We start from the raw sequence: 57671 nt of genomic DNA, 5'->3' as shown, positions 1-57671 counted from the left end.
TTTTAATTTTACTGCTTACCATCATCCTGAGATTCTGGCATCTGGATCTCAAATTATTCCACCATGATGAAGCCATCCATTCATGGTTTTCCTTTAATCTCCTGACAAAAGGAACCTGGGTCTACGACCCCAGTTACCACGGTCCTTTCCTCTATTATGTCACAGCCGGGATGTTCTCGCTTTTTGGTGCATCAGATCTTGTTGCACGATTACTTCCGGCATTATTCGGAACGCTGCTTGTACCTCTGGTCTACTTTATTTACCGGCTCGGGTATATCACAAAGGCGCAGACACTCATTGTCGCGCTGTTCATTGCCATATCCCCGGACATGGTCTATTTCTCCCGGTTCCTCCGTCATGATATTTTCATGCTTTTTTTCACCCTGCTCCTCCTTGTTGCCCTGCTTTATTATTTTGAGCGGGGACAACTACGATACGTCATTGTCGCTGCAATAGCAACTGGGGGAGCGCTTTGCTGTAAAGAAGAGATGCCGATCATATTGTTGATCTTCATCTCGTTTTTTGGGTATTCAATCTGGAAAAAACGCATCCATCTGCCACCCCAATGGAAACATGATCTCCTTATCGGATTGTTTATCATTATCGGGATTCTTGTTGCCCTCTATTCCGCATTCGGGATGCATCCGGAGACGCTGGTCGGTCAGAATTTCCAGATCAATACCACTGGATGGTATCAGGCTGCTGACCACTGGTTGGCCATGCATGAAGAGCAGCGTCTTGGAGGCCCGTTCTATTTCTATATTCCCTTGTATCTCCTGTATGAATTGCCGATATTCCTTCTTGCAATACTGGGAACTCTCCAGTTTGTATTCAAAGGCACTAACCTGGCCCTTACCGGCAGGCGTATAAAAAACTGGCTGAAATCCCGCCGCTTTGAACTCTCAACAGCGGACCTTGCCACAACAAGCCTTGCCCAAATCAGGACACCCTTAGCAACCACGGAAAAATCAGATTTTTTCTTCCAGCTTTGCATCTACTGGATGATTCTGACCATGGCGTTTTATGCATATGTTGGCGAGAAAGTCCCTTGGCTTTTGATCCACCAGCTGCTCCCCATGTGCTTTGTTGCCACATACAAACTGAACTGGCAGAAGATTGTATTTGCCCTCATAGGATGCATCTTCCTGATCCTGATGACATGGCACGTTGCTTTTGTCCCGGTGGATATCAATGAACCCATTATCCAGGTTCAGAATTCCGAAGACCTGCGGGAGGTTATGACGCTGATCGATGCTTCCGATCATGTGGTCGTCGCATCGACGGATTACTGGCCGTTACCCTGGTATTACCGGGGCGATCGGTGGAATAAGATCACATTCTATGGCCAGACAGAGGATGAAAAGACCCTGACTGAGAACCACCCCGGAGTGATCATTCTTCACGATACAGAGAGTTATCCCTCCCTGTCGGGATATGATAAAAAGACCTACAAACTCAGTTACTGGTTCTCATTCTATGATAATGATAACCGGCTCTTTGATTATTACATTCACCGTGACGGGAAGATGGGAAGTATAAATATCGATGTTTTTACACCGCAACAGTAAGAGACCTCGTTTTTTGAGCGATTCTGTGCTTTATGGTTAATTTGACTATGTATGTGGGGATTATCCATGCAAGAAGTCTTTCATTCAGTATATAAATACATAAACACAGTGCTTATTGTCACATTAGTATTTTGGGGGTCCGATGTGGTAGATATTTAATGAGAATTTATCAGGTTTCTAAATAGAGATCTCCCACATCAAGCCTCATGCTGAGACTTCCCGTGGCCCGATCCTTTGCAGCAGAGAGATTAATAATTCCCCCCCTTAATGGAACCTGTAAAGGGATCAGAGAACCCCCCCGATCACTGTGCAGTTTTTGATGCTAACCGATTATTTAAAACATTCTCGTGGCGGGCAGTGAGCGATCTGTATACAATTCACCGCTCCCATAATATAGTGAAAAGGATCCTGATGCGAACCCATCTGAGGGGCACCTTCTTGTGGGGCAGTGGAGTCCAGCATGATAATCGGGACTCCTATTCTGTATGGAGGTACCTGGCCTTTCTTTAAAAAAGAAACAAGATAAGAAGTACCTATCCCAATTCGTCCCAGTGCGAGCGTTTACGGTAAATGATGACACCGACAATAATTAACACAACTGCTATCACGCCTACAATAATAAGGAGGACACTGGAACTGAATATTGAACCAAGTGAACCAAGCGCCGCAAAGGGATTGGCTTCTACCGCTGCTTTGAACGTAAGTGCATCGTTGTAGGATTGATTTCCTTCTGTAAATGCCTGCTCAGCTTTTGCACGGGCCTGTGCAAAATTACCAGATGTTACCGCATCGTTTGCTGCTGAGATATAACTCACTGCAATTTCCCGTTCAGTGATAATCGTTGACAACCGGGCATCACTTGACGTACTTGAGTTGGCTTGGAAATTAGTGATCAGTACATCGACATTATTGACAGGCCCCTGTGCATCAGAGATTTCTTTTTCTGCCCAGGCTTTATCAATGAGGGTCTCGCCATCAGAGATCGTGGATATTGCCGTATTAATATCATTTAAGGCATCAGTGTATGACGTGGAGGGTAATCCCTGGGCCGTGGTAATCTGGGTTTGGGCATCGTTGTATTTTGCTTCAGCCGCAGAGGTATCGATATCCAGTGCTGCTTTTTCATCGATCTCAGTCCTGAACTGGCTGAGCTGGGAATTTGCATTTGCAATAGCGGTCGTAACATCATTGGTATTGACGACCAAGGTGCTCAGTGTATACGGCGTACTACCCAGATTACCATTTGAATCCACCTCATTAATCTGGATTAATGTCTGCTTTGCGGTCTGCGTTACCGTGGGGGCAGTCCCTTCCAGTGTTACTGCTACTGATACGTCGTCACTGGATTTATAGGTCAGTAAAAAACCATTAATAGTTATTGTCTTTCCCGATGCTTCAGTAAGGCCGTTCGCGACACTGTTCACATTAACGACATAAGACCATGCTGGTTTATCCAATTGAGTATACATTTGGAGAGAGTTTGTTGTTGTTGACCCGCTGGGCTCCTGTACCGTGAAGGATATATCCACAGTAGTTCCCGGCGTCAGGGTACCATTCGGGCTTACCGACATGGAGTTCACCGTATATGCCAAGGATGCTGCCGGTACTATAATTAAAAACAGGGCCGTAATCCAAATCAATCGTGTCAATCCCTTCATCATCAACCTCACTCAAACAACGGTTCGATACCTTCCTCAAACATAGTGGATTTCTTCTCCTTGGATTTAATAACCTCTTCTTTTGTTTCCTTTGCTATATCAAGGAGTTCCTTGATCCGGGGGGCATTGCCAACGGTTGCCAGCATCACAACTGCCGCGACATACTCGCTGTTTACCGGGTAATCTCCCCCTCTCACCTCAACACCGGCAATATTTTCTTCCACCCAGCTCTTGGCTTTTTCGACACCTTTCCGGTCCATCTCGTCCGGGGGTCCTGCCACAAGAACCAGCGCACGTTCTGCAGTGGAATAATCACAGGGAAGCGTAAGACGGCCCAGCATGGCACGGCGGACAAGGCCGACAATCTTTGCCGACCTGTCCTCCCCCATGAGCACTTGCTCATTTGCCTCTTTTTTACCGCCGAATTTATCCTTAATGTTCTCCTTGAGACCACCGAAGATTCCCCTCTGCTGCTTGGTGCGTGTACTGATCACATCACTGATGGCATAACCGACAGAAGTGATGCCACCTCCGCGGAGAGTGTTGATGATCTCACTTGAGTCCACCACCATCTCACCAACACCCATCCGACTCACTTCACCTGCGCGGAAGAGAATTGCAAACCTCCGCACCACTTCGTTATTGAGGCGCTGGAATGCACTCTTGACGCTCTCTCCCTCATTCTTCCATGCACTATTATCAAAAATGAAGGTATTGTCCGCTTCATTTACCAGAGTAGTAAGACTGCGGGCTGCATTGTATGAATAGAGCCGCCCTTCTTCGGGAGCAGGAATAATGCCCAGTGCATACACCGGCTCCCGGTAGATCCTTTTCAGGTGACGTGCAAGCACCGGCGAACCACCGGACCCGGTACCCCCTCCAAGGCCGGCGACAATGACGAACGCATCAACGTCATGCGTTCCGCGGGTGTCGACCGCATTGATAATGCTGTCGATCTCATCAGCCGTAACCCGGGCTCCGGTCACGTTGTCGGTACCCACGCCATGACCTTTCACCAGCGTCTGCCCGATGAGGATGCGATCTTTCATCTCAATATTTTTGAGGCCCATCAGATCGGTCCGTGCGGTATTAACAGCAATACCCCGGAAACTGTTGGTCCCGAGCTTCTTGTCCTGTTCAATGAACATGTCGACAATTTTGCCCCCTGCCTGACCAAAACCAATGAAAAAGACCCGCATCTGGTTACACCCTCCAATGGGCTAACGAATAAGTATTTCCTTTTAATTCTTTTAAGTTCTTTGTTTTAAGAACTTTACATTCGACAATACAAAAACTTTCTTATAAACTCTCGTCATGTTCCGTCGCATATTTCCCAAGTGGGTTCCGGAGCCTTTTTCATTTGATTCTGAACAAATAATACCGGTAACGCACCATGAAAATCGGAATACTCGGGGGGGGGTTGTGTGGGCTTGTTGCTGCCCATACGCTGGCCGGGGAGCACGAGGTTGTGCTGTTCGAGAAGATGCCATTTCTGGGAGGGTGTCTCTCGTCATACCATATTGACGATTACTGGATCGAGCGGTATTACCATCACTGTTTCTCTGGTGACAGGCAGCTTTTTTCCCTCATCCGCGAGCTCGGGTTGTGGGACCGACTTGAATGGCATGCGGGGAGCACCGGTTATTTTTCCCGGGATACTCTATACCCCCTTACGACCCCTTCACAGATCCTGCGCTGGCCGGAACTTTCGCTCACCGATAAGGCAAAACTTGCGTGGCTTACGTTGAAGGCAAAAAAAACAGATCTCCTTTCCCTGGATGACATCCCGGCCGAAACCTACATCCTCGAACATCTCGGCCCCCGGATATACTCCTCATTCTTTGAACCTCTGCTCAAGAGCAAGTTCGGGAAGAACCGGAGCAAGGTATCCGCTGCCTGGCTGATCAGCCGTATCGCCATCCGGTCAGACCGGGGCATTTCCGGTGAACACCTTGGATACCTGAACGGAGGGTTTCACCAGATTATTGACGGTCTTGAAAAATCGATCCTGGGTAAAGGTGGGAAAATTAACCTGCAAACCCCGGTCACATCTCTCTCCAGAAAAGATGGCTGCTGGGAGATCAATGGGGAAAGCGTTGATACAGTCATGTCCACCCTCCCCCCACAGGAACTCGGGAATATTACAGGCCTTATGATGCCGGAGATCCCATACCAGGGCGCTGCCTGCATGACCTTGGGAATGGAGCGTGACGTCAGTGAGGGGATATACTGGATCAACATGAAAGATGAAGGGCCGTACGGGGCGGTTGTGGCACATACTAATTTAGTCCCGCGGGAACGCTACGGGGAGCACATCGCCTACCTCGCTTCGTATTTCAGCGGTACCGTTCCCGCACGGCTCGACCAGAAAATGCGGGAAGACTTCTGTACCCGGTTTGGACTCGAGGAACGGGAGATCCACTGGAGCCGGATGGCGGTCGACCCTTGGGCCGGGCCGGTCTACACAACCGGTTACCGCTCCCTTATCCCTGCATACGAAAAACACGGCATTTATATCGCCGGGATGTTTTCCGAGGAGAACTACCCCGAGCGAAGTATGGAAGGCTCGATCAGTGCGGGCTACCGGATTGCCACGTGCATTCAGAAGAAGGAACACTAAATGGTCGCGCCAGAAGTCACTGCTATCATTCCGGTCTTCAATGACCGGCCTGCGCTCGAACGTGCGATACCCGTATCCATTGAGGTACTTTCTCAGATCACGGACGAATTCGAGGTTATAGTCGCCGAGGACGGGAGTTCTGACGGAAGCACAGCCTTTGTGCGGGAGTTTGAGAAGATTTCATCCCGGGTCCGGTTGCTGCACAATGACGAGCGCCTTGGACGCGGAACAGCACTCAACCGTGCGATCCGGGAGGCCCAGGGATCGATTGTCTGTTACTATGATGTCGATCTCGCGACCGACATGCAACACCTTCCCGAACTGATTGGGGCGATACGATCGGGTGCTGATATCGCAACCGGCTCCCGGCTTCTCCCGGAGAGTGACATACGACGTACGGAAGGCCGCGAGATCGCAAGCAGATCGTACAACTTCCTTGTCCGGTGCATTTTGGGCAGCCGGCTTTTCGATCACCAGTGCGGGTTCAAGGCATTTAACAAGGCAAAAATTCTCCCGATCCTCTCCACTATACGATCGAACCACTGGTTCTGGGACACCGAACTCCTGGTGAGGGCACAACGAAAAGGGTATACGGTCACGGAGTTTCCCGTCCGCTGGCGTGCGGGGAAAGGAACAACCGTCCAGGTAAAGGACGTATTTGGGATGGGTTCATCCATCCTGCGTCTCTGGTGGCAGATCCATGTATCGAAAGATTAGTGCAATCCTGATCCCGACCCTGATCGCCGTCGGGATCATTGTGTATATGCTCTACCGGGTCTGGGATGACCTGCTGACCGCTCTCCAGCACATTGTTCCCGCCTATCTGGGAATCGCAATTATTATCTGCCTGGCCGCATGGTGGCTGCGTGGGTGGAGGTATCACCGGATTCTTCTTAGCCTCAATTACCGGATCAAGGTTGCCGTGACCACGGCCTGTGTGTTTGTCAGCCAGACCGTCAACCTGATCGTACCTGCCAGACTTGGTGATTTCATCAGGATCTTTATCCTGAAACATGATTACAAAACGACATACTCGGAAGGCATCTCTTCGATTGTGGTCGAACGGATCTTTGATATCATCACTGTCGCCTTGCTCGGGGCGGTCTCTTTCTTCTTTATCCCCAATGTCCCGGGTTGGATCTATCTATACATCATTGTCCCCCTTGCGATCGGATTTGCATTTTTTCTCTTCCTGATAATTGTCGGAAAACTGACCACCACAAACAAGTACGTCCGGTACATCCTGACCATGCTCGAAGAGATCAGGAGGGCTTCGCTCACCCTGCGCTCTATTGTGATTCTCGGAGCATCTTCGATTGTAATCTGGATGCTTGACATCCTTGTTTGTTACTCGGTAGTAACGATGTTTGAGCAACAGATCCCGTTTGCTGTTATCGTGCTCGCCATCGTGATCGGGAACCTTGTGAAGGCAGTGCCGATTACCCCCGGGGGAATTGGAACCTACGAACTGGCGGTCGCGGCAACCTTTGAGATCGCAGGAATTGCCCCGGCCGTGGCTTTCCTGATCGCAGTGATCGATCATCTCATCAAAAACCTGATCACTCTTGCCGGCGGCATTGTTTCCATATACTATCTCGGCGATTGGGTGATCCCGACGATCAAATCGGCCCTCAATGCAAAACTGAACGGGGGAAAGACATCTGACCCCTGATTTCCAGATCCTATCGGTTGTAAGCTGGCTGCTGGTCACGAGTTTGTTGCAGTTAGCGATCTATCCAACCCTCAAAAAATGCTTCCGGCAGTACGCATTCCCTGCTGCATTTGCCGCATCGCTCCTTATTTTCACAATTCTCACATGGTACTGTGGCCTTGCCCGTTTCCCGGTACAGCTTGCGCTTGTGCCTTTTGTTCTGCTCTTTATAAATCACCTTTACCGGCGTGATTATGCATGGAGCGAACTCAAAAAAGAGTGGCACTGGGAATTCATTTTCCTCCTCTTCTTCTTTTTGATGCTCACGGTGAGATTTGTCAATCCCACCATCTCCTATGCAGAGAAGTTCATGGACCATGCTTTCCTCGCATCCATCATGCGAAGCCCGGTCGTACCTCCTCTCGACCCCTGGTTTACCGGGGGCACGCTGGACGTGTATTATTATTTGGGCTACTGGATTTTTGGCTGCCTTGGCATTGTAAGTGGCGTTCCCTCGAACATTGCATTCAACCTCTCCCTGCCAACAGTACTTGGTGTCGCTGCTGTAACCGTCTATGCGATTGGCACGCTCCTGCTCGACCGGTTCCGCTGGTTGCCGCTGCTCATCTTCTTCATTCCCAATCCTTCGCTCTTTTACCAGCTCTTCACAGGAAGCAGTATCAGTTCTGCGCTCTGGGACAGCACCCGGACGATCACCAACACCATCAACGAGTACCCCGTTTTCTCGTTTACCTGGGGGGATCTCCACGCCCATGTTATCTCGATATTTAACCAGGCCTTTTTGATCTTCTTGCTGCTTTACCTGTACAAATATTGGGACTCACTCGAATCAAAGAGTAAATGGATAATGTGCAGCCTTGCCGCACTCAGCCTTGGCTCCATGCCCCTGATCAACACATGGGATGTACTCATCTACGCGCCAATTACGGTCATCTTTGCTGTGCTGATCATCCTGCGGGGCAGGGAACAGGGACTGGGGATCTCATCGTGGGGCCATCTGATCGCGATCCCTCCCCTTGCCATTCTCGTTTACCTTCCTTTTTACCTGATGCTTAAAACGAGTGCCGGTGGGATTGCAATCGTAAAGACACCATCAGATCCCTTCCAGTTTCTGCTCGTGAACGGCTGGTTTATCGTCATCTTCCTGCTGCTCCTCATAAAAGACATACGGGAGCGGCCGTACCTTGTGCTTATCGCAGTACCGTTTATCCTTGCCGGTTATACTGCTGCAGCAATTGCTGCTATTCCCCTCATCTATTTTATTGCAAAAAAGGAGCACAGCCTCCCGGATATACTTGCCATTTTTGGGCTTTTGCTTCTCATTATCGTTGAATTGTTCTATCTCAGGGACAATATGGGAGATACCTATTTCCGGATGAACACTGTCTTTAAGTGCTACCTGCCCGCGTGGATCATCCTTGGCATCAGTGCGTTCGCGATGGCGGGCGCATGGCTCGCCCGGCCCGGGCGCGTACCATTTATACCTGCAAAAAAAAGTGCAGTATTAGCCATAGTGGTAATTGGCATCCTGTTTATCACGCCTTTTGTGATCCCTCTCGATCTCAATTATGGGAGCCGGACACTTGACGGGCTTGCTTACCTCGATACAGCGCACCCGGGCGATGCGGGAGGTGTTGCATACCTCAGGAACCTGACCGGGGACGAGTGCATAATCGAGGCGGAAGGCGGCGACTACACCTATTATTCCCGGATCTCATCGTTCACCGGTATCCCTGCGATCATCGGCCAGCCGTTCCACGAGTTTATGTGGCGCGGGGATACTACGGGCTGGTACAGCACCCGGCCTGTCGATATCAAGTCAATCTATGAAGAGCCGGACCAGACGGTTGTCTTAATGAAAAAATACAACGCAACCCTGCTCTATGTCGGGGACTTGGAGCGGGAAAAATACACCGTAAACCTCCCAACCTCCGGGCTTGAACTGGTATACTCTGACCATGGCACTGACATCTACCGTCTTGCCGGGTGATGCGCACCAGCCCGGGTATGAGAGATGCCGGGACGGGAGCGCCTCCATCGTTCACAAACCTTTATTTCTCCTCCTGATGAAATGATATGGCTGCATCACTGCTACTGATGAGTAATGAAGGGGCAATCAGGCTCCTGAATGAGGTGAGTTATGGCAAAAGGATACGTAAAAACCGAGGCTCCTGAAGAGCTCCAGAACAAGGCGCTTGAAGCCCTTGAAGTTGCAAGAGACACCGGAAAAATCAAGAAGGGTTCAAACGAGGCAACAAAAGCCATCGAACGCAGCGCTGCGCTGCTTGTTTTAATCGGCGCTGACGTCGAACCCGCAGAGATTGTCATGCATCTGGCTCCGCTGTGTGATGAGAAGAAGATCCCCTATATCTTCATCAACAAACAGAACGATATTGGTGCCGCCAGCGGCCTTGACGTCGGCTCTGCCGCCGCAGCGATCGTCAAGCCCGGCAAGGCGAAAGAAGTGATCGAGGATCTCGCCAAACAGCTGGTTGCCTTAAAGGCATAAGGTGCAATCATGGCAGACGACGCAACGCCCGCTGAAGTCATAGAGGTCGTCGGTTCCACCGGTATGCACGGGGAAGCGATGCAGGTCAAATGCCGGATCCTTGATGGCAACAACAAGGGGCGTATAATCACCCGCAACACGGTCGGCCCTATCCGGGAAGGAGACGTTATCATGCTCCTTGAGACTGAACGTGAGGCAAAGAAACTGTCGAGGCGGTAAAGAGCATGGTCGAACAGCATATCTGCAGTTTCTGCGGTGCACAGCTTGAGCCGGGCACCGGCAAGATGTTCATTAAAAAAGACGGCACGATCTACTATTTCTGCAGCACCAAGTGCCAGAACAATCACAAACTGGGCAGGGTTCCCCGCCGGGTTGAGTGGACAGCTTCAGGACAGAAGGGTGCAAACAAGGAGTGATCTCTCATGGATCGCACCTTTGTGATGGTCAAGCCGGACGGCGTCCAGCGCGGACTTGTCGGTGAGATCGTCTCCCGGCTTGAGGCAAAAGGCCTCAAACTCGTGGCAGCCCGGTTCGAGAAGCTGCCCGAAGCCCGGGTCACTGAGCAGTATCGGGAGCATCTCTCAAAGCCATTTTTCCCGTCCCTGAAAACCTATATCATGGGAGGCCCATGCTTCCTGATGGTGTGGGAAGGCAGGAACGTGGTTGCGATCGTCCGCAAAGTGATCGGGGCTACGAATCCGCAGGAAGCGGCACCGGGCACCATCCGGGGCGATTTCGGGATTGATATCGGCAGGAACGTTATCCATGCTTCCGATTCTCCCGAGAGTGCCACCCGCGAGATCGGCATTCATTTTAAACCCGCAGAAGTATTCACATACACCCGGATCGATGAATCCGTGTTATACGAATACTAAGTTCTTTTTTTACCATAACCTCTATTATCCATAAGAACAGTCTCTTCTTCATGGCCGGCGATCTGCTCAGTTTCTCCCTGCTGTGCCTCTCTTCCATTATCATTATCGTCAACCCGCTGGGTGCGACGTTAATCTACGTTTCCCTGACAACAAACCTCGAAAAGCCGGTAAAGGTGCAGATCATTCGGGATGCATGCACAATTGCCCTTATAATCCTCATCGTTGTGGGTCTCGCAGGGACTGTGATCCTCCAGGTCTTCGGGATCTCTCTTGAAGCATTCCGGATCGCCGGAGGCATCCTGCTTTTTGGTATCGGTATGGAAATGGTTTACGCAAAGACCTCCCGGACCAAACTCACGGCAACAGAAAAATATGAATCGCGGGACAACGAGGATGTCGCCGTGATGCCACTTGCTATCCCCATGATCGCCGGCCCCGGGGCGATCACCACCACCATTGTGCTTGCCAACGAAGCCACGGGCATGTCCACTCTTGCGTGGCTTGTGATCTTTGCGTCGATCGGAATTGCGATCGGGATCACCTATTTTATGATGCGGCACGCAGACTACATCATACGCAAGGTCGGCCAGCGGCAGTACCGGGTGATCAACCGAATGCTTGGTATGCTGCTTATGGCCATTGCCGTGCAATTTGTGATCACGGGGATAAAGACAGCGTTTCCGCTGATGGGTGGATCATAATGTCTGACTGGGACATTACAACGGCGGGTCTGATTCTTGTCGGGTGCAGTATCATTGCTGCAGGGATTCATCTTGGCTGCCATGGTCCTTTGTTTTCTCCATTCATTTATCCCGTTCCTGTTGCTCACTGCGATCGTGCTTGTCATAATGGGTGCCGCCGTGATCCTGTATGTTGACCGGAAATGCAGGCAGGATGCCTGATTCTGAGTTTTGAGGGGGCCAGCCGATGCGATGCTGCAGCGCCCAGATCGACGGAGTCTGGGAATCGCCGGAACAGACGCTTGAAAAAGCAGAGCAGGTTTTTTGTGATGCTGCCCGGGCCAAGGCGGCACTTATATCGTTTCCCGAGCAGTTTGCAACCGGCTGGGATCCTGCATCGAATAAAAATATCGAGGATATCACCGGCATCACGGTGACCGGCCTTCGGAAACTGGCAAAGAAATACTCGATCGCCGTTGTCGGATCGTTCCGTGAAGCGTTCTCCCCAAAACCGAGGAACACGTCAATCGCTATCGGGAACGACGGTGAGATCCTTGCGACGTACTCAAAGATCCATCTTTTTACGCCCGGCCACGAAGATCTTGCGTTTACCCCGGGCGCCGGGCTTGCAGTATTCACTATTGAGGGGGTGCATTTCGGTCTCGCAATCTGCTATGACCTACGTTTTCCGGAACTTTTCCGGTTGTACCGGCGCGAAGGGGTACATGCGGTCGTTGTCCCCGCAGCATGGCCAAAAAGCCGGCTCCGGTACTGGGAACTCTTCATCCAGTCCCGGGCGGCGGAGAACCAGATGTATGTCGCAGGAGTGAATACGACCGGCACGAATCCTGTCGACATATATTCCGGTGCATCCATGACCGCCGATCCCTACGGGACTATTATCGCCCGGGCCGGCGAGGGAAACGAACTATTGTACTATGAGATTGATCCTCTGCTGGCGGAACAAACCCGTCGGGACTTTCCCGTAGAAAACGACCGAAAAGACGCGTTGTATGTCTCTCTTATGAGAGAACAACCAAAGTAACTGCCTCGTATTTTAACGCTTGCCTATATGTACCCGGAAAACCAATACTTGTCCATGTACCATCTCGTGTGCGTTCACTGCGGTGCCACATATCCCGCTGACGAGATCATCTATAACTGTAAAAAATGCGGTCACCTGCTGGCGGTAAACTATCCGCTCGATGAGATCACCGTAAAGCGGGCAACCTGGAACGCACGCACGCTCTCGGTCTGGCGCTATAAGGAACTGCTGCCGGTGCATATCGAGCCTGTCTCCCTCCAGGAGGGGGGTACTCCTCTCTATCACTTACAACGCCTCGGGGACGAGATGGGCCTCAAATACCTCTACGCCAAGCATGAAGGCATGAACCCCTCGGGCTCGTTCAAGGACCGGGGGATGACGGTGGGCGTCTCGATGGCGCTCCAGCTCAAAAAGAAGAGCGTTGCCTGCGCGAGTACGGGAAACACCTCGGCGAGTCTCGCGGTGTACGCGGCAAAGGCCGGGATCCCGGCAGTCGTGCTCCTGCCGGCGGGGCACGTGGCAGTCGGTAAGATTGCACAGGCACTGATGCACGGCGCAAAGGTCATTTCCGTCCGGGGTAATTTCGACCGTGCGCTCGAGATGGTTCACGAGCTCTGCCTCACCCACGGGCTGTACCTCCTGAACTCGATCAACCCCTACCGGCTGGAAGGCCAGAAGACGATCGGATTTGAGGCGGTCGACCAGCTGGGTGGTGTGCCCGACCGGTTCGTGCTCCCGGTAGGGAACGCCGGCAACATCTCCGCTGTCTACAAAGGCCTGCTCGAACTCGAAGCCCTCGACTTCATCGACCGGCTGCCAAAGATGACCGGTATCCAGGCCGCCGGATCGAGCCCGGTGGTCCGGGCGATCAAGGGCAACCTGCCCGAGGTCGTACCCGACCTGAACCCCGAGACCCTTGCATCGGCGATCCGGATCGGTGCACCCGTGAACGCGGAGAAGGCGCTTGTTGCGATCCGTAAGACCGGTGGAACGGCCGAATCGGTAACGGACGATGAGATCCTTGCGATGCAGCGCGACCTTGCGCGGAAAGAGGGTATCGGTGTCGAGCCCGCATCTGCCGCATCAGTGGCCGGCATCCGCAAACTCGTAGAGATGGGAGCGATCGACCGCGACGAAAAGATTGTCTGCGTTGTGACCGGCCATCTCCTGAAAGACCCGGACACGGTGATCAAACAATGCGAACCCCCGACAGAGATCGACGCAGATTTGCCCTCGCTGCTCTCTGCGCTGCACTTATAATTGCGGTGGCAGTCCCTTCTGCAGCGGCACTCAACGCCACATATCTGGTGCTGCCCAACGGTACTTCGTATGCCGCATCGGTCGACCTCGCGGATGCGTCAAATTACATGTTTGCCGATACGGGCATACTCGGTGAGAATGTACCAATTACTGTTACAAACGTAACCTTGGTTGCAGACAACGGCACGCCGGTGGACTTCAACTGGACAAAACAGTGGAGTGCCCCCTCATTGATCACATTCCCAAAAGGGAACTACACAGTCGCCTATATTGCACCCCTGCGTGACAATCATCTCCAGGGCAATTACCTCACGCCATACAACGTGAATGTGACCCTGCCTGATGAGTATGATGTGCGGAACCCGCTCCTTGCCGGGTTAAGTCTGGGTGCAAATGTGACCCGGTTTCCGGACAACTCCACGCAGGTTACGTGGAACAAAACGACGTCGTTCGATCTCCGGTTTTACGATCAGGGCCGGGAAGACCTGCTCTACATGTTCGCTGAGTTCATGATCATCCTCGCAGTAATCCTGCTGATGCCGTTTTTGTTGATGAGAAAACCGCCTCAGGTATAAAACCGTCCCGGTGAACCGGGTCCGGTTCTTTTTTATTGCAGAGTATCTCTGCCTCCACAAGTCTGCCGGTACCGTCTGCGAGAGGGGGAAAACTGTCCCAGAGCCCCGCGTGGGCCGGTGGGGTATCCCCACCATGAGGGTACATGGGGGAAACCCCCAAGGCTTTCTCCTGCTCACAACGACCAAAAAAAGGCTTCCGTCGCCCTGTACAAAACGGCAAGATTTAAAACGATGCTTCCCCAGCTCAGGAGTAATGATGAGGGCTACCGCAGTGGCAACCGGAAAGGTGCAGGGTGTCGGGTACCGGCAGTTTGTCTCGGCCTGCGCTCACCATCTCGGGTTGCATGGCACGGTACAGAATATGCCGGATGGTTCGGTGCAAATAATTGCGGAGGGGTCGCTTGCGGCACTGGAGGAGTTTATCCGGCTTGTGTGGGCTCACGGGGAGCCGGAAATTCGGGTTGATGGGTTACAGATCACCCCGGGTGAGGCTACAGGAGAGTTCAAGGGATTCTGGGTGAAGTGGTGATGGAGAAAACAGCGCTTGTTAACCCCTCCAAAGCGGATCTCATGCGGGCGGGTGCGGCTCCACCCCACACCGGGTATCTCTGCAGTTTCCCCGCGCGTACTCCCGAGACGGCCACATTCTGACAATAAAATCCCCACAAAAACCCTTGGATCTATTCCCTGCCAGAAATCGCCCCGATTGGCTGGCTGAACAATCCTGAACAATTCCGCGCCAAAGGGAGATGACACGGACAAACGGAATTTCCCCGAACCGTAACGAGCCTTAAACCACCCCAAAGAAGACTCATTGATCAGCGGCCCACAGCCGAACAAAGGAGTGAAAAAATATGAGAACCAGATTTGGCGTGCTCCTTTTACTGGTAGCACTGGGATTTTTCTGTATTGCAGGAACTCCTGTCGCAGCAGACTCTGCCAGCGGTACGCACGCAGCGCAGGCATCGAATAACCCGCAGGATATCGGAGGAATCGGCCCCGAGAACCCCCTTTACGGATTCAGGATCGCACTGGAAAACTTCGATGAATCCTTCACCTTGAACCAGAGCGAGCGGCTCGAAAAAGAGATCAATCATACTGATCTCCGGCTTTCCGATCTGCAAAGCGCACTGGCTGCCAATAACACCGATGCCATAAACCGGACCTTGGACCTCTACTGGCAGAAATTTAACCAGACTGAAGATTCTATCGGACAACTGGCGTTCAACGATACACTCAATATGACTACGCCAAACGGGACCAAACCCATGCTGGGCCCAAATGACACGGGTCTTGAAAACGCGCTGGACATGTTCAACCGGCACCAGGAAATATTCCAGAATCTCACGCAGAAGTATCCTGACAACCGGGGCCTAGCCCGGGCATACAACAACAGCCTCGAACAGGGACAGAAATTTAAAGAGAAAATTCAGGAACGCAGCCGGTTTGGCAAGGATAACGGTAATAAAGATCATACGGGAACAGCGGACAACAGCATGTTTGTGCCATCAGATCATCAGGATTTCAGAAACCTGAATCAGGCAGAAAACGGGAACATAACCGCATCTCCGGATGACATGGGGCAATCCGGCCGCTTCGGAAACAGTACTTTCCCGCAGGGTGCAAACCAGAGCTGGGAGCAGATAGGTGGTACCGCAAATATAACTCCGCACATGCCTGACAGCACAAACCAGAGCGCACATAACCAGGATCAGCGACAGCAGGAAAACCCCGGAATGCAGCGAGGTCAGGGCCAGTCCTCTGATCATCAGGTAACTGGAAATGGCAACTCAAACACGGCAGATAACCAAGGGAACCGGGATAACAGTGGCGCGGATAGTAGTTCAAGGAACGGAAATACAAATGGGAATGGGAACAATAACGGGAACTCCAGGCAGTTTGCCCGGTAACCCCCCGTTTTTTGATCCGCAGCCCGGATTCGTTTCACCAGCTGCGATCAGGTATTTTTTATAGAGGATACAATCATGATCAGGAACAAGGTGTCTCATGAATAAGACCCGCGGATACAGGATCCTCGCACTCTTCATCCTGGTTGTACTCTGCATTATTCCGGCGACATGGGCCGCAGGGACACTGGATTACACCACGACCTATACGATCACCCTTAAGGATGACGGTACAGCACTCTGGAACGTGGAGTACCGGACGCCTCTCGCTAACGATAGTGATATCAGTACCTTTGAAAATTACACCCGGGACCTGGATTCCATCTACCTTCCCGAGATCGAAAGTCTCATGAAAAATTCCGCGGCACAGGCAGCGGCCGGCACTGCACGCCAGATGACCGTTGAAAATTTCACCGGTAACGCAGCGGTCCAGACAAACCCCACCGGAAAATTCGGTGTGGTCACTATCTCATTTTACTGGACGCACTTTGCCGTGCCGGATGACGGCCTGACCGTGGGAGATGCCTTTGTCGGCGGGTTGTACCTTTCAAAGGATAATACTCTTATCATCCAGTATCCTTCAGGATACATAGTATCAGCCACGGAACCGGCACCGGATCAGCAGGGAAGCAATGCGCTGGTCTGGTATGGGATGAGATCCTTTGGAGCCGGCGAGCCAAACATCGTGCTTGAAAAAACAGCGTTCCCGCCCGTACCTGTTGTCGCAGGATTTGTTATCATTGTTATAGCCGTGGCGGGTCTGATTATGTACCGGCGAAAAAAACACGATCCCCTCCCTTCCGCGTCCGCATATTCACCCGAAGAGCCGGATGATCCTTCACCGCCCTTATCCGAAGCGGACAGGATCGGTGTTGAGGACCGGATCCTCCAGCAGCTCCGGGCAAATGGGGGGGAACAGTTCCAATCTGATCTGGTAAAAGTCCTTGGTATCCCGAAATCCACCCTGAGTTCAACCCTCAACGATCTTCACCAGAGACAGATCATCATAAAGGTAAAAAAAGGGCGGGAAAACCTGATCCGGCTCGCAGAGGAGCCCCGGTAATTCCTCTTCACCCATTTTCATGATTAACATGGTATGATTCCCCCCGCCCGATCCCCGGTCCGGCTCAACAGGGAATTTGGTTCATGGGTCACGGACATTTTTTCCGGTTTGAAAATTTTTTGTTAGGGGCGGGAGGACCCAACCTGCCGGGCAACTGCACATAACGGCCCGGGCCTTTTGGTATTGTAATAGAGCCGGGATAAAAAACGATAAAAAAAGAGTTACTGTAACCCAAACGACTTCAGGGTCACATCGTTGTTGACGGCGCCGACATGGTAGATACTCCCGTCAGAGAGCTCGTTGATTACAACCTCTGCGGGTGAGAAGAGCGAAGTATCGATCTTGTAGAAGTCGTACCCTGCGTCCTTGAAGATGTCGTTGAACGGTTTGCCGTATCCCTTGGACTTGTTGCTCGGGATCTTCTCCAGGTAGTCCTTGATCTCCGGAGCGTTCATGGTGAGCAGGATCTGGCCGTGATAGATGGTCGCGTCGTTTGTCACGCCCATCGCACGCTTCGCCCCCCGTACCGGCGGGATCGGTGCCGTGCCGATCGCTGACGTGATCTTCCTTGTGTCAAACCCGAGTTCGTTTAACTTGTAGATCGCCGTCTCCACGCAGCGCCCCGAGACTTGGATCGATCCGACAATCGATGATGTCGGCGCGACCACCGCACAGGTATTTGCCACATCGACATGGCATTCCTCTGCGATCTTCTCCATAACCTCACCGTTTGGCAGGTGATCGGATTCAAGGCACATCACGGCGCAGTCATAGTCATCTTCGTAGTCGATCACTTCGTAGGTGTGTTTGGGCTTGAGCGAGAGCGCCCGGGCCGGGCCGCTGCCCATTGCAAAGTAGTTCCCAACTTTTACCGTCCAGCCGGCCTTCTGGGCCCCGAGACAGGCAATCGACGGGAAATCTGTGTTCACATCGATGAACGGCTGCGGGAATTCCTTTATCTGTCCCATCCTGAAGTTGACCTCGCCAAGACCGCCCATGCAGATCTCGGTAAATGCCCTCCCTGCCGCATACCCGCCCCGGGTACTCACACCACAATCAACAATGCGTGCACCGTTATCCAGTTCATGGTACGCAGCATTAAACTCCTCAGCAAGATCGGCAAGATTGTCGAATATTTCAAGTGCCAGTTCGTTAACACTTAACATAGAAAAACCCCTGTCGCATAAGAAGAGGGTTCACAAATAGATAAGATTTTTGAAAATATTCTATCTGGCTTATGAAAGGTACTCCAGCACCTTTGCCGGTTCGTACCGAAGGGTGATCACCCGGGTTCTGCCTTTCCCTTCCCGGTACTGGAGGTTGACAAGACGCATCGCGTCCATTTTTTTGACAATCTCATAGAACCGGGTGTACCCGACCGGCACCTGTTCCTTTATTGTTTTGTACACATCGCCGGCGTTCATCCCGGCTCCCGATGCACTCGCCGTGGCAAGTCCCGTGAGGATCTTACGCTCCTCGTCCTTGAGCGTCTTTATGGTGTATTGAAGGTGCAGGTATTTCGAAACCTCGTATGCCCCGCAGATATCCTCGCGGTCGATGCTGCGCCGTGCGGCACGCTCCGCATTGAGGGCGGCCCGTTTCAGGAGGTCGATACCAACCCTCAGATCGCCGCTTTTCTGCGTCTGCTCAACCACGAGTGCCAGCATCGCGTCACTGATGACACCGTTAAAGAACCCCTGCATCACCCGGGCCTTCATAATTTCCTGTACTTCCTCATTCCCGTATGGCGGGAAGTAGATCTCAGTTGGCCGGAAGACTGATGCGACCCGGGCGTCCACTGCACGCGATAGATCGACATCAGGGTCGCTGATGATCACGATGACGCCGATACGGACCCCCTCATAGGACTCGTGTGCCCGCAAAAGCGTGTAGAGCACCTTATTGAGCTCGTTTTCGTAGAGGAGGTAATTGGCATCGTCGAGTGCGACGAGCAACACGCACTCCTCTTTCTGGAGGTGACGGGCCACCGCATCGAAGACCTGCTTGAACGAGGTTCCCGAAGAAGGCGGCAGGTGGCCGGAGAGTTTCCTGTAGATTTGGGAGAGGATCGCAAACTTGGTATTGTCGATCTGGCAGTTGATGTGGACCGGCACCAGTTTTTTTGTTGTCTCTTCGACTTCCTGGAAGAGTTTTTTGATACTGGTGGTTTTTCCCGAGCCCGGCAGGCCCTTGCAGATCGTATTGAGCGGCCGGCCGCCCCGGAGCCCGGGCCGGATCTGGAATGCGAGTTCCCGCATCTGCGCGTCACGGAACTCGAACTGTTCGGGAACATAATCGATCTCGAACACTTCGGGGTCGCGGAAGAGTGATTCGTCCCACATCAGCAGGTTCTTCTTCATCGTATACTACACCATCAACGTTAAAATTGATAACAGCTCCGATGGGAGAATTGGAGGTTATCGGGCTTAAATCCTGCCAAAATCTTTACCAAACCCGGGGTTATCTTCTTGACAGGAAGGACAGGGATACCCGAAACCTGCGCTCCGTCACGCCAGATATATATCCCCGTAAGTGAAACGGATGTGCAGGATGCGGCAGATGATGAAAGTTACCCCCACTGAAACGGTGATGATGCAGGGGACTGATGCCGCATCATTCTTCTAAAAAAATTCAGTTGAATAAGAACGACAGGAAATCGGTTGCCTCTTTTGTCCCGAACATTCCCGACCGTGCTTCTTTCTCGGAGAAATGCGTGAGTTTATCCGTGCCCTTCCCTGTCACCACGAACGGCACCGGCTCCCAGGAATGTGTCTTCGTCCGGATCGGCGTCGGGTGATCGGGCAGGACGGCGACAATTCCGTCAAACTCTTTCCTTATTGCACCCACCACACGGTCCACGTTCTCGATCGCCCGCACCTTCTCCTCGATACTCCCTAAGTGCCCGGCCTCATCCGGAGCCTCAATGTGGACGTAGACAAAGTCGAGATGTTTGATCGCATCAAGAGCATACCGTGCCTTTGCCATGTAATCAGTATCGAAATATCCCGTAGCGCCGGGGACTGTGATAATTTCCATCCCTGCACAACGGGCGATGCCGTTTAAGAGATCCACCGCAGAGATCATCCCGCCCTTACGGTGGTATTTTTCGGAGAACGGGGGAAACGCCGGGCGCCGGCCCCCGCTCCACGGCCAGATCTGCGTGGCCGGGGGCTTGCCTGCCTTCACCCGTGCCACATTCACCGGATGATCGCAGAACACCTCGCGGCTCTTTGCCATGCAGGAAAGAAGAAGCGGCGCATCCCCGTTCCGTGGCAGGTAATCCGGGATGGATTTACCCACGATATCATGGGGGGCGGTTGAATCGGCAGCCGAACCATTCGGGACAACAAGGAGGTTGCGGTAGCTGACGCCTGCCTTTACGGTGACCCCGGGTACATGAGGAGTAAGCGAGGCAAAGAGCGCCGCGCCTTCGGCACTCGTGATATGGCCGGCGGAAAAATCCGCCATTGTCTCATCTCTGATCGTTACGATATTGCACCGGTATGCGACATCAGTGGGGGCCAGATCGATCCCCATACTCAGCGCTTCTAGCGGCCCCCGGCCGGTATAGTACTTCTCCGGTGAGTACCCGAGGATGGACATGTTCGCGATATCGCTTCCCGCCTCGAAACCGTCAGGAATCGTGTGAAGCAGTCCGCAGGCACCTTCCTGCGCCATCCGATCCATATTAGGTGTCTGTGCGTATTCGAGAGGGGTCTTTTGTCCCAGTTGCGGGATCGGCTCATCCGCCATGCCGTCCCCGAGAATAAGAATACATTTCATGATATCGTATCCAAAAAACCCTTATGCGCCGTCAAGTATCGCCCGGACGGCGATCCGCACGCTTTCCCGTGAACCAACCTGAGGTTTCCAGCGCAGCGCCTTAATCTTATCAATTGCAAGCTGCATTTTTGGCACATCCCCGACCCACCCGCGTTCGCCACCGGTGAACCTGAATTTTGTATTGGTAAGGTGCATCTCCTCCGTGACGATCTCCGCAATGCTCTTTACATCAATCCAATCCTCAGATCCGATATTGAACGTGTTAACCCTGCCCCGGGCATGCCCGACGGCAAAGAGCATTGCCGCCACGCACTCGTGCACTTCAAGGTAGGATTTTGTCTGTTGTCCGTCGCCAAGGATCTCAAGCTCGGCAGGGTTCTTTTCAAGTTTATGGATAAAATCAGTAATTACACCGTGACCGCTCCGTGAACCGATGATATTGGCAAACCGGAACATCCATGCGCTCATGCCAAACGAGTGGCAGTACGCGGAGATCAGTGCCTCGCAGGCGAGTTTGCTCGCCCCGTAGACGGAAATCGGTTCGAGCGGTGTGTAACTCTCGGGTGTCGGAATAACGGTGGCATCGCCATAAACCGTTGATGTCGAGGTGAACACCAGTTCGGGAATATTGTGGTGGCGCATCGCTTCCAATACCCGGTATGTTGCCATGATATTGTTCTGCATCGTCGGATCCGGGTTTACCGCACTCTGGCGGACATCAGGGTCCGCTGCAAGATGAAAGAACCGATCGGCACCGTTTATGGTATCCTTCCACTCGTCGCTGATCAGGTCGGCCTGCACGAACCGGATATCGCATGAATCGATGTGCCGGGCAATGTTACCCTTTTGCCCGGCACAAAGCGAGTCAATAACCACAACCTCGTTACCCTGGGCAACGAGAGTATCAACCAGATGTGAGCCGATGAAACCGGCACCACCCGTTACGACATCGAACATCAATACCTATTATGTAACCAATGCTATAGGATTACTGCTATGTTCATCGGGATTGACCACGGCACAACCGCCATGCGGTTTGCATCTGAAACGGGCCGTTTCAAACTGACTCGCGAAGAGGCAACGGGATTTACTGCCGCAGACCTTGGCCGGCTCTGCCCTCCCGATGAGATCGAGGGGATCGCACTCTGCTATTCGATGGGTGACAACTTTTCAAAGATCACGGATATAAAAAAGATAAAAAACCGGGGTGTTGTCAGCCGCGAGGGCGCGGGGAAGCACATTGGTGGGGGTACAAAGGTCTTTGACGAGATCAAAAAGAGTGAAATACCCACTATAGTAATCCCCGGCCTGCACCGCGGTTCGCCGACCGATCCACGGTTCAAGGCATATTCCCACCAGTCAAGCCCCGAAAAGATCGGGATCGCTTACGCAGTCTGTCACGATCTCGGGGATGACGTCGTGGTCTCGGACGCGAGTTCCAACACGGTCACCCTCCTCGTCACTGCAGGAAGACTGGTCGGGGCCTTTGATGCCTGCATCTTTGCACCGGGCACCCGGCACGGTGCTCTCGATGTCGACGCCATCCGCCGGGTGGACGCCGGGGAGTGCACCGCAAACGAGGCCTTCCAGCGGGCCGGGGTGGAGTATACCCTGCCTGAAGACAATAACCTCCGCATAAGGACGGTGGCCATGTTCTCGGCCATGGAGTGCGCCGCGCTCCTCTTGCTGAACTCACGCGCGCGGGTCGCTCTTGCCGGCTCGCTTGCGCCCCTCATTGCACCTGAAGTCGAATTACTTCTGGGCGCGGATGTGGCTGTATATGACGAATGGTGTGCATCCCACGGGCTTGCAGAAATTGCCTGCGACGTTTTTTCCGGGACACACGAGATCCTTGGGCTCGGTGTGGATCTCTAGATTTATATCGATTTATCATGTAAGATTATTGGGAGATTTTTCCTTTGAGAGAACTACGCATCCACGGCAGGGGCGGCCAGGGATCGGTCACCGCTGCGGAACTAATTGCTGTTGCTGCATTTAAAGGAGGCGTTTTTTCACAGGCGTTTCCGGCATTTGGGGTCGAGCGGCGCGGTGCTCCGGTCCAGGCATTCGTACGGTTTGACGACCGTAAGGTCAGACTCCGCAGCCAGGTCTACGAGCCGGACTATATCATCGTGCAGGACAGCACGCTCATCAAGGACGTGAATGTTTTTTCAGGTGTAAAAAAGGGCGGGATCGTCATCGTCAATACCGAGAAGGCACCGGACTACAAGGTGCCTGACGGTGTCAGACTGATCACCATCAACGCGACATCCATCGCTCTTAAGGTGATCGGCCTTCCCATCACCAACACCTCGCTTATGGGTGCGTTTGCCGCGGCGACCGGCGAGATCAAGTTCGATGCGCTCAAGAATGCGCTCATGCACCGGTTCCCAAAAGAACTGGCTGAGAAAAATATCGAAGCGGCCCGCCAGGCATTTGAATACGTCAAGGCGGAGGTGGCATAATGGCGCTTGCTGTCGGGTGCCGTGCCCGCCCGGGAAAGGGCCGGGACAACAAGACCGGGTCGTGGCGGGTCTTCAAGCCGATCTTTGATCACGAACAGTGCTCCAAGTGCGGGACGTGCCAGACCATCTGCCCCGAGGGCTGTATCACCGAGGGCTTCTTTGATCCTGATTATGCATACTGCAAGGGATGCGGGCTGTGTGCAGAAGAGTGCCCCAAGGATGCGATCGCAATGAAACAGGAGGAGAAGTAGATGCTTGAAATTACCGAAGGCTCAATGGCTGTTGCCGATGCGGTCCGGCTCTGCCGTCCGCAGGTCGTTGCCGCGTACCCGATCACGCCCCAGACGCACATTGTCGAGGCGCTCGCCGAGATGGTGGCAAACGGGAAACTCGACGCGGACTACATCACGGTCGAAAGCGAGTTCTCCGCACTCTCCGCCTGCCTCGGGGCAAGCGCAGCGGGGTCCCGAACGTATTCCGCAACCACGTCGCAGGGGCTTGCCCTGATGTTCGAGGTCTGCTTCAACGTCGCCGGGATGCGCCTGCCCATTATCATGACGATCGCCAACCGTGCGCTCGGGGCACCGCTCTCCATCTGGAACGACCAGCAGGACTCGATCTCCCTGCGGGACTCCGGCTGGCTCCAGTTCTACGCGGAGGACAACCAGGAGGCGACCGATCTCCACTATATCGCCTACCGGGTGGCAGAAAATCCCGCTGTCCAGCTCCCCGCGTTTGTCTGCTTTGACGGGTTCATCCTCTCCCACACCTACGAGCCGGTGGACATGCTCTCGCAGGCCGATGCTGACCGGTACCTGCCGAAGTATGCGCCAACGGAGCGGCTTGATGCGGCCGATCCGATCAGCTTCGGCATGTACGCGACACCCGAGTACTACCTCGAGTTCCGGTACGAGACCGATAAGGCACTCAAAGAAGCAAAATCCGCGATCCATGCCGCAGGAAAAGAGTTCGGAGAGATGTTTGGCCGGGACTACAGCGCGATGGTCGAGGGATACCAGCTTGAGGATGCGGAGACCGTCATCGTCGCGATGGGTTCGATCTGCGGCACGGTCAAGGATACGATAGACGAACTGCGGAAAGAAGGAAAGAAAGTGGGCCTCCTTAAAATCCGTGTCTTCCGCCCATTCCCGTCAGAAGACCTGGCAAAGGCGCTCAAAGGCGCAAAGCATGTCGCGGTGCTCGACAAGAACATCTCGCTTGGCGCAAAAGGTGCCGTGGCGCTCGAGGTCAAGGACGCCCTCTACGGGTCCGGTATCCCGGTGTACGATTACATTATCGGCCTCGGCGGACGAGATGTGCAGAAGAAGGATATCCGGGAAGTTGTCGCACTTGCCGAGAAGGGCAAAGGCGACCAGTTTATCGGCCTGCGCAAGGAGGTGCTCTAAATCATGGCAGACAAAACCTGCGAGCTCTTTGACTGCGGGCACCGGGCCTGCGGGGGATGCGGGGCGGCGCTTGCGGCCCGGCTCATGCTCAAGGCGGCGGGCACGAATTCCATCGTAGTCTCATCGACCGGCTGCATGGAAGTCTTCTCAACGCCATATCCCGAGACCGCCTGGAAAGTCCCGTGGATCCACTCGCTTTTCGAGAACGCATCAGCAGTCGCGTCCGGTATCGAGTCCTCGCTCAAAAAACAGGGCCGGAAAGAGAAGGTCATCGTGATCGCCGGTGACGGCGCGACGTTCGATATCGGGATGCTCTGCATCAGCGGTGCGTTCGAACGCGGCCACGACATCACCTACATCTGCTACGATAACGAGGCCTACATGAACACCGGTATCCAGCGGTCCGGCGCGACCCCGTACGATGCCAGCACAACAACAAGCCCTGCCGGTTCGCAGTCCTTCGGCAACAAGCGCCCGAAAAAGGACATGCCCCGGATCCTCGCGGCGCACGGTGCCCCGTACGTGGCAACAGCCTCTATTGCCTACCCGAACGATCTCATCCAGAAGATCGAAAAGGCGGTAAACACGGTCGGCCCGACCTATGTCCAGATCCATGCACCCTGCTGCACCGGCTGGGGATTTGAAGGCGACCAGACGATGGCCATCGCCAAACTTGCCATCGAGACCGGTCTCTGGGTCAACTACGAGATGGTAGATGGCACGGTCACCAAGGTCAAAAAGGTTGTCAGGAAGCCTGTTGAGGAATACTTAAAGACCCAGAAGCGGTTCCGGCATCTCTTCAAGCCCAAGAGGCAGGATGCCGAGCTTGCAGCCATCCAGGCGATTGCAGATAAAAACGCCGAAAAGTTTGGCATCGATATCAAACTCAAGAAGGAATAAAAACCTCCAATTTTTACCTCTTTTTTATTTTTCTGTTGCATTACTGAGTTTTATTTGTAAGTCAGATTCATAGTGTAAAACAATCCTGTGTTCCTGATATCTCGGCACACTCACCCACGGCAAGCCATCACGACAATTTTAATAGGTTCCAATCTGACATTAGTAGGTTGTCGGGCTCGTGGTCTAGCGGTATGACGTCGCCCTTACACGGCGGAGGTCACCGGTTCGAATCCGGTCGGGCCCATCGTTTTCTGGCAGGTTTGTGCGGCAGCCCTCGGCCCTTGCCAAATATTTCCGTAAAAGTCCGGGTCATGAGCTGAAGATTACGGAATTTTCAGTTCACGATCCGTTCATTTTTGAAAATCTTTAGCAGCTGAGCCGGACATTTTCCGGAAAAGCCGGTAACGCCATTAAACTTTTTTGAGAAATTTCAGTAACCGTGCCCGGCTTTTTCCGGAAAAAAAAACGACCCGACAATTTTCAAAAAAGATCGCCCCCGCCTCTCATCATGATCACCCGCCCCCCACTTCACGCTCCGCAAAAAATAAAGCCGGACCCCCTGAGCCCAAAGTGAAGGGGGTGCCATCATTATTCCAGTTTTTCGACCGGTGCTTCGCGTGGATTTTCAACTGCGAAGGGATGCCACCTCACCTGAATTTTCACCGTCGTAGAATATCCTCCCCGAATGCCCACCCATTGGTAAATCCGGGCACGTAATATCGCCCGATTCCCCTGTTCAAAATTTCGTGCTCAAATATGCCCCCATTAGCCAAAATAAGCCCAAATTGGACCCCATATAATGCCCATTAGTGCCCCGTATTCGCGTTCTGGCAGCGGTCATTTTCCGGATCGTCCAAGTGGCAATTTCATATGAGATCTGCCAAAAGAACCGCATTATCGGGTCCGTTTTAATTCGTCCGATTTCAAAAATAAGCCCAATTTGGGGTTATTTTAATCGGAGCCCGAAATGGGCTTCTTTTGGGAACGGGAAAGGGTGATCGGGGGCCATTTTGGGCCCGGATTAGGGTGGGTATGTACTATGCCTGCACGCAGATGAGATGGGGAAGGCATCCCTTTCCACCCGTTGCCCGCTTTAAAACACTAACAAAGATTTTCCGGCTTTTCCGGAAAATGTCCGGCTCAGCTGCTGATGATTTTCAAAAAAGAATGGATCACAAGCTGAAGATTCCGGAAAAAAAACCGAGCGGGTTACTGAGAATGAATGAAAAAAAGTTTCAGGAGGTTCCTGTCGCAGTACTGCCGGAACTTCCCTTCTGGATGGAATCAATCTTAATGTCAAATGTGAGGTTCTGACCGGCAAGCGGGGAATTCGCATCCACGGTTACTCCCAAACTGGTGACATTGACAACGGTTACCTGGGTCACGCTGCCATCCACCGAGCTCTGGAAATAGAATTTTTCACCGGGGACTATGGTCTGGTTTGCCGGGAACTTGCTCTGGGGGATGATCTGTACGAGCGCCGGGTTATAGGCACCGTAAGCCTGATCGTAAGGGATCGTCACGGTCTTTTCTTCATTCTTTTTCATCCCGCGCACCGCGGCATCAAAACCGGGGATCAGTTTACCCGACCCTATCGTAAACGTGAGCGGAGACTTATTGACATTCGTATCAAAAACCGTCTTGTTCTCGAACATTCCGGTGTAGGTGACATTCACCGTATCCCCGACTTCTGCAACAACAAAAGGATTGAAGACTGTGACATATACGACCGCACATATGGCGATAATAATGACCACCGCCACAACACCCACCAGTTTGTACTGCCGCTTGTGTGCAGCCACTTTCTCCTTGCCTTTGAGTTTCTCTGATTTCTTCATGGTGCTCTTATCTAGGATGCGCCGGTAAACAATATACCCTTGCCTTTCTGATAGGTAGTATAAAGGAACGCACCGGGAAGTACGGCCTGATCCGGCCTCTCCGGAGGATCACCGTGGAACAGAAGGACCCCTCAACAGCTTCAGGAACAATTTCTACCCTGCACAAAACGCTCTGGGCAGAGATTCATAAGGAGCGGGAGCGGCACCGGCGCCTCTACGCATCGGGCACCCCGGGAAGGGTCACCCTCATCATCCTTGGCGTGGCAATCCTCGTTAATATCTTTTTTTTCTTCGACAACCCCATGTATCCCCTGCTCTTTATTTCCGCCAGTTTCTTCCTGTTTATGATCTATTTTATCACCCTCCTTATTCCCCACAACCTGCGGCAGTCACCCCTGCCACAGACCGATATCTCCCGGTACCTCGCCGGGCTCCGCGAGACCGGCATCATCGTGAGCACAAAACGGTTCACGCGGGTCTTCCTCAATGCATTTTTTATCAACTGCCGCCCGCTCTTTTACGGGTTTGCCCTCATCTTTACTATCGACATTGCCCTTGCGATCAAGATGGCATTGACTGGTATGCTCACTCCGTCCCACACTTGGATCATCCTCTTCCAGTCGGCTGCCATTATCCTCTTCTATTTCCTTGTCTGGAGACTGGAACCCTACACCATAGAGTTCTTTTCCGAGGTCTCTGGCATGAAGGAACACCTTATCAACAAGAAGATCCCTGAATCCGTGGTCTCATTACTTTTCCTTCTGGGTGCGGCGCTTGCCCTCATCGGGATTGTCTCGACCATTATCCTTCTCCCGGGCATGACCTTCAACAATGTCCTCTCGGTCTCGGCGTTCCGGGAACTCGGCCACTTTTTCCTTGCTATCGGTGTGGTCATCGTCACCCTCTACTTCATTATGCGCTATATCCACGGCATCACCAGCCGCGACCTGCTCACACGGTTCTCCCGTGACAAGACTGATTGCCTCTTTCACCAGATCGAGATTACCGGGGACAGCGGCCGGCCTGCGGCTGCTCCCGGGGTGTCCGCCCTGTGCAGGGCCGCCGAACTCCTGCTCGAAGCACAGATTTATCAGGTCGAAAAAAAGACCATCTTCGGAGCTTTTCCGGTCTATATTGTAAATCCTGATTTTTCCCAGGTAGTTCTCCAGAAGTTGCCTCAGGAGAAGGATACCTCTCAACGGTGATTTCTCCTCAGCGGGCCGGCGGTATTTATCCTGAACCGGGACCGGCCGGGTATGAAAAACTACCCCGATTGAACTTTATTTATACCTGAAGAACGCATTTAAAGAGTAGTGCCTATGTCCGACGAAATACAGACCGCAGTGGTGGCAGGGAAAAAAGTCCAGTGGGACCCTGCACAGATGCGAAAAATACAGGAACATCCTTGTTTTTCAGAGAAGGCATGCCATGCCTTCGGGCGGTGTCACATCCCCGTGGCGCCGAAGTGCAATATCCAGTGTAACTACTGTATCCGGGATTTTGACTGCGTCAACGAGAGCAGGCCCGGGGTGACCACCCGGATACTGAATCCTGACGAAGCGATGGACATGGTAAAAAAAGTCGTCCAGAAATATGATTATATCAAGGTCGTCGGCATTGCCGGGCCCGGTGAGCCGCTGGCAAACGAGGAGACCTTCGAGACACTCCGCCGTCTCCATGAGGAGTACCCGGGAGTTATCAAATGCATCAGTACAAACGGCCTCCTCCTGCCGGACAAGATCGATCTGCTCCAGAAGTACGATGTCGGCAATATCACGGTCACACTCAACGCAATCGACCCGGAGATTGGGGCAAAGATCTACCAGTTTGTCGATTACAAGGGCAAACGGTACACAGGAATCGAGGCGGCAAAACTGCTCCTCTCGCAGCAGTTAAAGGGCATCGAGATGGCCGTGGAACGGCACATGATCGTCAAGGTAAATACGGTCTATATCCCGGGCATCAACGACACTCATATCGTAGATATCGCAAAAAAAGTCGGTGAAATGGGAGTCTATACCTTCAACCTCATCCCGCTGATTGCCCAGTACAAGTTCGCCGACATCACCCCGCCTACACCCGAAATGAAACGAAAGATGCAGGACGCCTGTTCAAAGTATGTCAAACAGATGCGGCATTGCCAGCGCTGCCGCGCCGATGCAATCGGGAAACTCGGACAGGATGTACAGTCATGCATGTATAAACACGAATAATCTCTTTTTTAAAATCAGCATAAGGTCGGGACGGCTGGAACCGCCCTGAATAAAAGTCGCCGGGCGAAGACACGATTGCCCGGGTTTTGGCCGGACTTACGGGAGGTATATTAACGGAGGTCTCCCTTCAGGATGTCCTCAAAAGAAAATTTTTTCGGATAAATCATAAATCAACGGATCCGCCGGGTATTACCGTGTGATCCCCAGCGTCGGATATGCGGACTTCTGCGTACTGACGCTCTGGAGGATCCGGTCCAATTCTTCAACTACCGTCTTGAGCGAGGGTGGCATGGCAGTTTCCGCGGCAGTCACCGTCTTGCCATGATAACTGATCGTATACGTCACCACGTCTGCAGATCCATGAGGCGCCGAATAGTTAGCCTGGAGCTGCGAGAAATCAGACTGGTTAAACAACGCAGAGATGAGCGCAATATCGGTTGCATTCAGGGATAGTTCATTACGGGTGGATCTCCCGGAGACGACTGCCACCCCGTTGTCAAAGATCACCAGCCGGTCATCAACACCGTCAATGCCCCCGGACCGGTGATAATCGACAAACATCGCGGGAGGCGCCATCGTATTGACGGCCGGGGTTCCGGTGCCAAGGCACCCGGCACCGGCCAGTACAAAGATAAGAATAACCACAGGAAGTATCGGACGTAATTTAATGTTCATCACTCAGAATGATACCCGTCATCTCGACTGCTCTTCTGATTATATTATAACTGCACGACATCCGTTTTTTTGGATTTTGCCGAGGTTTTGCGTTCAGGAAGAACCTCTTCGAGCGCCACGATGAGGCCGTCCATCTTGTCACTATTGAAGACCGCCCGGAATGCCGCAAGCTCTGTGGCATTCATCACCATGATGCCCTTCTTTTTCATGGGAAGCCCGTTCTCTCCGACGGGGTTGATATCGATCGCAAGGGAGGCAGGCCGGTTTTTCATGGCAGGAAGCCGGATGATAGAGACGCCGGCGACCGTCGTCTGTTTGCGCTCCCAGTCCCCGCCTTCCTCGATAAATTTCCTAAGGGTTTCTGTTAATTCCATGAAAAGAACTATTGATCGATATATTAAAAGACTATCCGTTCCGTTTTGCTTTTCGATGCAACTCCCTGTTTCCCAAAATACAAACGCGCCAGCCGGTGATCCAAGCCCGTACGCGAACGAAGATATCCTCAAAGGGATGCAGGGAGATATTTTATTACGGGATCGTACTCATGCCACAGATTACTCTCGATAAGGACCAGCCGTTCTCTCTTGACCAGACACTCGGGTGCGGACAGGTCTTCCGCTGGGATCGCGCCGCAGACGGCTGGTGGTGTGGGGTTGTAGGAAGCCGGGTGATCCGGTGCCGACAGGAGGGTGCAACTCTCATGTACGAGGGCGCAGACGAGACCTTCATCCGGCACTATTTCTCCCTTGACCTCGATCTTGGAGTAATTCTTGCAGCGATCGACCGAGACCCGTTCATCCACAAAGCAATCGAACGGTGCCGGGGCCTGCGCCTCGTGCGGCAGCCCGCGTGGGAGTGCCTCTGCTCGTATATCTGCGCCACAAACTCCAACATCCCCATGATCCGGCGCCGGATCGCAACCATCGCGCAGCAGTTCGGGAACGAGATCCGGTGTGAGGACACGGTCCGTTTCTCGTTTCCCGAGCCGGCAAAACTGTCCTGCACAGGAAAAGAAGCGATGCTGGCCGGTTGTAAACTTGGCTACCGCACGCCGTACGTGTTTAACACGGCCTGCGAAGTTGCGGCCGAAAAAGACTGGGCAAAAACCATTGCGGCACTGCCATACGAGGAGGCACGCCGGCAGATGATGAAGTTCTCCGGTATTGGTCCAAAAGCAGCTGACTGCGTCCTGCTCTTTGCGTTCCAGAAGTACGAGGCGTTCCCGGTTGACGTCTGGATCCGACGGATCCTGCGGGAACACTACATCACGACACTTTCAAACGATTCCGCCCTGACCGGCTGGGAGTACGACACAATACGAAGGTTTGCCCGGCAGCACTTCAGTGAATACTGCGGGTACGCGCAGGAATATCTCTACGCAGCCCGGGAAGGCTGAACTGCCCGGGCCTCCACGTATATGAACCGACCCCCTCCCTGCACGTTTTCCGTGCGAATCTGATATTTATGTACGATATGCACCTCAGTAAACTGCCAAAACCGATTATCGCCCTTGCGTGCGCGACTGTACTCTTCGGAACTGCGACACCGCTGCTGAAGATTCTGGTCGACGGGATGCCACCCCTGCTCCTCATCGCTCTCCTTGCGATAGGGTCAGGTGCCGGGGTTCTGTGCTGGCGGGCCGTAAGCGGACCTCGTTTTACGACAGGGCAACCCTGTGCCGGCAGAAGGGAGAAGTACCTGCTGGCAGGAACGGTCGTTGTCGGAGGTTTTGTGGCACCCGTCGTGCAGTGCGTCGCCCTCACCGTCACCCCGGCTGCGACGGCATCGCTTCTCCTGAATTTCGAGATCGTCGCAACCGTGCTGCTCGCATTCCTGGTCTTTCATGAACCGGCAGACAAAAAGACCGGTCTTGCCCTCATGCTCATCTTCGCCGGCAGTATCCTTCTTGGCTGGAACGGGGAGAGCATCCTTGGTTTTTCCCTCGGGGCTCTCGGTATCATTATCTCCGGATTTTTCTGGGGGATAGACAACAACTGCATGGCGCATATCTCCGCGTACCCTCCCGGGCTGATCGCCCTGTGCAAGGTGCTCTTTGGGGGGAGCGTCGCGGCGGTGCTCGTGATCGCGCTCGGGGAGCCCCTGCCGGGTGCAGATCTGATCGTACTTGCCCTCCTCACCGGGTTCTTTTCCTACGGCCTTGGGCTTATCCTGTTTATTGTAGCCCTGCGCGACATGGGTGCAGCACGGGCGGGAGCCATTTACGCGGCAGCGCCGTTCATCGGCTGCATCGCCTCGCTTTTCGTCTTTTCCGATCCTCTCGGCAGCCAATTCTGGCTTGCCGTTCCTCTCTTTGTCGCAGGTGCATTGATCGTTATCCGCGAACAATGGAGCCAGGAGTGTCCCAAAAAACCGGGGACATGACCACCTCTCGAATTTCAGGGGGAATAGGGTCGGTGTATCGACAATCCCGACGCTGCACCAAAACGGACGTAAAAAGCAGATTGAAAAGGAGGATTTTTCAGGTCCCGATATCCCAGCTGCACTGGTATTTTTTCTGGGCCGCGCTCAGCTCGTCGATGGAGACCCCGAGCGATGCAAGTTTGAGCTGTGCGACCTGCTCGTCGATCTCCTGCGGGACTTCATAGACTCCTCCCTTGAGAGACGCCCCGTTCTCCGCGATGTACCGGGTGCAGAGCGCCTGGAGCGCGAAGCTTAAGTCCATGACCTCAATGGGATGGCCCATGCCTTTTGGTGTCGCGAGGTTGACAAGCCGGCCCTCGGCGAGCATGTGGACCGGTTTTCCTTTGAGGAAATAGGTGATGATCCCGTCACGCTCGACCGTCGAGTCCGCGTGTTTTGCAAGCCACGCAATATCAATCTCCACGTTGAAGTGGCCGGCATTTGCGAGGATCGCGCCGGGTTTAAGTTTCCCGAACTGGTTCTTCCCGATTACGCTCATGTTCCCGGTGGTCGTGACAAAGATGTCGCCGATCTCCGCGGCCTGGTCCATGGTCATGACATGGTAGCCATCCATGTGCGCCTCAAGTGCCCTCCGCGGATCGACCTCGGTGACCACAACCTTGGCGCCAAGCCCATGGGCTTTCCGTGCAAGGCCCCGTCCACAGAACCCGTACCCGGCAACGACGAAATACTTGCCGGCAATAAGCGCGTTCGTTGTGATCATGATCGATGCGAGCACGCTCTCCCCGGTCCCGTGCACGTTGTCAAAGAACCGCTTCATCGGCGTATCGTTGACCGCGACGACCGGGAACTCGAGTTTTTTATCCGCCGCCATTGCCCGGAGCCGGTGGATACCAGTCGTCGTCTCTTCGCAGCCACCGATCACCTTCTTGAGCAGTTCACGGCGTTTTGTGTGGAGGTAGTGGATGAGATCCATACCGTCATCGATGGTAATGGACGGCGCCGCGTCGAGCACCTGCTCGATTGCCGCGTAATACTCTTCGACTGTGCACCCGCGCTTTGCGAAGCAGTGGACGTTTTTTACATCGTTCAAGGCCTCTGCCACATCATCCTGCGTGGAGAGCGGGTTGCAGCCGGTGATGTAGACCTTTGCGCCTCCGGCGGCAAGGGTCTGGACAAGGTTTGCTGTCTTTGCTTCTACATGGAGGGCCATGCCGATGGTCATACCCTTGAAAGGCTTGTCCATCTCGAACTGTTTTCTAATCGAGGCAAGCACTGGCATGTACTGTGCCGCCCAGTCAATTTTTAGTTTCCCGGTACTCATAAAAAACTCCTTTAGGGCTCCCGCAAATGGCAGGCGCCGGTTCATTACGTACCCATTCATTAGGGCGACCAATGCACAATAAACTTCGCCGCACAATCCCCGCACAATGATGACTGGAGGGCGGATTTTGAGATAGGTAAATAGCCCTTGCAGGAGAAAACAAGAATGAAATGGTGCTCACGAGACGGATCATCCCCTGTCTGGACTTAAAGGACGGCAGGGTCGTAAAAGGGACAAATTTCCTGGGCCTCCGGGACGCCGGCGACCCGGTGGAACTGGCCGAGCGCTACAACGAACAGGGTGCCGACGAAGTGGTGTTCCTTGACATCACCGCCTCAAAAGAGAAACGCGGCATCATCGTCGACCTGATCCAGCGTGCGGCCGACCGGCTCTTCCTGCCGCTCACGGTCGGGGGAGGCCTGCGGTCGCTTGACGATATCCAGCAGATCCTCAGGGCCGGCGCCGACAAGGTGAGCCTGAACACGGCTGCCGTGCACGACCCGTCACTGATCACGAAAGGGGCAGAGTCATTCGGGACGCAATGCATTGTGGTTGCCATGGATGTCCGCCGGAATTTCACCGAAAATGCGGCGGCGGTCCCGGTCAGACTCGCGGATGGCCGGACCTGCTGGTACGAGGTGGTGATCTACGGCGGGAGCAAGCCGACCGGGATCGACGCAGTGCGCTGGGCAAAGGAAGCCGAGGAACGCGGCGCCGGGGAGATCCTCCTCACCAGCATGGAAACCGACGGGACAAAAAACGGTTTTGACATTGCAATCACCCGGGCGATCTCGGAATCAGCAAACATCCCGGTGATCGCAAGCGGTGGTGTCGGGACGCTCGAACATTTCTACGACGGGTTTACCCATGGAAAAGCGGACGCCTGCCTGGCGGCAAGCGTCTTTCATTACGGCGAGTTCACCGTTCACGACGTAAAAGAGTATCTTAATGGGAGGGGTATCCCGGTGCGGCTCTGATATCGAGCTCGAATGCTACGACCGGGTGTTCCAGTCCAAATGCGGCAAGCACGGCGGGATGAACCTCGCCAAATATACCGACCTTTTTTCCCGAGACGATAATATCGGCCCTCCTGCCATCGATAAACGCATCATCGTTTGATTCACGAACGGTATAGGTGATGCCAAGCTCGCGGAGCACTGCATCCGCATGGGCGTATGCCTCAGAGAAGTCTGCTGCCGGATGGGTGCTTGCAGTGGCAAGATGCTGCATGGTCAGGAGATCGGCCACAACATCGCCGGTCGCAAAGATCCGCTGCGGGAGTTCGCGGTGCCGGTTGACCTGGAGCATCTCTAACAGGAGTGGCAGGATCTCCGTTCTCACCACTGTATACTCCTCGCTGATCGGGTGCATGAGGTGCAGCACGTGCGGCGAGCGGGGGCGTTGCAGGTAATCGTAGAGCACCCGCTCGTTTGTCAGCGTAAAGGGCATCATCTCCAGGTACCCGAGCCCCGAGAGGATCGTGCGGACCTGGCCGGAGACCATGGTTGCCATGTGTTCCTTCCCGATGGAGAACGTCGGAGGGATCTGGACGTCGAAATTATCGTACCCGTAGGCGATTGCGACATCCTCAAAGAGGTCCCAGTCGTGCATGATATCGGCCCGGTAGCAGGGCACCTGCACCCGTACCCGGTCCGTCCCGACCGGCTTTGCACCAAACCGCATCTTTTCGAGCAGTTCTGCCATCTGCCGGGCGGTCAGTTCGACACCGACAAGGTCGCAGCACTCGCGGACACTCACCGTGCGTTCCGTGGGAGTGAGGCTGGGAGTCGCGACGCCGTTTATCTCAACGCTCTCGATGGTCGCGCCGGCTTCAGCCATCGCGGTACAGATGATGTTTGCCGCGACATTGACCGCACGCTGATCGGTACCGGTTACATCAAGGAGGATGTTCCTGGTTTTTGTCGTCACCCGGGTCCGTTCGCCGTTGATGATTGGGGGGAACGAGCAGACGTGATCCTCATCATCGGTGATCAGGGGGTAGAGCGAGAAGTCTTTCACAATTTTCGCGTAGTCCCTGCCCTTCGGATGCTCGGCAAGGATGCCATCAAGGGTGAGTTCCTTGGTGAAATCGAGCGGGACAAACATCCTGCTCCTTGGGGAAGCTGTATAATGGAACGGTGGTATTACGGTATCGAGGTCATGGATGCCGATTGCCACCTTGCTCCGGCCCCTTCCCACGGCCCAGTGCAGCGCTTCCTGGAGCGCCATGATAGAGAGGATCGATTCGTCATCGAAGGAAACGTTCCTGATGATCGCAGAGCCAAGGCAGGGCCGGATGTCAGCCAGCTTCGGGTCGATGGTGAATTTTATGCCTGATGGTTTTACCGAATATTTCGGGAGGCCGGTCTCAATACCGAGAAATCCCCGCATCGCCCGCGCCGCGCCTTCGACTGAAAAGAGATCGGGGCGGTTGGGGAAGAACTCGACGTCCACGTGGTCCTCCTCGATGCGTTCGATTTCGGAGCCAATCATCGGGATACGTTTGAGGATCGTCTCCTTGTCGGTTCCGGTGAGCCATTCGAGGTACTTGTAGGAAAGGCTGACAATCGCCATGTTACGCCCTCCGCCCGACTTTTGCCGGGGCATGGACAGGGCTGTTTCTTATCCATTCGAGATCGCTCTGGTATAACTGGCGGAGATCCTTTAGGCCGAGCCTGAACATCGCGACCCGGCTCACGCCAAGACCCCACGCGAGCACAGGATACGTAACACCCCAGGGTGCGGTGACTTCCTGACGGAAAACACCGGCCCCGCCCATCTCAACCCAGCCAAGGCCGTTGACATAGATCTCGGGCTCGACAGAAGGTTCCGTGTATGGAAAAAATCCGGGACGGAACCGCACATCCTCAAAGCCCATCCGCTGGTAGAATTCTTTTAAGAACCCGAGCAGGTGGCGGAACGTCACGCCCTCATCCATCACGATTCCTTCGAGCTGCTCGAACTCTGGCGTGTGAGTGGGATCGATTGCTTCACGGCGGTACACTCTGCCGATGCAGAACGCCTTGACCGGTGGCTCCGGGTGGTTGACAAGATACTGGATAGAGAGACTGGTCGTGTGGGTCCGGAGCACGCACTGTTTTGCCTTATCGGGATTCCACTTCCCGCCCCAGCCGGTTGAGGATGTTTCCCCGCCGTGTTCGTGCATGTCGCGGAGACGTTCCCATCCCTCCGGCAGCGGCGCCTCCTCTTTGAGATAGAATGTGTCCTGCATCTCCCGGGCCGGGTGGTCCTGAGGCTGGAAGAGAGCGTCGAAGTTCCAGAACGCGCTCTGGACAATCCCTCCGTGCATCTCGGCAAATCCCATTTCGAGGAGGATCTGTCGCATCTCATCAATAAGTCGTTGGTATGGGTGGGATTTTCCCGGATAAACGGTCTTTGGCAATTTATGGATGTCGTATCTGCGCAGGTTCGCGTTTTTCCACGCGCCGGAGAGGATCTGATCGCGGGTGAGGGTGCCGATCTCTTCTTTGAGGTCAAGGCCTTGCGCTGCAAGAGAGGCACCGGCAGGAGTGAGCGTAACCGTGTGGCGGACGGATTCGGTTTCTGTGAGAAGTTTGCGCTTGATGAGTTCCTTTGCCCGGGCACCGGCGGCTCTAGGGTTTGCAAGCGCCACTTCATCGTCCGCGGTGGAAGCGCCGGCAGACGGTGTGACAACACCATCCTTAACAGCGATCAAGCCTTTTTTTCTGAGCTGGCCGAATCCGATCTTAAACGCCGGGTGCTTCTGGAGATCCGCAAGGGGAGTACCCGCTCCGCCGATTGCCCGAAGCAGCTGGGTTTCGGGGAGGCCCGCTGTCCGGTACGCGGTTCCTTCATCAGTATATACAAACGCTTTATCGACAATGCGATCGAGATGCACGAGTCCCTTGTCCATCGCAAGGTACGCCCACTGCACGACCGCCTCGGGTGTCGCTTCCATTGCCGCCGCAAGTTGCGGGACGTCAACAACCTTCCCGGCCTTTCCTTTCAGCGCGGCAAGCAGCCTCTTCTCGTTTAACGTCAATTCCGCCATTTTGCACTCACACCTCGATCGTTTCAGCTGCCACGTCCATCTTCTCCTTGAAGTCCTTTAAGAACGCCATGACCCGTTCCGCCGTCTCCTTCTTGCACTGCCCGCAGGTGATCTCCCCGGCTTTGCACTTACGGTGGATCTCAGCAAGTTGCGCATCATCGGTTACCATGTGGAACATGTTGAGAAGGTAAATCGTGCATTTCTCCGGTTCGCCGCCAAGCCGTTTCTGCTCTTCAAGCGTCATCCTGCCACCGGTAAGGGCGCTCATCACTTTCTTTCTCACCGCTGCCTCAGGCTCGTAGAACGAGATCAGGCTTTCCGGGATGCTTGACGACATCTTGCCGCCGGTCAGTCCCGGGAGGAAAACGTGATAGGTAGACGAGGGCGTGTAGAACGCATAGCCGCCGCAGGAACGCTCGATCTCCCGCACCCGTGCACTCACATCGAAACATCCGGCGCCTTTGATATCCACGTGACCCTCGTATTTCTTCGCGTGCGGGAACGCCTTTTTCACCGCATCGAGCGCTGCATCTGGTGCGTTCTTCGAGCGCACGCTGATATACCCGTCGCGTTCCTCGACTGTGAACATCCGGAACTTGTGGGCGATCCCCCGGGTGAGCCGGATATGGGGGTCCTGGTCGATCCCCACCGGGACAAGCGTTGGCGCCGGTTCCCGGTCGACCTGCGGGTACAGGATATCTGCCACCTGCGTGATCACGCTGTCTGCGTGGGCGAGCGCTGTTTCTGGTGTAAATCCGTAGATCGCCGTAAGTTCGGAGAAGTTGACCTTCGTCGCTGCTTCAAACGCGAGATCCTTGAGCCGCTCGTTTTTACTCTGGAAGTACGTCTCCCCTTCAAAACCAAGAGCAAACAGGCAGGAGAGATACTCCTTCCCGTACTCCCTGCATTTTTCCCATGACAGGCCCCTGACCGCATAGGCTTCCCGGTCTGCGATCGTCACGTACCCGTTTGCGCCCTGCTGCACATGCCAGACTATTTCACGCATGAGCATCAGGTGCCCGAGGTGCGGGTGGCCGCTCGGCATAAACCCGGTTAAAAGATGAAACGGTGTGTGGTTCCGGATCGCACGGGCGATCGGGAGGTAATCACGTTGTCCGACCACGATGCCCCGGCGCATGAAGTACGGGATCTCGGGAAGTTCCTTAAGCACCGGTGCAATCGGGTCGATGCCGAACTCGGCAAACGTTTTCTCGACATCGAGAGAGGGTGTACTTGACCAGGGATTGATCTGCGGTTCTGTCATGATGTAAACGCTCTACCGTTATAACTTGATCCGCGCGAATTCGACGAACTGTATACCGGTAGTATGTACACAGCCAAACAACATCTTCTTTTTGACACTGTGCGCCATTCTGACCGAGCGGGAGATGACACTCATGGGCATGACTGCCTCTTTTTCAATTGCGTGTACCAGAAGATCGGAGTGCACGTTCTTGCCGCAGTACACCCGGAAGTGGTGGCCGAACTTATAGCCGGTCCGGGGAATGAAATCGTGCCGGCGCAGTTCGGTATAGACTTTGTCCTTACTACTAAGTTCCGGGTCGGAGTCCGAGGCAAACGCAAAATACTCTTTGGGGGTGATTTGGGTGCCATCCTTTTTTACATGGAGGATGCCGGCATCCATGAGGTAGAGGAGTTCAAAGGGCGAGATCATGAGCCGTTCGTCGTCGAGACGTTTCCCAAACCCTGCCTTTTCGAGATCGGACTGCGGCGGCACCCGGACCATGGCGGATTTCCCTACAAGGATCGTTTCTTTTGGGGCGATCGCAGGCTGTGGTACACCGGCATCCACCAGTTTCTGGAGCTTGATCTCGTAGTAGGTGAGTTCATCCTCATCATCAACGACGGCAAGGACATATTGCTTGCGCATATTCCTTGAAGTGACCACTTCTTCGATCAGTTTTGTAAAGCGGATCGGATCACGCTCCGAAAGGACCCGGACAAGGTAGAGTGACTCCCCCGTGCCCGGTTTTTCGCCGCGCCGGAAGACCCGGTAATCGTGGGGCCCGTTCTGGACAACATACCCTCGCTCGCGCAGGTCGCGGTAGACAAGGAAACTGCGCAGGAAATTGCGCTGATCGGCACATTCGGCAAGCAACGTATCGAACGTATAGCCCGGGATCTCGATCTTCTGGCGGTGGAGCAGGTACAGGGCTTCCTGCGGCGCAAGCCGTATCCCCTCCCCTTCAGGACGTCCGTATCCACTCTGGTCGTAGAGCGTCCTCCCGTCCCTCCCGGTCAGCACCGAAGTGCCGTCAAATATCGCTTTCGTGCAGAAACTATTGGGAGTACACTATAATAAGGGCGTGGGAGGATCACAGGCCGCGCGAACCGACTCACGGAGAAGAGATTGCCCGGGTAAAATTCCGGGCTGGGACTCGGTGATTCAAAGAGATTGCGATTGCCCGGAACAATAAATATATGGCCCAAAAAATCCAACATTACCTGCCATATTGTATTCTATACGTATGACATTCATGCACGTCCCCCGGACCGTTACCCTCCCGGGAAGAAGAAAGTGTTACAATAGAGATACACTGGTCTCCCGTTTAGGGATCATATTTTGATAATTTTTTTATGCCGCAAGTTCGCGGACTTTTCTGATATTGCCCCAGTCGTCCCGCCGTTCGTCCACGGGTGTTTCGCAGATAAGCGGAAGGCGTGCAAAGACCGGGTTATGGAAGATGCGCCGGAACCCGTCCTCTCCGATGAACCCCATGCCGATATGTTCGTGCCGGTCAAGGCCGCTTCCAAGATCCCCCTTGGTATCGTTAACATGGATCACCTTTAACCGATCAATGCCAACTGTCTCATCCAGCTGTGCAAGGGTAGCGGCGAGGCCATCTTCGGTCCGCAGCTCATAACCTGCGGCAAACGCGTGGCAGGTATCAAAGCAGATGCCGATCTGGTTGGGTTTTTCGATCCCTTCGATGATTGCGTGGATATGCTCGAAACTACTGCCCACGCTGTTTTTCTCCCCTGCGGTATTTTCAAGGAGCAGCATCACGTCATTATCGGACGCTGCGAGTGCCATGTTCACTGCTTTTATCACCCGGGCTCTGCCACCCGCGATCCCATCGCCGAGATGGTGGCCGAGGTGGGTAACAAGGTAGGGGATGCCAAGCCGCCCGCACCGGTCGAGCTCTGCCCCGATAGTCTGGACAGACTTGTCCCAGACCTCGGGTTTGGGCGAGGCAAGGTTGGGGAGGTAGGGCATGTGATCGACCGGGAGAAGACCGGTCGTTTTTATTTTCTGCCGGAAAAGGGTGCAGTCGTCATCGGCCAACGGCTTGTACCCCCAGCCCCGGGGGTTACGGGTAAACATCTGGAAGACATCACAGCCGGCGTCCTTTGCCCGGTCGACCGCAAGATCGAGCAAACCAGCGATCGAGACATGGACACCGACTTTTACCTGTGCCATGAGTGGCCACACTCCGGGAGGGGAATCATTCTTGTATCAGATCACCATTGCGGCGTTCGGGTACATGGAGGTTGTGATCGATCCCGTAAACAAGAGATTTTTTTAAGAGGTATGTTAGTCCCTGCGGCGCTGAACTGCAATGACGGCAATACTAAGGCCGAGAACGCAAAGCCCGGCAAAAGGCAGGGAGGATTTTGGCGTAGTTGTGACTGCTGCCGATCCGGATAAGGACGATGGCGTCGATGCCGGGGAGGCGGCCGATTCGTCAGTTATATGGGTGGCAGTCACGCTGGTGCCAATCGGGGGAACCACATGGACGATATAATCGGAGACCGGCTGGATCCCACCGATAAGACCGGCGTAACCGGGGCACGACTCCGATAAGGCCTCACCTTTCATAAAAGTGACATTAACGCTTGAGGCATCATTCCTGCCATTGAAAAAGAGCGACTCCCCCGAGACAAGAGTCTTTTGTGCGACGGTCATTGTGCCGCTGGTGATCGTCACATTCGAACCTGTGGCCGTGCAGGTCGTCCCGGTGCATGCTGAACAGTCCGGGGTCGTGGTGGCAGTAATGGCATAGTCTCCGATGAGCGCGGTCGGGAGGCTCCCGATATCGCCGACTTCATCGATCGCATAATCTGCACTGGCACCGGAACCGTACAGTTTTGCAAGCGCGATCCAGGTTCCGCCGGTCCCGCCAAGGCTCACCGCGACGACCTGATCAGCTTTGGCAAACACCGGGAGCGCCGCTGCGTCCGGGACGGTGCCGGTGAGCGTTGAGGTGTTCAGCGGCGTCCATGAACAGACCGGGGCAGATATGCCTGATCCGTAATCGCAGCCGTACTGCTCAGGATCTGAAATGGTCAGGGTGTTATTCGCAAGTGAGACATCTGCCACTGTTCCTTTGACAGTAACCTGGAGGACAACCGCACTGCCCGGGATCACACAGGTTGCAACGAAGAGCAGGGCTGCACACAGAGTTAAACACAGGACGTTTTTCATGGTTCACGCATCCGATCTAGATATCGTCATGGCTTCATCAACCCGGCATCATAAAAATCCTGCACATTCGAGTATACCGGGACAGAGGGTTCCTGCACCTTGAAGAGGGAAGAGGGCCAATTTACGGGTATGCAGGTTACCTTCCTTGGAACAAACGGCTGGTACGATTCCACCACGGGAAACACGGTCTCGGCGCTGATCTCTGCACGGAACTACGATATTATTCTCGACGCGGGAAACGGCATCGCCAAGGCCGACCGGTACATCTCGCAGGACAAGCCGGTCTTTCTTTTTCTCAGCCATTTCCACCTCGACCACACCGAAGGGCTTCACACTTTGGTGAAGTTCCGGTTCAGGAAGGGCCTGACCATTTGCGGACAGGTCGGCACCACAGCGGATCTTGCAGGACTTGTCCGCGAGCCCTACACTGTGCCACTTGAACACGTCCCCTTCGCGGTGACCGTGACCGAACTTGCGGACGGCCCCCATGAACTCCCCTTTAAGGTCACATGCCTGCCGCTCGTCCACCCAGTTCCCTGCCGGGGCTTCCGGTTCGAGCTTGATGGGAAGGTGATCACCTACTGCACGGATACAGGAGTCTGCGACAATGCGATCACGCTCGCACGCGGCGCAGATCTTCTTATCACCGAGTGCGGGTTGAAACCCGGGCAGAAAAGCCCCGGCTGGCCGCACCTCAACCCGGAGGACGCGATCCACATCGCAAAAACGGCAAAGGCAAAGCGCCTCGCGCTGATGCATTTCGGGGCGGAGGTGTACAAGACCATTGAGGAACGCCGGGCCTTAAAAACACAGTTTGAGGCGGAGTGCCCGGGGCTCGTAGTATCGGAGGACGGGATGACAGTGGAGGTGTAAGGTATTTATTAAACATGCCTTTGCAGAAAACCCCATCTCAACTATCTGAGACACCATCGCATCACCGGAGATACCACAGCGGCGGAGGTGAAAGCCGGAGCCCCCAAAAGCGATAGACTCAAAAGTGATGGTGCCGCCGCCCCGAAGGAGCGCCCCCGCCACGGATCAGTAACAGATTTTCGAACCAATGAAAAATAGGAAGCAGGGACGGATCAGAATCCCTTGCCTCCCAAATCCCGTTCATTGCGTACGCGTTGCCTCATTCCTGACCAATACTAATACCTGTTCCACATTTGGGGGACCGGCCTCCCAAGCATCAGGGTGGCACCCCCCCCATTTTGTACAGAAGAGGGGGGGTAGGTTCGATCCAAAAGGCCTTTGGGGGGTACCCCCTCCTTGTGGTGTGGGAGGGGGTACTACCCCCCATCCTGAAAATTTCGAGTGGTGCGGTTACCGCATGAACTCCTCGGGAAACGATGGCCGGCCAAGTGAAGTCGAGAGGAGGTACCCCCACCCCTTTGACTGATGGAGGGGGGTGGCTCCTGAGTTTAAGGGTAGGAGATGTGGGGGTCTCCCCGTTTTGATGGGGGGATATCCCCCTGTCCCCCGGGTCGGCAGGGGCAGGACCACCCCGGACTCCTGCCAATCTCTGGCTGATGCGGGAGATCTTGGCGATGCAGAGAACCGACAAATCCCAGGTGAACCAGCCGGAATGCCACAATGACCGGAATAAATACCTGTTTTACTAGCGAAAATTTCATCAGATCGGCCGGGGATTATCAGCTATTATGCGTGCCGGTCTTCTGTTTCCCATAGGTATTCTGGTGTGCGTACTGGCATCAGTACTTGCCGCGGGATGTATCCAGATACCGGGCTTCCACTGGATAGGGTCATCACCGGACCCGGTGGTCGGCCAGTGGGTAGGGGGTGAGCCGCCCCAGACCGATTTCCACATGATCTTCTTTGAGAACCAGACCTACTATTATTCCACGTATTACCTTGAACGCGGGGAGCAGGTCGAACAGGGGAACTGGACAAAGACCGAACCGGGACAATATGTCGCAGATTCCAGGACAGGAAATACCACGCTCTGGATCTATGATTCCTCGGATGATTCGCTGCACATCAACGGTATGCCGCTCTTCCGGTACACCCGGTACAAAGGATAGCGATCTTCTCTGTGTCCGGCACTTTTTTAATTCTTTCAAAGACTGCCGGCACTCTACTAAAACACGTTTCTGTGCGCCCGCTTGATTTTTATAATAAATACATGGAACACGAATTCCATGATACAAAACCTGCCGATGTGAATAATAAACAAATGGTACGATCTGACGTCCCCAGTAGAATAATACTGCCGGAGAGAACATTTATACTATCACTCTCGAACGCTGGTACATGCGAAACTCCCGGGCCGGAAAAATCCTGATGGGACACGCGTGAGGCGGTCATCTCATGGCTACCGAATCGATCGGATCCCTGATCAAAAAACAGGCGAAACCTGCGGCACTGATCTTTTTCCTGCTTACGCTTTGCTTGGGTATTGTTTACCCTCTTGTTGTCACCGGTATCGCACAGGTCGTCTTCCCGGTCCAGGCAAACGGGGATCTTATTATCCATAACGGCACGGTGGCCGGATCATCGCAGATCGGACAACCGTTCTCATCGCCGCAGTATTTCTGGGGTCGTCTGTCCGCGACATCACCAGTGCCGTACAATGCCGGTGCATCTTCAGGATCCAATCTCGGGCCGAATAACCCCGCGCTCGTGCAGCAGGTCAAATTCCGGGTGGATGCCCTCCACGCGGCTGATCCCGGCAACACGCAGGAGATCCCGGTCGATCTCGTCACTGCCTCCGGCAGCGGCCTTGACCCGGACATCTCGGTGGCCGCCGCATACTACCAGGTACCCCGCGTCGCCCGGGAACGCAACCTGACGGAATCCGACGTTTCCGCACTCGTCGCAGCGCAGATCGAGCCCCGCCAGTTCGGGATTTTCGGGGAGCCCCGGGTAAACGTCCTCTCCTTAAACCTCGCGCTCGATGACATGAGTGCCCACAGGATCTCCGTGCCGCAATCCACCGGATCAAACGCCTATTCCCTTAACGGTCCCCCCGATCAGGTCTTTGGCATGAGGATGGCAGACTGGATCCAAGTTCTCCTCTTCATCGGCCTTGTTGCACTCCTTTGCGTACCGCTGGGTTCGTGGATGGCAAAGGTCTTTACCGGCAAGCCGAACTTCTTCTCCCCGGTTTTCGACCGGATCGAACAGAAGATCCTTGCCATAAGCGGCGTCGACTCCGGGGAGGAGATGGACTGGAAGCAGTTTGCGGTAGCAGTCATGGTCTTTACCATCCCCTGCATCGCGGTCGTCTTTTTCCTCGAACTCCTCCAGCAGCACCTGCCCCTTAACCCGGCCGGCCTTGGTGCCGTCCCCTGGGACCTCTCGCTTAACACGGCAGTAAGTTTTGCAACAAACACCAACTGGCAGGCCTATGTCCCCGAAGTCACCATGAGTTACTTCACCCAGATGGTGGGCCTGGCCGTCCAGAATTTCCTCTCGGCCGCGGTCGCTCTTGCGGTTCTTGTCGCGCTCATTTACGCGTTCACCCGAAAATCCGGGACAACGATCGGAAACTTCTGGTCGCTTCTTGTGAAAAGCACCCTGATCCTGATTCCCATCTGCCTGGTGCTCTCGCTTGTATTTGTATCTCAGGGAATGCCCCAGACATTCTCCGGGGCAGTCACGGTCCCGCTCCTTGACCCGGTAAAAGACAGTACCGGCGCTCTTGTCACAAATCAGACGATCCCGCTTGGGCCCGTCGCCTCGCAGGTCGCCATCAAGCACCTCGGCACAAACGGCGGCGGATTCTATAATGCCAACTCGGCGCATCCCTTAGAAAATCCGACACCGTTCTCGAACTTTGTCGAGACATTTGCGATCATCATCATCCCGGCTGCACTCTGTCTCATGTTCGGGGGCATGATTGGGTCGCGCCGGAAGGGTGTGGCCCTCATCCTTGCGATGAGCCTGATCTTTTTGCCGCTCCTTGGCCTTGCCATCTGGTCAGAAGAGGCTGGCAACCCGGTCCTTGCACCGCTTGGAATCGACCAGACCCCCTCGCACCTGCAATCAGGTGGCAACATGGAAGGAAAGGAGGTCAGGTTCGGGATCGTCCCCTCCGCCCTCTTTGCGGTCGTAACAACGGTCACCTCATGCGGTGCGGTCAATGCGATGCATGATTCCTTCATGCCGCTTGCCGGGGGTGTGATGCTCTTTGACATGCAGCTTGGCGAGGTGGTCTTTGGCGGCGTCGGCTCGGGCCTCTACGGCATGCTCGTCTTTGCCATCATCGCCATGTTTATTGCCGGCCTCATGGTCGGGCGGACACCGGAACTCTACGGCAAGAAGATCGAGCAGTACGAGATGAAGATGGCGACGATCATCATCCTTATTCCTATCATCCTCATCCTTGCATTCACATCTCTTGCCGTGCTTACGACCGCAGGTCAGTCAGGCGTTTTCAACCCGGGACCGCATGGATTCTCCGAGATCCTGTACGCCTACACCTCCGCTGCCCAGAACAATGGCAGCGCCTTTGCCGGGCTATCAGCTGACAGCCTGTTCTATAATATCACGACAGCGATTGCAATGCTTATCGGACGCTATGCGGTTATCGTCCTGACCTTGGCGCTCGCAGGGTCGCTCGTTGCAAAAAAGATCGTTCCTTCCGGTGAAGGAACACTCTCTGATCACCGGCCGCTGTTTATCCTATGGCTGGTTTTTGTCATCATCGTTATCGGGGCGCTCAGTTTCCTCCCGGCGCTCTCGCTTGGTCCCATCGCGGAATACATGGGCATGGCTGCAGGGGGGTTGATCCATGTCTGATGTGGAAAACTCCCGCAAGGGTATCCCGGCCATTCCGGGGCTCTACAAGCGTGCGGTAGTGGATGCACTCATCAAACTCGATCCGCGGACGCTTATCCATAACCCGGTCATGTTTACCGTCGAAGTCGGCAGCGCGATAACGACCCTGCTGTATCTCCAGGCGCTCGTCGGCGCCGGGGAGGCACCGGCCGGGTTTATCGGTGCCATCTCCGCGTGGCTCTGGTTCACCGTACTCTTTGCAAACTTTGCAGAGGCGCTGGCGGAAGGCCGGGGGAAGGCGCAGGCCGAATCCCTCCGGAAGATGCGGCAGGACACGATCGCAAAACGTCTTCGCGACCGGTACAAGATTACAAAGGGCAGCGAGCCACAGGACACTGACTTCGAGCAGGTGTCATCATCAGTGCTGCACAAGTCCGACCTGTTCTACGTAAAGGCCGGCGACACGATCCCCGTCGACGGCGAAATACTCGAAGGCATCGCATCGGTCAATGAGAGCGCCATCACCGGCGAGAGCGCCCCGGTCATTCGTGAATCCGGCGGGGACCGGAGTGCAGTCACCGGTGGAACAGTCATCCTTTCCGACTGGTTGATCGTCTGTGTGAGTGCAAACCCCGGGGAAGGGTTCCTCGACCGCATGATCTGTCTCATCGAGGGCGCCAAGCGCCAGAAGACACCCAACGAGATCGCACTCAATATCTTGCTGCTCGGCCTGACCTCCATCTTCATCGTGGTGGCAGCGACCCTCTCTGCGTTCTCCGCGTACAGCGTCCAGTCCGCCGGGGCCGGGACAACGGTCAGCATAACGGTGCTCGTTGCGCTCTTTGTCTGTCTCGCGCCAACGACCATCGGTGGGCTCCTCTCTGCGATCGGCATTGCTGGCATGGATCGGCTGATCCAGAGGAACGTGATCACGACATCGGGCCGTGCGATCGAGGCTGCCGGGGACGTGGACGTCCTTCTGCTCGACAAGACCGGCACGATCACACTCGGGAACCGGCAGGCGGTCGAATTTATCCCGGTGGACGGGACGACGATCGAGGAACTTGCGGGGATCGCACAACTGGCATCGCTCGCTGATGAAACCCCCGAAGGCCGCAGCATTGTCGTTCTCGCAAAAGAGAAGTACAGTCTCCGCGGCCGGACGGTCGGCGCATCAGGGCCTGAAGCAGGGATGCAGTTTGTCCCGTTTTCCAGCCAGACCCGGATGAGCGGTGTCGACCAAGGGGAACTCCATATTCGGAAAGGCGCAGCAGATGCCATTTTCCGGTACATTGAAAGCAGCGGGAACGCCGTATCGGATGAACTCAGGCAGGCCGTCGCTACCATCTCGCAGGCCGGAGGAACTCCGCTTGTTGTCGCACAGAACGGGAAGGCTCTCGGCGTCATCCACTTAAAAGATATCGTCAAAGGCGGAATCAAGGACCGGTTTGTCCAGCTCAGAAAAATGGGCATCAAGACCGTCATGATCACCGGGGATAACCGACTCACCGCTGCAACGATTGCCGCAGAAGCCGGTGTCGATGATTTCCTTGCCGAGGCAACGCCCGAGAGCAAACTCAAACTCATCCGGGAGTACCAGGCCGGTGGGCGGATGGTGGCGATGACCGGCGACGGGACCAACGATGCCCCGGCGCTTGCGCAGGCAGATGTTGCGGTCGCCATGAATACCGGTACCCAGCCGGCCCGTGAAGCGGCGAACATGATCGATCTCGATTCCAACCCGACAAAGCTCATCGAGATCGTGGAGATCGGAAAACAGCTCCTCATGACCCGGGGGGCGCTGACCACGTTCTCCATCGCAAACGATATCGCCAAGTATTTTGCCATTATCCCGGTCGCATTTGCCTCCACGTACCCGTCGCTTGCCGCGCTCAATATCCTCGGCCTCCACAACGGGATCCTTGCCGCGGTGATCTTCAACGCGCTTATTATTGTCGCGCTCATCCCGCTTGCCCTGCGGGGAGTAAAATACCGTGCGATGTCGGCAGAAGAGGCATTGAGAACCAACATCCTGATCTACGGAGCCGGCGGGCTTATTGCCCCCTTCATCGGAATAAAGATCATCGATATGTTACTTATCTTCCTTGGAGTGTGAACCTGACCTATGCCGGTCTCCCCCAATAGTTGTCCGGACGAACGCCCTGATCCTGATGCACTTCTTGCACGTGTACAAAAAGAAGAGCTGCAGAAGAAGAGAGGCAAACTCAAGATTTTTCTGGGATATATCGCGGGAGTCGGGAAGACCTACGAGATGCTCATGGCAGCGCATCTCAGAAAAGACGAGGGGATCGATGTCAGGATCGGGTACGTCGAGCACCACGGGAGGCGAGAGACCGAGGCACTCATGGAGGGACTCCTTGCCATTCCCATCCGGCAGATCGAGTACCATGGCGTAAAACTTCCAGAGATGGATCTCGATGCAATCCTTGCCGCGCATCCGCAGCTTGTGCTTGTCGACGAACTCGCACACACAAACGCCCCCGGTTCCCGGCACCCGAAACGGTACCAGGACGTAGAAGAACTGCTCGCGGCGGGAATCGACGTTTATACTACGCTCAACGTCCAGCACATCGAGAGCCTCAACGATGTAGTGGCCCGGATCACCGGCGTCATCATGAAAGAGAAGATCCCTGACCGGGTGATAGACGAGGCCTCCGAGATCGAGGTTGTCGATCTGGCGCCGCCCGAACTTCTCCAGCGCCTCCGCGAGGGAAAAGTGTACGTACCTGACATGGCAGCCCGGGCGGTCGAGCAGTTCTTTAATGAAGGCAATATCTATGCCCTCCGCGAACTCGCACTGCGCCGGGCCGCAGAGCGCGTCGACAACCAGATGCTTGCATATATGCAGACACGCTCGATTCCCGGCCCTTGGCCGGTCGGCGAATACCTGCTGGTCTGCATCGGTCCGGGCCCGCTTGCGGAGCGGCTGATACGGTCAGGCCGGCGGCAGGCCGACCGGATCAATGCACGCTGGTGTGCAATCTATGTCGAAACGCCTACATATCACCGGCTCTCGCAGAAAGCAAAAGAGCAGGTCGACCGCTCGCTCCAGCTTGCAGAAAAACTGGGCGCAACAACCGCAAGTTTGTTCGGGATTAACGTGGCAAACACAGTTCTTGATTACGCACGGCAGCACAACGTGACCCGGATCATTATAGGGAAAACCCTGCGCCCCCGGTGGCAGGAATTCGTCTTTGGCTCGGTAGTCGACCAGCTCATCCATAACAGCGGGCTTATCGATGTGTACGTGATCAGTAGCGGTAAGGATCTGCCGGAAAAACCGGTAAACCTGGAACCCTTGCTACCCGCCACACCGCCACGGGATTACGTGGACAGCCTAGTTCTTGTCGTTGCGGTCACTATCCTGAGCTGGCTGATCCACCCCTTTATTTCCCCGGTCAACGTAGCGATGCTCTACCTGCTTGCCGTTGTCGTCATCGCATTCAAGCGGGGACTCAGGCCCGCCATTTTTACCTCGGTTATCGGCGTCCTTGCGTTCAATTTCTTCTTTGTGCCGCCTTACTTTACCTTCCGCATCTCCAACACAGAGTATCTCATCACCTTTATCGGCATGATAATTGTTGGTGCAGTAATAAGCCTGCTTGTCGCCCAGGCACGCAGGAATGCAGATGCAGCGCAGATCCGCGAGAAGGAGACAGGTACGCTCTATGCACTCTCGCAGGACCTTGCCGGTGCTGTGGACGCTGCTACAATTATGAACGCTGTTTCGCAGCACATACATGAAATCTTCCAGTGGGAGAGTGCATTTTTCCTTCCGGAAAACGGCCGTCTGGCGGTGCATGCGAAGAGCCCGGGGCTTATCCTTGATGCAGATGATGTTGCCGTAGCCACCTGGGCTTTTGCGCACGGCACCATTGCCGGATACGATACCGATACACTGCACGGGTCGAAGCTCCGGTTCATCCCCCTCCAGAGTTCACTGGGAGTACTTGGAATCATGGGCGTGCAACCGGCAGAAGCAGACGGTGTCATTGCATACGAGCAGTCCCGTATCCTGACCGCATTTGCCAACCAGGCCGCACTTGCCCTCGAACGCGTAAACCCCGGGAATGAAACGGGTAGTGTTCCCCCGGTCCCTCCCTGAACACTTGGGTGTTATCCGGGATTTTACAGGAGCACACCCCTGCACATCTCCGATCATCAGCCTTCTCCGAAGTACCTGCCCCGGAACCAAAAAAGCACAGAAATAGATTATTTCTTAAGTTTCTTCATCACCCACGCCATGTTCTCGCCCAGCACTTTCATGGTGGCAAGGCCCTCCTCATCCTTCTCCACATCCCCGGGGGCAAGCCCTATCCCGACATTCCAGTAATTCGAGCCCGGCACAACCATCTGGCTGATGAAGAAGAAATGGTTAATCGTATCGAACGTGTGGATCGCCCCGCCCCGGCGTGCCGCCACAACCGCCGCCCCGACCTTGCGCCGGAACATGTGGTCGTTTGCCATGGCAACAAAACCCGACCGGTCGATCAGTGCTTTCATTTCAGCGGTCACATCCGAGAAATACGTCGGCGAAGCAAGGATAATACCGTCAGCCCCGTCCATCTTTTCGATACACACGTTTGCGAAATCGTCAATCACACAGCGGCGGTCCTTCTTCTCCATGCATTTCATGCACGCGGTGCACCCGTGCATCTTCTTTCCGGCAAGCTGCACAAACTCGGTCTTGATCCCTTTTTTTTCGAGTTCCTTAAACAAGATCTGCACGAGCATCGCGGTATTCCCGTCCTTGCGTGCGCTTCCGTTGAATGCAATGACTTTCATGGTCTTTTACTCCCGTAATAATTCCCTATGGCACCGCCACGTACATAATAGTGTCAGTAGGCCGGAAGATACCGTAAAGAAGGGCACATCATGTCTGGCAGGACAGCAGGGAAGGGGAGCGCAAGGGGTTTTTCGTTTTCTGTCGGTTGCCGGGGAATCATCTTATGAGCCTACGCGCCAAATAGTCGTGCGATATGAACGCAAGGTTGCAGTTTTCCGATCTCTCACTCTCAAAAGAGATCTCGAAAGCCATAGAAAATATGGGCTTTGAAGAGCCCACTCCCATCCAGGCACTCGCCATCCCCCTTATTCAGGCCGGCCGTGACGTGACCGCACAGGCACAGACCGGCACCGGCAAGACATCAGCGTTTGGCATCCCCATCATCGAAAGCATCGACGCATCGCAGCGGGTCGTGCAGGCCATCGTCCTGTGCCCGACCCGGGAACTCGCCATCCAGATCGCCGAGGAATTCTCCCACCTCCTCGCTTACCTCCCAAAAATTTCCGTCCTCCCGGTCTATGGCGGCCAGCCCATCGAACGCCAGCTCCGGGCCCTTGCCCACGGTGTCCATATCGTGATCGGCACTCCCGGGCGCGTGATGGACCATCTCAAGCGCCGCACCCTCTCACTTGACAATGTCTCAATAGCGGTCCTCGACGAAGGCGACCAGATGCTCGACATGGGTTTCCGGGACGACATTGAGCGCATCTTAAAACGCGTACCCCAGAAGAGGCAGACGCTCCTCTTCTCCGCGACGATGCCCCAGCCCATTCTTGAAATTTCAAAGCGGTTCCAGAACAAGCCCGAGTATGTCCGGGTCGAGTACCAGGAACTTACCGTTCCCGCCACAGAGCAATCCTATATCGAAGTACGGGACCGGGACAAGCTCGACTCCCTCTGCCGGGTGATCGATGTCGTCGACCCGCATCTTGCGATCATCTTCTGCAACACAAAGAGAGGTGCAGAAGATCTCGCCGGCCGTGTCCGGGCACGGGGCTACCGCGCCGAGGAACTCCACGGTGACATGAAACAGTCCCAGCGCGACCGGGTTATGGGCGGATTCCGGAAAGGCTCCATCGACATCCTGATCGCAACTGACGTAGCGGCACGCGGGATAGATGTCGAAGATGTGGACATTGTGATCAACTACGATGTCCCGCAGGACGTCGAGTACTACGTCCACCGGATCGGCCGGACAGGACGGGCAGGGAAAAGCGGCCGGGCGATCACCTTTGTCACGCCCCGGGACTTTACCAAGCTCCGCGAGATCCAGAAATACATAAAAGTCCAGATCCCAAGGAAACCTCTCCCGACCGCCAATGATGTTGTCGAGTCAAAGACAAAAACGATCCTCGAAGAGGTGCGCGAGATCGTCCAGAAGGGCGGCATCGAACCGTACGCCCGGATGGTCGAACAGGAGAGCGAGGGGGAACTTACGACACTTGAGATCGCCGCCGCGCTCCTGAAATTGCGCATGGAGCCGGATGCAGAAGCAAAGAAGGAACGCGCGCCCATGGCAGATTTCGGCGATACCGGGGCAGAGGCCGGCATGGTAAGGTTCTTCTTGGGCCTTGGCCGCGACCACAATGTCGCTCCAAAGGATATCGTGGGCGCAATCGCAAATGAGACCGGTATCCCCGGCAAATCCATCGGGGCGATCCGGATCCTCGATACCTACTCCTTTGTCGAAGTCCCGCGTGACTGCGCCGAAGAGGTCTACACGATCATGAAGGAACGCACGATCCGGGGTCAGCCCACCGGAATTGAGCCGGCTCAGGGCAGGCGGGAATAAACCTGCCTTTTTAGGAAATACAAATAAAAAACCCATTTATCAGCCCGAAAAGATCGCATATCATGAGCAGTCACCTCATCCTGCCGGCCCGCGAGCAGCGGCACGCTCTTTCTCATGCTGTTTTACCTTGAGAACACAAAAAGCCTGCCAAAGGGATATTGTCGGACTGCTTCTTGCCGTCTCTGCACTTTCCCTCATGGTCGTCGTGATTATTGCCAACACGATTCAGCAACCGGTACGGTCCCCGTATCACACACAATCCTAAATATCTCGCGGGTCGAAACCTCCTGTATGAATATGAAATTTGTCTTTGGCGGCATCGCTTTCCTGATGTTTCTGCTCCTTGTCGCCGGCTGCACGCAGCCCGCAGCCCAGCAGGCAACTCCGACCCAGACGGCTGCACCGACTACAGAAGTACCGGTAACCACGGAAACAGCCACGGCTGCACCGACTACCCTTGCATCCACCACACCCGGCCCGACTGATACACTGCCAAGTGCTCAGGCAGTCGATGTCCAAGTTGCGAGCAACGGGCAGTCGATCAATCCGCAGGTGATCCTTACCTTCCGGGGCGGCAAGGGTATGAATGTAATCCCTGAAATCGATATTACTCTCACACGATCCGATGGCACGGTGGAAAGCGACAAGATGGTACAGCCACTCTATGTCGGTAAAACCGTCAGCCTCGCAGGATCGACCGGCAACAAGGACCGGGCTGAGGTCTGGGTTTACACCACGCAGGGAGACAAGGTCAAGATCATCGACCAGTACGTTCCCTTCCGGTCCTACAACTAACCTTTTTTTGTGTACCTGATTATCCGGCAACACACCGTTTGAATTCCTTACCGGATCCTGTTTAACATATAGCCCCCGGGCTTTCCGGTCGAGGGTGAAAACAGGCAGATTTGAATCAGTGTCCGTTTTTTAGTGCCAGAGTCCCCAGTTTGATCTTGAATGGTTGTTTATCGCCGAGGTACAAATGATCACGACAACCATGACCGCCATGAAACAGGACCAAGATGATCCAAAAAAGAGCTGACCGGTCCTGAAGAAGGACCATTCCATGTTATTCCCCGAGTTTCTGGATGGCCAGGTCAAGCAGGTTCTCGTCCCCGATCAGGAAGAGCTGGTCACCCGACATGACCGTACTGTCATTGGCAGGAACAACGATCCCGCTTTCACCGCGCCGGAACGCAATGACTGCAACACCTGACGGCAGACCAAGCGCTGTAACCGTCGTTTGTTTTCCGGGGAGATTGTGACGCTCCGGATCGCTCCGCCATTCTCGTAGAGCATGGTAAGGAGCGCCCCTGCATCATCGGGAGCAAAGTTCGGGGCGATCATTTTCTTCGCTGCATCAATCGTCTTGCTGATATCGTCTTTTGTGGGAAGTTCCTTTGAGACCCGGTTGTATACGTCCTGTACTGCAACCTGCGCCTTTGCGGCGACCGGCTCGAAAGTCTGGGAGATCCGGCCCCGTATTCCCTCGATCCCAGCTGTCACCTGCCCGGCAGCTGCATGGGCGGTCTCCCGAACCTGATCGGAGAGCGGCAACGCCTTTTTCACGCTGACAGCGGTGCCTTCTTTAACGCCAAGCGCTTCGATATCTTCAGTAGAGAGCCGGATCGTGTCCTTGCCGACCGTCGAGTCGCTGAATGCCGCAACAGTGATCCAGCGGTCTTTTCCGGTCGATCCCACGTCAAGGTCTTCGCGTTCATCAACCCCGATTTTTTTAAGGGTGGCCGCATTCATGCGTGCGCGTCCCTGGCTGGGAAACGCACGTTTCTGGACGGTAAGTGTAAGATCTTCCATTATATCACAGGATCAACCCCTGCCGCTATAAGGTTTCCGGGGGGATAGACGGCGTATACCCAAAAATTCACGCATATTAAACGCGAAAATAGATGAGGCCCGCTCTATTTGGGTTGTCTCCCTGGCACTCCGCCATTCCCTTATAGAATACCCTACCCAGGGTGTGAGAATAAACGCTTACCCGTCTTCACGATCCCAACCGGTTTTTCAGAGCTCATGCGTCCGCAAGGTGAAGGGTTTGCCACGTGACTGCCCGTTCGTCTACGGCCTTTTTTATCACCCGCTGTGTCCGGGTGAGCGTGGCGCTGCCGTGTTTCACATCCATGAACACGATCCGAATGCTGGAACCCTTCTCATCGGCAACTGCCGAAAGGCCATCGAAGATGATATAATCGACCGGCGACCCGATGAACCGGGCGTCGGCAGAAAGATATCCGAATGAGGGGAGCAGGGGTGCCATTTGTTCGGCGATCTTTCCTTTCAGGGTCGAACGGGATCGGTTCACCGAATCTTTCCGGATCTCCCCGGCAGCCTCAACTTTCCACCGCTCAAGTTCCGCCCGGTACCGTGCCTCAATCGCGGTGATCTGCGCTTTCACAAAAAACCAGCCGAGCGCAAACCCGATCACGAGTGCGATGACAACATAAACGAGAATCTCTTCAAACGCCATAAAGGATAGTGCGGCGCCAGCCTTTTATTCGGACGGTGTGCAGGGTGAAAATGATCGGTGTAATATTATCATACGTGGCATCAAAAAATTAACAACCTGCAGACCAGCTTGGTGCATACCGGTTCCGTCTTTGACCTTTACAGTGAAAGCCGGTTTGTATTTCCTGTTAAGACAACGGGGCCGGGTGCAAAAAAGCCACCGCATTTTACCTTTCGCCTCCCTCCGGCATGTCCCACGGGACGAAAAACCCGGAAGGCGTACAATAAATGAACCATTTTTTTTTGCCACATGCCGGTCCCTGTCGCCGCTGTTTAGGTGAGCCATGTGGGTGCGTGAACCACAATTCTTTTTTTCAAGCATGGTAGACTTAGGAAGGGATAGTTATGCAGAAACCTCAAGGCCGCAAATACCAGGTAGTCGAGGAGGCGGAGATCGACCTCGTCCTCAAGTGCAGGGACAGTCACGAATTTTACGAGCAGTACCTCAAAGTCTTCCCGAATACGAAGAAAGGTCTCGACAGTATCAGTAAGATCTGGAAACGCCGGAGCGAGTTCGCAAAGAAACGGCCGCAGGCCGTGCCGCAGGCAGAAACCGGCACGATAACCTCTCGCGAAATCCAGGCACTGATCGCCGAACAGACAAAGATCATGGGCGAGATGGCAGCGCTCACAAAGGAGAACCTTGAAGTGAGCCGGCAGATCCTTTCGGCACTTGCACACCAGAACAGGATCCTGACCGGGCATGAAGAAAAACCAAAAGAACATGTGCATTCTGCTCCGCCCCAAAAACCGCCGATCCAGAAGAAAGCCCCTGAAAAGCAGACCCCTATCATGGTCGGATCATAACGGCGTGCCACATTTTTTTATTTTAATAATCTCCCGCGCATATCTTTTTTTTATGATTATATCCCGGGTAAAAATCCAAAATTTTACCATTGTTTTAAGGAATTGCG

Annotated in this window: 53 protein-coding genes and 1 tRNA gene (1 of these 54 running past the window's edge); 35 read left to right on the top strand and 19 right to left on the bottom strand. The window is 54.5% G+C overall.

Annotated elements, in window-relative coordinates:
• Positions 1 to 1568, top strand: partial view of a flippase activity-associated protein Agl23 gene (locus QZN75_RS06885; protein ID WP_292426502.1) — the 3' portion only. 64 nt of this gene lie to the left of the window's left edge; only the last 1568 of its 1632 coding nucleotides appear in the window; its start codon lies beyond the left edge, outside the window; its stop codon occupies positions 1566 to 1568.
• Between the two features lie 533 nt (positions 1569 to 2101).
• On the opposite strand, the gene QZN75_RS06880 is transcribed toward QZN75_RS06885, so the two are convergent.
• Both QZN75_RS06880 and QZN75_RS06875 read right to left on the bottom strand, forming a co-directional pair.
• On the bottom strand, positions 2102 to 3229 hold the full coding sequence (locus tag QZN75_RS06880) for a hypothetical protein (protein ID WP_292426499.1): 1128 nt from the start codon (positions 3227 to 3229) through the stop codon (positions 2102 to 2104).
• Between the two features lie 5 nt (positions 3230 to 3234).
• The gene (locus tag QZN75_RS06875) at positions 3235 to 4425 is read right to left on the bottom strand and encodes a tubulin/FtsZ family protein (protein ID WP_292426497.1); all 1191 of its coding nucleotides are present in this window, start codon (positions 4423 to 4425) and stop codon (positions 3235 to 3237) included.
• Positions 4426 to 4619: 194 nt separating this feature from the next.
• Here QZN75_RS06875 and QZN75_RS06870 point away from each other — a divergent pair, with 194 nt between their 5' ends.
• From QZN75_RS06870 to QZN75_RS06800, 15 genes are all read left to right on the top strand, one after another.
• Complete coding sequence (locus QZN75_RS06870; protein ID WP_292426494.1) at positions 4620 to 5846, top strand: NAD(P)/FAD-dependent oxidoreductase; 1227 nt, start codon at positions 4620 to 4622, stop codon at positions 5844 to 5846.
• Positions 5847 to 6563 carry a glycosyltransferase gene (locus QZN75_RS06865; RefSeq protein WP_292426492.1) on the top strand — a complete coding sequence of 239 codons (717 nt, stop codon included), beginning with the start codon at positions 5847 to 5849 and terminating at the stop codon, positions 6561 to 6563.
• A complete protein-coding gene (locus QZN75_RS06860; RefSeq protein ID WP_292426490.1) occupies positions 6547 to 7518 on the top strand; it encodes a lysylphosphatidylglycerol synthase transmembrane domain-containing protein in 972 nt (323 codons plus the stop codon). The genes QZN75_RS06865 and QZN75_RS06860 overlap by 17 nt, the downstream gene beginning before the upstream one ends.
• Positions 7508 to 9508 (top strand): DUF2298 domain-containing protein, encoded by a 2001-nt coding sequence (locus tag QZN75_RS06855; RefSeq protein ID WP_292426546.1) that lies wholly within the window; start codon positions 7508 to 7510, stop codon positions 9506 to 9508. Before QZN75_RS06860 ends, QZN75_RS06855 begins: the two co-directional genes overlap by 11 nt.
• A gap of 150 nt (positions 9509 to 9658) precedes the next feature.
• Entirely contained in the window at positions 9659 to 10027 is a 369-nt protein-coding gene (gene rpl7ae / locus QZN75_RS06850; RefSeq protein ID WP_292370270.1) for a 50S ribosomal protein L7Ae, read from the top strand.
• Between the two features lie 9 nt (positions 10028 to 10036).
• Positions 10037 to 10246 (top strand): 30S ribosomal protein S28e, encoded by a 210-nt coding sequence (locus QZN75_RS06845; protein ID WP_012106229.1) that lies wholly within the window; start codon positions 10037 to 10039, stop codon positions 10244 to 10246.
• Between the two features lie 5 nt (positions 10247 to 10251).
• Complete coding sequence (locus QZN75_RS06840) at positions 10252 to 10443, top strand: 50S ribosomal protein L24e (protein WP_292426488.1); 192 nt, start codon at positions 10252 to 10254, stop codon at positions 10441 to 10443.
• Between the two features lie 6 nt (positions 10444 to 10449).
• A complete protein-coding gene (gene ndk / locus QZN75_RS06835; RefSeq protein ID WP_292426486.1) occupies positions 10450 to 10902 on the top strand; it encodes a nucleoside-diphosphate kinase in 453 nt (150 codons plus the stop codon).
• A gap of 50 nt (positions 10903 to 10952) precedes the next feature.
• Positions 10953 to 11603, top strand: a complete 651-nt coding sequence (locus tag QZN75_RS06830) for a MarC family protein (protein WP_292426484.1) — start codon at positions 10953 to 10955, stop codon at positions 11601 to 11603.
• Between the two features lie 226 nt (positions 11604 to 11829).
• Positions 11830 to 12627 carry a nitrilase-related carbon-nitrogen hydrolase gene (locus QZN75_RS06825; protein ID WP_292426482.1) on the top strand — a complete coding sequence of 266 codons (798 nt, stop codon included), beginning with the start codon at positions 11830 to 11832 and terminating at the stop codon, positions 12625 to 12627.
• Between the two features lie 54 nt (positions 12628 to 12681).
• Positions 12682 to 13887 (top strand): threonine synthase, encoded by a 1206-nt coding sequence (gene thrC / locus QZN75_RS06820; protein ID WP_292426480.1) that lies wholly within the window; start codon positions 12682 to 12684, stop codon positions 13885 to 13887.
• A 5-nt stretch (positions 13888 to 13892) separates the two neighbouring features.
• Positions 13893 to 14462, top strand: a complete 570-nt coding sequence (locus QZN75_RS06815; protein WP_292426478.1) for a DUF5803 family protein — start codon at positions 13893 to 13895, stop codon at positions 14460 to 14462.
• Positions 14463 to 14715: 253 nt separating this feature from the next.
• Positions 14716 to 14991, top strand: a complete 276-nt coding sequence (locus QZN75_RS06810) for an acylphosphatase (protein ID WP_292426475.1) — start codon at positions 14716 to 14718, stop codon at positions 14989 to 14991.
• 325 nt (positions 14992 to 15316) lie between these two features.
• Positions 15317 to 16372, top strand: a complete 1056-nt coding sequence (locus QZN75_RS06805; RefSeq protein WP_292426472.1) for a DUF5667 domain-containing protein — start codon at positions 15317 to 15319, stop codon at positions 16370 to 16372.
• Between the two features lie 97 nt (positions 16373 to 16469).
• Positions 16470 to 17432, top strand: a complete 963-nt coding sequence (locus QZN75_RS06800; protein ID WP_292426470.1) for a transcriptional regulator — start codon at positions 16470 to 16472, stop codon at positions 17430 to 17432.
• A 221-nt stretch (positions 17433 to 17653) separates the two neighbouring features.
• Here QZN75_RS06800 and mch read toward each other — a convergent pair whose 3' ends face one another.
• The 4 genes from mch to QZN75_RS06780 all read right to left on the bottom strand — a co-directional run bounded on the left by mch (position 17654) and on the right by QZN75_RS06780 (position 22172).
• Complete coding sequence (gene mch / locus QZN75_RS06795) at positions 17654 to 18598, bottom strand: methenyltetrahydromethanopterin cyclohydrolase (protein ID WP_292426468.1); 945 nt, start codon at positions 18596 to 18598, stop codon at positions 17654 to 17656.
• Positions 18599 to 18667: 69 nt separating this feature from the next.
• A complete protein-coding gene (locus tag QZN75_RS06790; RefSeq protein WP_292426466.1) occupies positions 18668 to 19792 on the bottom strand; it encodes an ORC1-type DNA replication protein in 1125 nt (374 codons plus the stop codon).
• A gap of 271 nt (positions 19793 to 20063) precedes the next feature.
• Positions 20064 to 21215, bottom strand: coding sequence for a cofactor-independent phosphoglycerate mutase (locus QZN75_RS06785; RefSeq protein WP_292426464.1), 1152 nt, complete (start codon positions 21213 to 21215; stop codon positions 20064 to 20066).
• A 21-nt stretch (positions 21216 to 21236) separates the two neighbouring features.
• Positions 21237 to 22172 carry an NAD-dependent epimerase/dehydratase family protein gene (locus QZN75_RS06780; RefSeq protein ID WP_292426462.1) on the bottom strand — a complete coding sequence of 312 codons (936 nt, stop codon included), beginning with the start codon at positions 22170 to 22172 and terminating at the stop codon, positions 21237 to 21239.
• A 39-nt stretch (positions 22173 to 22211) separates the two neighbouring features.
• Here QZN75_RS06780 and QZN75_RS06775 point away from each other — a divergent pair, with 39 nt between their 5' ends.
• From QZN75_RS06775 to QZN75_RS06750, 6 genes are all read left to right on the top strand, one after another.
• Entirely contained in the window at positions 22212 to 23090 is an 879-nt protein-coding gene (locus tag QZN75_RS06775) for a methanogenesis marker 12 protein (RefSeq protein ID WP_292426460.1), read from the top strand.
• Between the two features lie 44 nt (positions 23091 to 23134).
• The gene (locus tag QZN75_RS06770; protein ID WP_292426458.1) at positions 23135 to 23680 is read left to right on the top strand and encodes a pyruvate ferredoxin oxidoreductase subunit gamma; all 546 of its coding nucleotides are present in this window, start codon (positions 23135 to 23137) and stop codon (positions 23678 to 23680) included.
• Positions 23680 to 23931, top strand: a complete 252-nt coding sequence (locus tag QZN75_RS06765) for a 4Fe-4S binding protein (protein WP_292426455.1) — start codon at positions 23680 to 23682, stop codon at positions 23929 to 23931. The genes QZN75_RS06770 and QZN75_RS06765 overlap by 1 nt, the downstream gene beginning before the upstream one ends.
• Complete coding sequence (gene porA, locus QZN75_RS06760; protein WP_292426453.1) at positions 23932 to 25086, top strand: pyruvate synthase subunit PorA; 1155 nt, start codon at positions 23932 to 23934, stop codon at positions 25084 to 25086.
• A 3-nt stretch (positions 25087 to 25089) separates the two neighbouring features.
• Entirely contained in the window at positions 25090 to 25986 is an 897-nt protein-coding gene (locus tag QZN75_RS06755; protein WP_292426451.1) for a thiamine pyrophosphate-dependent enzyme, read from the top strand.
• A gap of 172 nt (positions 25987 to 26158) precedes the next feature.
• Positions 26159 to 26230: transfer RNA gene (locus QZN75_RS06750), tRNA-Val, on the top strand.
• A gap of 991 nt (positions 26231 to 27221) precedes the next feature.
• Here QZN75_RS06750 and QZN75_RS06745 read toward each other — a convergent pair.
• The gene (locus QZN75_RS06745) at positions 27222 to 27824 is read right to left on the bottom strand and encodes a peptidylprolyl isomerase (RefSeq protein WP_292426449.1); all 603 of its coding nucleotides are present in this window, start codon (positions 27822 to 27824) and stop codon (positions 27222 to 27224) included.
• Between the two features lie 113 nt (positions 27825 to 27937).
• On the opposite strand from QZN75_RS06745, the gene QZN75_RS06740 reads away from it, so the two are divergent.
• Both QZN75_RS06740 and nifB read left to right on the top strand, forming a co-directional pair.
• Complete coding sequence (locus QZN75_RS06740; RefSeq protein ID WP_292426447.1) at positions 27938 to 29029, top strand: hypothetical protein; 1092 nt, start codon at positions 27938 to 27940, stop codon at positions 29027 to 29029.
• A gap of 114 nt (positions 29030 to 29143) precedes the next feature.
• Positions 29144 to 30037: a nitrogenase cofactor biosynthesis protein NifB gene (nifB, locus tag QZN75_RS06735; RefSeq protein ID WP_292426445.1), complete on the top strand. Its 894-nt coding sequence runs from the start codon at positions 29144 to 29146 to the stop codon at positions 30035 to 30037.
• A gap of 189 nt (positions 30038 to 30226) precedes the next feature.
• On the opposite strand, the gene QZN75_RS06730 is transcribed toward nifB, so the two are convergent.
• Both QZN75_RS06730 and QZN75_RS06725 read right to left on the bottom strand, forming a co-directional pair.
• Positions 30227 to 30712 carry a protealysin inhibitor emfourin gene (locus tag QZN75_RS06730; RefSeq protein ID WP_292426443.1) on the bottom strand — a complete coding sequence of 162 codons (486 nt, stop codon included), beginning with the start codon at positions 30710 to 30712 and terminating at the stop codon, positions 30227 to 30229.
• A 44-nt stretch (positions 30713 to 30756) separates the two neighbouring features.
• Entirely contained in the window at positions 30757 to 31086 is a 330-nt protein-coding gene (locus QZN75_RS06725; protein WP_292426441.1) for a hypothetical protein, read from the bottom strand.
• Positions 31087 to 31256: 170 nt separating this feature from the next.
• On the opposite strand from QZN75_RS06725, the gene QZN75_RS06720 reads away from it, so the two are divergent.
• Positions 31257 to 32108: a DNA-3-methyladenine glycosylase gene (locus QZN75_RS06720; RefSeq protein WP_292426439.1), complete on the top strand. Its 852-nt coding sequence runs from the start codon at positions 31257 to 31259 to the stop codon at positions 32106 to 32108.
• Positions 32109 to 32185: 77 nt separating this feature from the next.
• Complete coding sequence (locus tag QZN75_RS06715; RefSeq protein WP_292426437.1) at positions 32186 to 33094, top strand: DMT family transporter; 909 nt, start codon at positions 32186 to 32188, stop codon at positions 33092 to 33094.
• A gap of 97 nt (positions 33095 to 33191) precedes the next feature.
• Here the strand turns inward: QZN75_RS06715 and QZN75_RS06710 are convergent, their stop codons facing one another.
• A complete protein-coding gene (locus QZN75_RS06710) occupies positions 33192 to 34418 on the bottom strand; it encodes an adenosylhomocysteinase (protein ID WP_292426435.1) in 1227 nt (408 codons plus the stop codon).
• Positions 34419 to 34588: 170 nt separating this feature from the next.
• Between QZN75_RS06710 and hisF the strand changes: the two genes are divergently transcribed.
• Entirely contained in the window at positions 34589 to 35395 is an 807-nt protein-coding gene (hisF, locus tag QZN75_RS06705; protein ID WP_292426434.1) for an imidazole glycerol phosphate synthase subunit HisF, read from the top strand.
• Here hisF and pheT read toward each other — a convergent pair.
• The 6 genes from pheT to QZN75_RS06675 form a co-directional block, all read right to left on the bottom strand.
• Positions 35364 to 36992 (bottom strand): phenylalanine--tRNA ligase subunit beta, encoded by a 1629-nt coding sequence (pheT, locus tag QZN75_RS06700; RefSeq protein WP_292426432.1) that lies wholly within the window; start codon positions 36990 to 36992, stop codon positions 35364 to 35366. The two genes, hisF and pheT, sit on opposite strands and share 32 nt — an antisense overlap.
• Before the next feature lies 1 nt (position 36993).
• Positions 36994 to 38451: a phenylalanine--tRNA ligase subunit alpha gene (locus QZN75_RS06695; protein ID WP_292426430.1), complete on the bottom strand. Its 1458-nt coding sequence runs from the start codon at positions 38449 to 38451 to the stop codon at positions 36994 to 36996.
• A 7-nt stretch (positions 38452 to 38458) separates the two neighbouring features.
• On the bottom strand, positions 38459 to 39715 hold the full coding sequence (locus tag QZN75_RS06690; protein ID WP_292426427.1) for a tryptophan--tRNA ligase: 1257 nt from the start codon (positions 39713 to 39715) through the stop codon (positions 38459 to 38461).
• 18 nt (positions 39716 to 39733) lie between these two features.
• Positions 39734 to 40717 carry a tRNA-intron lyase gene (gene endA, locus QZN75_RS06685; protein ID WP_292426424.1) on the bottom strand — a complete coding sequence of 328 codons (984 nt, stop codon included), beginning with the start codon at positions 40715 to 40717 and terminating at the stop codon, positions 39734 to 39736.
• A gap of 330 nt (positions 40718 to 41047) precedes the next feature.
• Positions 41048 to 41893, bottom strand: a complete 846-nt coding sequence (locus QZN75_RS06680; RefSeq protein ID WP_292426421.1) for a deoxyribonuclease IV — start codon at positions 41891 to 41893, stop codon at positions 41048 to 41050.
• A 114-nt stretch (positions 41894 to 42007) separates the two neighbouring features.
• Positions 42008 to 42898, bottom strand: a complete 891-nt coding sequence (locus QZN75_RS06675) for a hypothetical protein (protein WP_292426418.1) — start codon at positions 42896 to 42898, stop codon at positions 42008 to 42010.
• Positions 42899 to 43027: 129 nt separating this feature from the next.
• On the opposite strand from QZN75_RS06675, the gene QZN75_RS06670 reads away from it, so the two are divergent.
• From QZN75_RS06670 to QZN75_RS06650, 5 genes are all read left to right on the top strand, one after another.
• The gene (locus tag QZN75_RS06670; RefSeq protein WP_292426415.1) at positions 43028 to 43771 is read left to right on the top strand and encodes an MBL fold metallo-hydrolase; all 744 of its coding nucleotides are present in this window, start codon (positions 43028 to 43030) and stop codon (positions 43769 to 43771) included.
• 788 nt (positions 43772 to 44559) lie between these two features.
• Entirely contained in the window at positions 44560 to 44940 is a 381-nt protein-coding gene (locus QZN75_RS06665; RefSeq protein ID WP_292426412.1) for a hypothetical protein, read from the top strand.
• A 286-nt stretch (positions 44941 to 45226) separates the two neighbouring features.
• Positions 45227 to 47659, top strand: a complete 2433-nt coding sequence (kdpA, locus tag QZN75_RS06660) for a potassium-transporting ATPase subunit KdpA (protein WP_292426409.1) — start codon at positions 45227 to 45229, stop codon at positions 47657 to 47659.
• Positions 47652 to 49754 carry a potassium-transporting ATPase subunit KdpB gene (gene kdpB, locus QZN75_RS06655; protein WP_292426405.1) on the top strand — a complete coding sequence of 701 codons (2103 nt, stop codon included), beginning with the start codon at positions 47652 to 47654 and terminating at the stop codon, positions 49752 to 49754. The genes kdpA and kdpB overlap by 8 nt, the downstream gene beginning before the upstream one ends.
• Before the next feature lie 9 nt (positions 49755 to 49763).
• Positions 49764 to 51764: a sensor histidine kinase KdpD gene (locus QZN75_RS06650; protein WP_292426403.1), complete on the top strand. Its 2001-nt coding sequence runs from the start codon at positions 49764 to 49766 to the stop codon at positions 51762 to 51764.
• Positions 51765 to 51871: 107 nt separating this feature from the next.
• On the opposite strand, the gene QZN75_RS06645 is transcribed toward QZN75_RS06650, so the two are convergent.
• Positions 51872 to 52444: a flavodoxin family protein gene (locus QZN75_RS06645; RefSeq protein ID WP_292426398.1), complete on the bottom strand. Its 573-nt coding sequence runs from the start codon at positions 52442 to 52444 to the stop codon at positions 51872 to 51874.
• A 194-nt stretch (positions 52445 to 52638) separates the two neighbouring features.
• On the opposite strand from QZN75_RS06645, the gene QZN75_RS06640 reads away from it, so the two are divergent.
• Both QZN75_RS06640 and QZN75_RS06635 read left to right on the top strand, forming a co-directional pair.
• Positions 52639 to 54237 carry a DEAD/DEAH box helicase gene (locus tag QZN75_RS06640; protein ID WP_292426396.1) on the top strand — a complete coding sequence of 533 codons (1599 nt, stop codon included), beginning with the start codon at positions 52639 to 52641 and terminating at the stop codon, positions 54235 to 54237.
• 291 nt (positions 54238 to 54528) lie between these two features.
• Positions 54529 to 55032, top strand: coding sequence for a hypothetical protein (locus QZN75_RS06635; RefSeq protein WP_292426393.1), 504 nt, complete (start codon positions 54529 to 54531; stop codon positions 55030 to 55032).
• Positions 55033 to 55303: 271 nt separating this feature from the next.
• Here QZN75_RS06635 and QZN75_RS09985 read toward each other — a convergent pair whose 3' ends face one another.
• On the bottom strand, positions 55304 to 55435 hold the full coding sequence (locus QZN75_RS09985; protein WP_366652806.1) for a hypothetical protein: 132 nt from the start codon (positions 55433 to 55435) through the stop codon (positions 55304 to 55306).
• Between the two features lie 828 nt (positions 55436 to 56263).
• Entirely contained in the window at positions 56264 to 56719 is a 456-nt protein-coding gene (locus QZN75_RS06625; protein ID WP_292426389.1) for a Holliday junction resolvase-like protein, read from the bottom strand.
• A 383-nt stretch (positions 56720 to 57102) separates the two neighbouring features.
• On the opposite strand from QZN75_RS06625, the gene QZN75_RS06620 reads away from it, so the two are divergent.
• A complete protein-coding gene (locus tag QZN75_RS06620) occupies positions 57103 to 57564 on the top strand; it encodes a hypothetical protein (protein WP_292426387.1) in 462 nt (153 codons plus the stop codon).
• The last annotated feature ends 107 nt before the right edge of the window (positions 57565 to 57671 follow it).

The sequence above is a fragment of the Methanoregula sp. genome (assembly GCF_003170075.1).
Lineage (GTDB): Archaea > Halobacteriota > Methanomicrobia > Methanomicrobiales > Methanospirillaceae > Methanoregula.
Note: the sequence above shows the minus strand (reverse complement) of the source record. Positions and strands in the feature narration are given on the sequence as shown.

Coding starts and splice junctions, on each gene's coding strand:
- kdpA (WP_292426409.1), top strand. CDS start 45,227: ATGGCTACCGAATCGATCGGATCCCTGATCAAAAAACAGGCGAAACCT.
- QZN75_RS06680 (WP_292426421.1), bottom strand. CDS start 41,893: ATGGCACAGGTAAAAGTCGGTGTCCATGTCTCGATCGCTGGTTTGCTC.
- pheT (WP_292426432.1), bottom strand. CDS start 36,992: ATGGCGATTGTCAGCCTTTCCTACAAGTACCTCGAATGGCTCACCGGA.
- porA (WP_292426453.1), top strand. CDS start 23,932: ATGCTTGAAATTACCGAAGGCTCAATGGCTGTTGCCGATGCGGTCCGG.
- QZN75_RS06865 (WP_292426492.1), top strand. CDS start 5,847: ATGGTCGCGCCAGAAGTCACTGCTATCATTCCGGTCTTCAATGACCGG.
- QZN75_RS06695 (WP_292426430.1), bottom strand. CDS start 38,451: ATGGCGGAATTGACGTTAAACGAGAAGAGGCTGCTTGCCGCGCTGAAA.
- QZN75_RS06645 (WP_292426398.1), bottom strand. CDS start 52,444: ATGAAAGTCATTGCATTCAACGGAAGCGCACGCAAGGACGGGAATACC.
- QZN75_RS06720 (WP_292426439.1), top strand. CDS start 31,257: ATGCCACAGATTACTCTCGATAAGGACCAGCCGTTCTCTCTTGACCAG.
- QZN75_RS06755 (WP_292426451.1), top strand. CDS start 25,090: ATGGCAGACAAAACCTGCGAGCTCTTTGACTGCGGGCACCGGGCCTGC.
- QZN75_RS06870 (WP_292426494.1), top strand. CDS start 4,620: ATGAAAATCGGAATACTCGGGGGGGGGTTGTGTGGGCTTGTTGCTGCC.
- QZN75_RS06785 (WP_292426464.1), bottom strand. CDS start 21,215: ATGAAATGTATTCTTATTCTCGGGGACGGCATGGCGGATGAGCCGATC.
- QZN75_RS06710 (WP_292426435.1), bottom strand. CDS start 34,418: ATGAGTACCGGGAAACTAAAAATTGACTGGGCGGCACAGTACATGCCA.
- QZN75_RS06665 (WP_292426412.1), top strand. CDS start 44,560: ATGCGTGCCGGTCTTCTGTTTCCCATAGGTATTCTGGTGTGCGTACTG.
- ndk (WP_292426486.1), top strand. CDS start 10,450: ATGGATCGCACCTTTGTGATGGTCAAGCCGGACGGCGTCCAGCGCGGA.
- QZN75_RS06875 (WP_292426497.1), bottom strand. CDS start 4,425: ATGCGGGTCTTTTTCATTGGTTTTGGTCAGGCAGGGGGCAAAATTGTC.
- QZN75_RS06775 (WP_292426460.1), top strand. CDS start 22,212: ATGTTCATCGGGATTGACCACGGCACAACCGCCATGCGGTTTGCATCT.
- QZN75_RS06715 (WP_292426437.1), top strand. CDS start 32,186: ATGCACCTCAGTAAACTGCCAAAACCGATTATCGCCCTTGCGTGCGCG.
- QZN75_RS06635 (WP_292426393.1), top strand. CDS start 54,529: ATGAATATGAAATTTGTCTTTGGCGGCATCGCTTTCCTGATGTTTCTG.
- hisF (WP_292426434.1), top strand. CDS start 34,589: ATGGTGCTCACGAGACGGATCATCCCCTGTCTGGACTTAAAGGACGGC.
- QZN75_RS06640 (WP_292426396.1), top strand. CDS start 52,639: ATGAACGCAAGGTTGCAGTTTTCCGATCTCTCACTCTCAAAAGAGATC.
- rpl7ae (WP_292370270.1), top strand. CDS start 9,659: ATGGCAAAAGGATACGTAAAAACCGAGGCTCCTGAAGAGCTCCAGAAC.
- QZN75_RS06725 (WP_292426441.1), bottom strand. CDS start 31,086: ATGGAATTAACAGAAACCCTTAGGAAATTTATCGAGGAAGGCGGGGAC.
- QZN75_RS06805 (WP_292426472.1), top strand. CDS start 15,317: ATGAGAACCAGATTTGGCGTGCTCCTTTTACTGGTAGCACTGGGATTT.
- QZN75_RS06625 (WP_292426389.1), bottom strand. CDS start 56,719: ATGGCGTTTGAAGAGATTCTCGTTTATGTTGTCATCGCACTCGTGATC.
- thrC (WP_292426480.1), top strand. CDS start 12,682: ATGTACCATCTCGTGTGCGTTCACTGCGGTGCCACATATCCCGCTGAC.
- QZN75_RS06880 (WP_292426499.1), bottom strand. CDS start 3,229: ATGATGAAGGGATTGACACGATTGATTTGGATTACGGCCCTGTTTTTA.
- QZN75_RS06730 (WP_292426443.1), bottom strand. CDS start 30,712: ATGAACATTAAATTACGTCCGATACTTCCTGTGGTTATTCTTATCTTT.
- QZN75_RS06675 (WP_292426418.1), bottom strand. CDS start 42,898: ATGAAAAACGTCCTGTGTTTAACTCTGTGTGCAGCCCTGCTCTTCGTT.
- QZN75_RS06825 (WP_292426482.1), top strand. CDS start 11,830: ATGCGATGCTGCAGCGCCCAGATCGACGGAGTCTGGGAATCGCCGGAA.
- nifB (WP_292426445.1), top strand. CDS start 29,144: ATGTCCGACGAAATACAGACCGCAGTGGTGGCAGGGAAAAAAGTCCAG.
- mch (WP_292426468.1), bottom strand. CDS start 18,598: ATGTTAAGTGTTAACGAACTGGCACTTGAAATATTCGACAATCTTGCC.
- QZN75_RS06780 (WP_292426462.1), bottom strand. CDS start 22,172: ATGTTCGATGTCGTAACGGGTGGTGCCGGTTTCATCGGCTCACATCTG.
- QZN75_RS06745 (WP_292426449.1), bottom strand. CDS start 27,824: ATGAAGAAATCAGAGAAACTCAAAGGCAAGGAGAAAGTGGCTGCACAC.
- QZN75_RS06650 (WP_292426403.1), top strand. CDS start 49,764: ATGCCGGTCTCCCCCAATAGTTGTCCGGACGAACGCCCTGATCCTGAT.
- QZN75_RS06845 (WP_012106229.1), top strand. CDS start 10,037: ATGGCAGACGACGCAACGCCCGCTGAAGTCATAGAGGTCGTCGGTTCC.
- kdpB (WP_292426405.1), top strand. CDS start 47,652: ATGTCTGATGTGGAAAACTCCCGCAAGGGTATCCCGGCCATTCCGGGG.
- QZN75_RS06800 (WP_292426470.1), top strand. CDS start 16,470: ATGAATAAGACCCGCGGATACAGGATCCTCGCACTCTTCATCCTGGTT.
- QZN75_RS06670 (WP_292426415.1), top strand. CDS start 43,028: ATGCAGGTTACCTTCCTTGGAACAAACGGCTGGTACGATTCCACCACG.
- QZN75_RS06830 (WP_292426484.1), top strand. CDS start 10,953: ATGGCCGGCGATCTGCTCAGTTTCTCCCTGCTGTGCCTCTCTTCCATT.
- QZN75_RS06790 (WP_292426466.1), bottom strand. CDS start 19,792: ATGAAGAAGAACCTGCTGATGTGGGACGAATCACTCTTCCGCGACCCC.
- QZN75_RS06860 (WP_292426490.1), top strand. CDS start 6,547: ATGTATCGAAAGATTAGTGCAATCCTGATCCCGACCCTGATCGCCGTC.
- QZN75_RS06620 (WP_292426387.1), top strand. CDS start 57,103: ATGCAGAAACCTCAAGGCCGCAAATACCAGGTAGTCGAGGAGGCGGAG.
- QZN75_RS06810 (WP_292426475.1), top strand. CDS start 14,716: ATGATGAGGGCTACCGCAGTGGCAACCGGAAAGGTGCAGGGTGTCGGG.
- QZN75_RS06690 (WP_292426427.1), bottom strand. CDS start 39,715: ATGACAGAACCGCAGATCAATCCCTGGTCAAGTACACCCTCTCTCGAT.
- QZN75_RS06840 (WP_292426488.1), top strand. CDS start 10,252: ATGGTCGAACAGCATATCTGCAGTTTCTGCGGTGCACAGCTTGAGCCG.
- QZN75_RS06765 (WP_292426455.1), top strand. CDS start 23,680: ATGGCGCTTGCTGTCGGGTGCCGTGCCCGCCCGGGAAAGGGCCGGGAC.